Origin of the sequence: Sinimarinibacterium flocculans (assembly GCF_003201205.1) — a bacterium.
GTDB classification, from domain to species: Bacteria; Pseudomonadota; Gammaproteobacteria; order Nevskiales; family Nevskiaceae; genus Solimonas; species Solimonas flocculans.
On the sequence record NZ_QICN01000001.1, the window covers coordinates 400,262 to 457,120 of the forward strand.

General features: G+C 67.2%; 48 protein-coding genes, 1 tRNA gene and 1 pseudogene (2 of these 50 only partly in view). 28 read left to right on the forward strand and 22 right to left on the reverse strand.

Features of this window, described 5'->3' with window-relative positions:
* The 4 genes from C8D93_RS01765 to C8D93_RS01780 form a co-directional block, all read left to right on the forward strand.
* Window positions 1–496, forward strand: partial view of an aldo/keto reductase gene (locus tag C8D93_RS01765; RefSeq protein WP_110263434.1) — the 3' portion only. Its footprint begins 533 nt before the window's first position; 496 of the gene's 1,029 nt are visible here — the last part of the coding sequence; its start codon lies off the left edge, out of view; it ends in the stop codon at window positions 494–496.
* Window positions 497–602: 106 nt separating this feature from the next.
* A complete protein-coding gene (locus C8D93_RS01770; protein ID WP_170123852.1) occupies window positions 603–1,439 on the forward strand; it encodes an SDR family NAD(P)-dependent oxidoreductase in 837 nt (278 codons plus the stop codon).
* Window positions 1,436–1,894 (forward strand): nuclear transport factor 2 family protein, encoded by a 459-nt coding sequence (locus C8D93_RS01775; protein ID WP_110263436.1) that lies wholly within the window; start codon window positions 1,436–1,438, stop codon window positions 1,892–1,894. The genes C8D93_RS01770 and C8D93_RS01775 overlap by 4 nt, the downstream gene beginning before the upstream one ends.
* The gene (locus C8D93_RS01780) at window positions 1,894–3,171 is read left to right on the forward strand and encodes a hypothetical protein (RefSeq protein ID WP_110263437.1); all 1,278 of its coding nucleotides are present in this window, start codon (window positions 1,894–1,896) and stop codon (window positions 3,169–3,171) included. Before C8D93_RS01775 ends, C8D93_RS01780 begins: the two co-directional genes overlap by 1 nt.
* Before the next feature lie 34 nt (window positions 3,172–3,205).
* On the opposite strand, the gene C8D93_RS01785 is transcribed toward C8D93_RS01780, so the two are convergent.
* The 5 genes from C8D93_RS01785 to C8D93_RS01805 are packed head-to-tail and all read right to left on the reverse strand — an operon-like array spanning window position 3,206 to window position 7,987.
* The gene (locus C8D93_RS01785; RefSeq protein WP_110263438.1) at window positions 3,206–3,916 is read right to left on the reverse strand and encodes a TetR/AcrR family transcriptional regulator; all 711 of its coding nucleotides are present in this window, start codon (window positions 3,914–3,916) and stop codon (window positions 3,206–3,208) included.
* Between the two features lie 52 nt (window positions 3,917–3,968).
* The gene (locus tag C8D93_RS01790; protein WP_110263439.1) at window positions 3,969–5,555 is read right to left on the reverse strand and encodes an AMP-binding protein; all 1,587 of its coding nucleotides are present in this window, start codon (window positions 5,553–5,555) and stop codon (window positions 3,969–3,971) included.
* Between the two features lie 36 nt (window positions 5,556–5,591).
* Complete coding sequence (locus tag C8D93_RS01795) at window positions 5,592–6,503, reverse strand: alpha/beta hydrolase (protein ID WP_110263440.1); 912 nt, start codon at window positions 6,501–6,503, stop codon at window positions 5,592–5,594.
* 3 nt (window positions 6,504–6,506) lie between these two features.
* Entirely contained in the window at window positions 6,507–6,899 is a 393-nt protein-coding gene (locus C8D93_RS01800; RefSeq protein WP_110263441.1) for a metal-sulfur cluster assembly factor, read from the reverse strand.
* Complete coding sequence (locus tag C8D93_RS01805; RefSeq protein ID WP_110263442.1) at window positions 6,896–7,987, reverse strand: amidohydrolase family protein; 1,092 nt, start codon at window positions 7,985–7,987, stop codon at window positions 6,896–6,898. Before C8D93_RS01805 ends, C8D93_RS01800 begins: the two co-directional genes overlap by 4 nt.
* 274 nt (window positions 7,988–8,261) lie before the next feature.
* Between C8D93_RS01805 and C8D93_RS01810 the strand changes: the two genes are divergently transcribed.
* Together C8D93_RS01810 and C8D93_RS01815 are read left to right on the forward strand one after the other, a co-directional pair.
* The gene (locus C8D93_RS01810; RefSeq protein WP_110263443.1) at window positions 8,262–8,873 is read left to right on the forward strand and encodes a YciI family protein; all 612 of its coding nucleotides are present in this window, start codon (window positions 8,262–8,264) and stop codon (window positions 8,871–8,873) included.
* Window positions 8,874–9,077: 204 nt separating this feature from the next.
* Entirely contained in the window at window positions 9,078–11,522 is a 2,445-nt protein-coding gene (locus C8D93_RS01815) for a TonB-dependent receptor (RefSeq protein WP_110263444.1), read from the forward strand.
* A 45-nt stretch (window positions 11,523–11,567) separates the two neighbouring features.
* Here C8D93_RS01815 and C8D93_RS01820 read toward each other — a convergent pair whose 3' ends face one another.
* From C8D93_RS01820 to C8D93_RS01830, 3 genes and pseudogenes are all read right to left on the reverse strand, one after another.
* Entirely contained in the window at window positions 11,568–12,173 is a 606-nt protein-coding gene (locus tag C8D93_RS01820) for a TetR/AcrR family transcriptional regulator (protein ID WP_146216480.1), read from the reverse strand.
* Window positions 12,174–12,270: 97 nt separating this feature from the next.
* A complete protein-coding gene (locus C8D93_RS01825; RefSeq protein ID WP_110263446.1) occupies window positions 12,271–12,591 on the reverse strand; it encodes a 2Fe-2S iron-sulfur cluster-binding protein in 321 nt (106 codons plus the stop codon).
* Between the two features lie 398 nt (window positions 12,592–12,989).
* A pseudogene (locus tag C8D93_RS01830) lies at window positions 12,990–14,174 on the reverse strand (cytochrome P450); the annotation flags it as partial.
* 240 nt (window positions 14,175–14,414) lie between these two features.
* Between C8D93_RS01830 and vapB the strand changes: the two are divergent.
* The 4 genes from vapB to C8D93_RS01850 all read left to right on the forward strand — a co-directional run bounded on the left by vapB (window position 14,415) and on the right by C8D93_RS01850 (window position 18,922).
* Window positions 14,415–14,645: a type II toxin-antitoxin system VapB family antitoxin gene (gene vapB, locus C8D93_RS01835; protein ID WP_110263448.1), complete on the forward strand. Its 231-nt coding sequence runs from the start codon at window positions 14,415–14,417 to the stop codon at window positions 14,643–14,645.
* Window positions 14,645–15,046, forward strand: coding sequence for a type II toxin-antitoxin system tRNA(fMet)-specific endonuclease VapC (gene vapC / locus C8D93_RS01840; RefSeq protein ID WP_110263449.1), 402 nt, complete (start codon window positions 14,645–14,647; stop codon window positions 15,044–15,046). The genes vapB and vapC overlap by 1 nt, the downstream gene beginning before the upstream one ends.
* Window positions 15,047–15,095: 49 nt before the next feature.
* A complete protein-coding gene (locus tag C8D93_RS01845) occupies window positions 15,096–16,703 on the forward strand; it encodes a GMC family oxidoreductase (protein WP_110263450.1) in 1,608 nt (535 codons plus the stop codon).
* A 179-nt stretch (window positions 16,704–16,882) separates the two neighbouring features.
* On the forward strand, window positions 16,883–18,922 hold the full coding sequence (locus C8D93_RS01850) for an ATP-binding protein (protein WP_110263451.1): 2,040 nt from the start codon (window positions 16,883–16,885) through the stop codon (window positions 18,920–18,922).
* A gap of 185 nt (window positions 18,923–19,107) precedes the next feature.
* Here the strand turns inward: C8D93_RS01850 and C8D93_RS01855 are convergent, their stop codons facing one another.
* The 4 genes from C8D93_RS01855 to C8D93_RS01870 all read right to left on the reverse strand — a co-directional run bounded on the left by C8D93_RS01855 (window position 19,108) and on the right by C8D93_RS01870 (window position 24,240).
* Window positions 19,108–19,851 carry a sulfotransferase family protein gene (locus C8D93_RS01855; protein WP_110263452.1) on the reverse strand — a complete coding sequence of 248 codons (744 nt, stop codon included), beginning with the start codon at window positions 19,849–19,851 and terminating at the stop codon, window positions 19,108–19,110.
* Between the two features lie 207 nt (window positions 19,852–20,058).
* The gene (locus C8D93_RS01860; RefSeq protein WP_110263453.1) at window positions 20,059–20,841 is read right to left on the reverse strand and encodes a tyrosine-protein phosphatase; all 783 of its coding nucleotides are present in this window, start codon (window positions 20,839–20,841) and stop codon (window positions 20,059–20,061) included.
* A gap of 120 nt (window positions 20,842–20,961) precedes the next feature.
* Complete coding sequence (locus C8D93_RS01865; protein WP_110263454.1) at window positions 20,962–23,169, reverse strand: molybdopterin-containing oxidoreductase family protein; 2,208 nt, start codon at window positions 23,167–23,169, stop codon at window positions 20,962–20,964.
* A 12-nt stretch (window positions 23,170–23,181) separates the two neighbouring features.
* The gene (locus C8D93_RS01870; protein WP_110263455.1) at window positions 23,182–24,240 is read right to left on the reverse strand and encodes an aldo/keto reductase; all 1,059 of its coding nucleotides are present in this window, start codon (window positions 24,238–24,240) and stop codon (window positions 23,182–23,184) included.
* Window positions 24,241–24,535: 295 nt separating this feature from the next.
* Here C8D93_RS01870 and C8D93_RS01875 point away from each other — a divergent pair, with 295 nt between their 5' ends.
* Window positions 24,536–24,826: a DUF1330 domain-containing protein gene (locus tag C8D93_RS01875; protein ID WP_110263456.1), complete on the forward strand. Its 291-nt coding sequence runs from the start codon at window positions 24,536–24,538 to the stop codon at window positions 24,824–24,826.
* Between the two features lie 93 nt (window positions 24,827–24,919).
* Here the strand turns inward: C8D93_RS01875 and C8D93_RS01880 are convergent, their stop codons facing one another.
* The 3 genes from C8D93_RS01880 to C8D93_RS01890 form a co-directional block, all read right to left on the reverse strand.
* The gene (locus C8D93_RS01880; protein WP_110263457.1) at window positions 24,920–25,996 is read right to left on the reverse strand and encodes a phosphotransferase; all 1,077 of its coding nucleotides are present in this window, start codon (window positions 25,994–25,996) and stop codon (window positions 24,920–24,922) included.
* 70 nt (window positions 25,997–26,066) lie between these two features.
* Window positions 26,067–29,546: an indolepyruvate ferredoxin oxidoreductase family protein gene (locus C8D93_RS01885; RefSeq protein ID WP_110263458.1), complete on the reverse strand. Its 3,480-nt coding sequence runs from the start codon at window positions 29,544–29,546 to the stop codon at window positions 26,067–26,069.
* Window positions 29,547–29,669: 123 nt separating this feature from the next.
* Entirely contained in the window at window positions 29,670–30,155 is a 486-nt protein-coding gene (locus tag C8D93_RS01890; protein ID WP_110263459.1) for a VOC family protein, read from the reverse strand.
* A gap of 191 nt (window positions 30,156–30,346) precedes the next feature.
* On the opposite strand from C8D93_RS01890, the gene C8D93_RS01895 reads away from it, so the two are divergent.
* The 5 genes from C8D93_RS01895 to C8D93_RS01915 all read left to right on the forward strand — a co-directional run bounded on the left by C8D93_RS01895 (window position 30,347) and on the right by C8D93_RS01915 (window position 36,660).
* Window positions 30,347–31,624 (forward strand): metal-dependent hydrolase family protein, encoded by a 1,278-nt coding sequence (locus tag C8D93_RS01895; RefSeq protein WP_110263460.1) that lies wholly within the window; start codon window positions 30,347–30,349, stop codon window positions 31,622–31,624.
* A 26-nt stretch (window positions 31,625–31,650) separates the two neighbouring features.
* Window positions 31,651–33,072 (forward strand): aromatic ring-hydroxylating oxygenase subunit alpha, encoded by a 1,422-nt coding sequence (locus C8D93_RS01900; RefSeq protein WP_110263461.1) that lies wholly within the window; start codon window positions 31,651–31,653, stop codon window positions 33,070–33,072.
* Window positions 33,073–33,079: 7 nt separating this feature from the next.
* The gene (locus C8D93_RS01905; RefSeq protein WP_110263462.1) at window positions 33,080–33,421 is read left to right on the forward strand and encodes a non-heme iron oxygenase ferredoxin subunit; all 342 of its coding nucleotides are present in this window, start codon (window positions 33,080–33,082) and stop codon (window positions 33,419–33,421) included.
* A gap of 209 nt (window positions 33,422–33,630) precedes the next feature.
* Window positions 33,631–34,821, forward strand: a complete 1,191-nt coding sequence (locus C8D93_RS01910; protein WP_110263825.1) for an FAS1-like dehydratase domain-containing protein — start codon at window positions 33,631–33,633, stop codon at window positions 34,819–34,821.
* Window positions 34,822–34,941: 120 nt separating this feature from the next.
* Window positions 34,942–36,660, forward strand: a complete 1,719-nt coding sequence (locus tag C8D93_RS01915) for a class I adenylate-forming enzyme family protein (RefSeq protein ID WP_110263463.1) — start codon at window positions 34,942–34,944, stop codon at window positions 36,658–36,660.
* Here the strand turns inward: C8D93_RS01915 and C8D93_RS01920 are convergent.
* From C8D93_RS01920 to C8D93_RS01935, 4 genes are all read right to left on the reverse strand, one after another.
* The gene (locus tag C8D93_RS01920; RefSeq protein ID WP_170123853.1) at window positions 36,657–37,292 is read right to left on the reverse strand and encodes a TetR family transcriptional regulator; all 636 of its coding nucleotides are present in this window, start codon (window positions 37,290–37,292) and stop codon (window positions 36,657–36,659) included. The two genes, C8D93_RS01915 and C8D93_RS01920, sit on opposite strands and share 4 nt — an antisense overlap.
* Before the next feature lie 82 nt (window positions 37,293–37,374).
* Entirely contained in the window at window positions 37,375–37,800 is a 426-nt protein-coding gene (locus C8D93_RS01925) for a PaaI family thioesterase (protein WP_110263465.1), read from the reverse strand.
* Between the two features lie 49 nt (window positions 37,801–37,849).
* Window positions 37,850–38,644 (reverse strand): SDR family NAD(P)-dependent oxidoreductase, encoded by a 795-nt coding sequence (locus C8D93_RS01930; RefSeq protein WP_110263466.1) that lies wholly within the window; start codon window positions 38,642–38,644, stop codon window positions 37,850–37,852.
* A 185-nt stretch (window positions 38,645–38,829) separates the two neighbouring features.
* A complete protein-coding gene (locus tag C8D93_RS01935) occupies window positions 38,830–39,966 on the reverse strand; it encodes an AraC family transcriptional regulator (protein WP_110263467.1) in 1,137 nt (378 codons plus the stop codon).
* A 332-nt stretch (window positions 39,967–40,298) separates the two neighbouring features.
* Here C8D93_RS01935 and C8D93_RS01940 point away from each other — a divergent pair.
* From C8D93_RS01940 to pnp, 8 genes are all read left to right on the forward strand, one after another.
* Window positions 40,299–40,375, forward strand: a tRNA-Met gene (locus C8D93_RS01940).
* Window positions 40,376–40,452: 77 nt separating this feature from the next.
* On the forward strand, window positions 40,453–40,917 hold the full coding sequence (gene rimP, locus C8D93_RS01945) for a ribosome maturation factor RimP (RefSeq protein ID WP_110263468.1): 465 nt from the start codon (window positions 40,453–40,455) through the stop codon (window positions 40,915–40,917).
* 6 nt (window positions 40,918–40,923) lie between these two features.
* Window positions 40,924–42,414 carry a transcription termination factor NusA gene (gene nusA / locus C8D93_RS01950; protein ID WP_110263826.1) on the forward strand — a complete coding sequence of 497 codons (1,491 nt, stop codon included), beginning with the start codon at window positions 40,924–40,926 and terminating at the stop codon, window positions 42,412–42,414.
* Window positions 42,415–42,452: 38 nt separating this feature from the next.
* Complete coding sequence (gene infB / locus C8D93_RS01955) at window positions 42,453–45,068, forward strand: translation initiation factor IF-2 (RefSeq protein ID WP_110263469.1); 2,616 nt, start codon at window positions 42,453–42,455, stop codon at window positions 45,066–45,068.
* 23 nt (window positions 45,069–45,091) lie between these two features.
* Entirely contained in the window at window positions 45,092–45,466 is a 375-nt protein-coding gene (rbfA, locus tag C8D93_RS01960; protein WP_110263470.1) for a 30S ribosome-binding factor RbfA, read from the forward strand.
* A 13-nt stretch (window positions 45,467–45,479) separates the two neighbouring features.
* Window positions 45,480–46,412, forward strand: a complete 933-nt coding sequence (gene truB / locus C8D93_RS01965; protein WP_110263471.1) for a tRNA pseudouridine(55) synthase TruB — start codon at window positions 45,480–45,482, stop codon at window positions 46,410–46,412.
* Between the two features lie 74 nt (window positions 46,413–46,486).
* Entirely contained in the window at window positions 46,487–46,756 is a 270-nt protein-coding gene (rpsO, locus tag C8D93_RS01970) for a 30S ribosomal protein S15 (RefSeq protein WP_110263472.1), read from the forward strand.
* Between the two features lie 255 nt (window positions 46,757–47,011).
* The gene (gene pnp, locus C8D93_RS01975; protein WP_110263473.1) at window positions 47,012–49,117 is read left to right on the forward strand and encodes a polyribonucleotide nucleotidyltransferase; all 2,106 of its coding nucleotides are present in this window, start codon (window positions 47,012–47,014) and stop codon (window positions 49,115–49,117) included.
* Window positions 49,118–49,506: 389 nt separating this feature from the next.
* Here pnp and phaR read toward each other — a convergent pair whose 3' ends face one another.
* Window positions 49,507–50,025, reverse strand: coding sequence for a polyhydroxyalkanoate synthesis repressor PhaR (gene phaR / locus C8D93_RS01980; RefSeq protein ID WP_110263474.1), 519 nt, complete (start codon window positions 50,023–50,025; stop codon window positions 49,507–49,509).
* 59 nt (window positions 50,026–50,084) lie between these two features.
* A complete protein-coding gene (gluQRS, locus tag C8D93_RS01985; RefSeq protein WP_110263475.1) occupies window positions 50,085–51,023 on the reverse strand; it encodes a tRNA glutamyl-Q(34) synthetase GluQRS in 939 nt (312 codons plus the stop codon).
* Window positions 51,024–51,156: 133 nt separating this feature from the next.
* Between gluQRS and C8D93_RS01990 the strand changes: the two genes are divergently transcribed.
* The 4 genes from C8D93_RS01990 to C8D93_RS02005 all read left to right on the forward strand — a co-directional run bounded on the left by C8D93_RS01990 (window position 51,157) and on the right by C8D93_RS02005 (window position 56,798).
* On the forward strand, window positions 51,157–51,957 hold the full coding sequence (locus C8D93_RS01990) for an HAD-IA family hydrolase (protein ID WP_110263476.1): 801 nt from the start codon (window positions 51,157–51,159) through the stop codon (window positions 51,955–51,957).
* A gap of 75 nt (window positions 51,958–52,032) precedes the next feature.
* Window positions 52,033–53,625 (forward strand): FAD-binding oxidoreductase, encoded by a 1,593-nt coding sequence (locus C8D93_RS01995; protein WP_110263477.1) that lies wholly within the window; start codon window positions 52,033–52,035, stop codon window positions 53,623–53,625.
* A gap of 81 nt (window positions 53,626–53,706) precedes the next feature.
* Window positions 53,707–55,245, forward strand: a complete 1,539-nt coding sequence (locus tag C8D93_RS02000) for a glycerol-3-phosphate dehydrogenase/oxidase (RefSeq protein ID WP_110263478.1) — start codon at window positions 53,707–53,709, stop codon at window positions 55,243–55,245.
* The gene (locus C8D93_RS02005; protein WP_211307154.1) at window positions 55,242–56,798 is read left to right on the forward strand and encodes an FGGY-family carbohydrate kinase; all 1,557 of its coding nucleotides are present in this window, start codon (window positions 55,242–55,244) and stop codon (window positions 56,796–56,798) included. Before C8D93_RS02000 ends, C8D93_RS02005 begins: the two co-directional genes overlap by 4 nt.
* Here C8D93_RS02005 and C8D93_RS02010 read toward each other — a convergent pair.
* Window positions 56,786–56,859, reverse strand: the final stretch of a protein-coding gene (locus C8D93_RS02010; protein ID WP_110263479.1) for a DUF962 domain-containing protein. 298 nt of this gene lie beyond the right edge of the window; 74 of the gene's 372 nt are visible here — the last part of the coding sequence; the start codon falls outside the window, past its right edge; the stop codon is at window positions 56,786–56,788. The genes C8D93_RS02005 and C8D93_RS02010 overlap by 13 nt on opposite strands.

Sequence of the window (56,859 nt, forward strand, 5' to 3'; positions counted from 1 at the left end):
GCGCTTCACCCATGGGCAGATGTACTACTCCCTGCTCGGGCGCGACGTCGAGCGCGACGTGCTGCCGATGATGCGCCGCTACGGCCTGGGCCTGACCGTCTGGAGCCCGCTGGCCTACGGCTTTCTGTCGGGCGCATACACGCGTGCGGACCTGGCGAAGCCGGACAATCGCTTCTCGAACTTCGACATGTTGCGCTTCGACCGCGACAAGGGTTTCGCACTGCTCGAATTGATGCGCGGCATTGCGCAGCGGCACGGCAGCAGTGTGGCCCGCGTCGCCATTGCCTGGGTGCTGGCGCGACCGAGCGTCGACAGCGTGCTGATCGGTGCGACCAAGCTCGACCAGCTCGACGACAACCTCGGCGCCGTCGATCTGCGCTTGAGCGTGGAAGATCTGGCCGCACTCGATGCGGCGAGCGCGATCACGCCGATCTACCCGAGCTCGGACTGGACCGTCCCGGACGCGCGCACCGCGCGCAGTCTCGCCCGGCCGTGATCGGCAATCGCTGTTGACTGCGCGGGCACGACCCGGCCAGGCATCGACGCAGGTGCAGGCGGCGTCGATAGAGTCGAACACCGGCCTTCGAGCGAGGGGAGTGCGCATGGAGTATCAGGACAAGACGGTCGTCGTCACCGGCGCGGGTTCCGGCCTTGGCGCGGCGATCGCCGATGCGTTCGCAGCCGCAGGCGCGAGGCTGGCGCTTCTCGACATCGACGCCGAACGGGCTCACGCGAAGGCGGCCGATCTGGCTGAACGGGGCACCGAGGCGATCGCGATCGGCGTCGATGTTGCCGACAAGGCGTCGGTTGCGGCGGCGGCACAGGCCGTGGCATCGCGTTTCGGCGGTTGCGACGTGCTCTGCGCCAATGTCGGCGTGCAGCAGTTCGGCGCCGTCGACAAGCTCAGCGACGAGGACTGGACCTGGGTGCTGTCGGTGAACGTGCGCGGCGTCATCGACACGGTCTCGGCCTTTCTGCCACTGCTGCGGCATCGTGAGGGCCTGCGCCACATCGTCCTGACCGCCTCGTCGAGCTATTTCACGCCGGGTGTGCGCATGGCCGCCTATGTCACCAGCAAGTACGCCGTCGTCGGCTACGGCGAAGTCCTGCGGATGGAGCTGGCCGAAGAGGACATCAACGTCGCGCTGCTGTTCCCGGCCGGCATGGCGACGCGTCACCTGGAAAGCAGCGTCAGGGCCCGGCCAGCGGCGCTCGGGCCGTCGCGGCTCGACCGCGACGACATCCGCGCGATGATGGCCAGCGCGAAGATGTCGCCCGAGAAGGACGTCGCGACGCCCGAACATGCCGTGCGCAACCTGCTCGCCGATCTGCGCGCGCGCCAGCCCTACATCATCACGCACGGCGGCTATCGCGATCAGATCGAGGCGCGCAATGCGCGCATGCTCGAAGCCTTCGCGCACATGGAGGCGCGGCCATGAACGACGTCACCGCCCTGCGCGAGATCGAGGCACTCAAGCAACTGAAGGCGCGCTACTGCCGCCTGCTCGACGCCAAGGACTGGAGCGCGTGGCGCGAACTGTTCTCCGACGATTTCGTCAGCGACACGACGCCCTCCGGCGGCAAGTACATCGAGGGTGCGGACGACTTCGTTGCCTTCGTTCGCCGTATGCTCGGGTCGACGCGCCGCGTCACCGTGCATCAGGTCCATGCGCCGGAACTGGAACTGATTTCGGAATCGGCCGCGCGAGGCATCTGGGCGCTGCACGATATCGTCCGTCTGCTTCCGGGGCTGACCATGGACGGCTACGGTCACTATCACGAGACCTACGAGAAGCACGACGGGCAGTGGCGTTTCAAGTCGTCGACGCTGACGCGCCTGCGCGCGGACCTGAAGACGCCGATCCTGAGTATCCGCCTGCCGATGCGGCGATGATGGCGGCGGTCTGGGCCTGCGGCGACACCTTCGGCATCCCGATTCCCGCCGATCCGGCTGCGCTGCGTGAAGGCGGAACGGACTTTCTGACCCGCGTGATGCACGCCGCCGGTACGCTGGCGGCGGACAATCGCGTCACCGCGATCACGCGCTGCGACGACGTGCGCGGCGGCAGTACCGGGCGCAAGCTGCTGCTGTCGGTCGACTATGCGCGTGCCGAGGCCCGCTCGCCACGCGAACTGTTCGTGAAGTTCTCTCGCGACCTCGACGATCCCATCCGCGATCTTGGGCGCACGCAGATGCAGGGCGAGGTGCGCTTTGCGCTGCTGTCGCGGGCGCCGGACTTCCCGATCGCCGTGCCGGCCTGTGCGTTCGCCGACTACGCGTCCGTGAGCGGCACCGGCATCCTGATCACCGAGCGCATCGGCTTCGGCCGGGGCGGTGTCGAGCCGCAGTACGAGAAATGCCGTGACGAGGAACTGCCCGAGCCGATCGAACACTACCGCGCCATTCTCACGGCTATGGCGCGGCTGGCCGCCGCCGACCGGACAGGACGGCTGCCGGGCGACATCGGCATGCAGTTTCCATTCGAGTTCGATCGCCTGAGCGTCGGCGAGCGGGCGCCACGCACGTCTCAGCAGTTGCGCAACCGCGTCGCCCGCTATGGGACATTCGCTGCGAAACATCCGTGGCTGCTGCCGGACAACCTCCGCACAGCGGACTTCATCGCGCGCCTTGGCGACGAAGTGGCGCGCGTGGCCGAGCGCAGGGATGCGATCCGTCACGAGCTGATGTCCACGCCGGAGCACGTCGCGCTCTGTCATTGGAACGCCAATGTCGACAACGCCTGGTTCTGGCGCGAGTCCGGTGCCTTGCGCTGCGGCCTGATGGACTGGGGCTGCGTTGCCCGGATGAACGTGGCGATGGCCCTGTGGGGCGCGCTCAGTGCGGCATCGACCGATCTGTGGAACCACCACGCCGATGCGCTGCTCGCGCACTTCACGGACGAGTTCTCTGCGGCCGGAGCGGCAGCGCCCGATCCGCGCAGGCTCGAGCGCCAGCTCGTGCTCTATGCCTGCCTGATGGGCATCACCTGGCTGCTCGACGCGCCGGCCTACATCGAACGCGAGGTGCCACAGCTCGCATCGGTGGAGAGCCGCCTCGACCCACGGTTGCGCGACAGCGAGACGGCGCGCGTGCAACTGCAGATGCTGACCAACGTGCTCGGCCTGTTTGCACGGCATGACATCACGCGTCTGCTCGGCGAGACGTGCTGAAGCGCCGGCATCGCCGGCATCGCCGGCGGCGCCGTCAGGCGGGGGCCGCGGTGCGTCGTTTGCGCGACGCTGGCGAATCGCGTTCGCGGCGCCGATGCGCACCCGGGAGCTTGTCGTACTGCGACAGGTGGTGGTCCCACGCAGCCTTGATCTCCTGGACGTCGCCGGTGGTCAGCAGGTCGAGCATGACGCCGCGCATCATGGCGACGAACAGGCGCGCGTGGATGCGGGCCTCCGCAGGGCGCAGTCCCATCCGCCGGAAGATGTCACCGATCGGCTCCAGCCAGGCGACGACGAGCGTGTCCAGCAGGCCGGTGGCATGCGCGCGGCCTTGCAGGGCGTGCCCGTAGATCTCGACGAACAGACGGAACGCGCTTTCCTGCTGCGGGTCGCGGAGCCGCTCCCAGCCGAGGTCCAGCAACTCCAGCGGCGACCTGTCCTGCTCCTCGCGGAGCGACAGCAGCCAGTCCTGCTGCTCGCGCTCGATCTCGGCCACGACGGCCATCAGGAGATCTTCCTTGGTGCCGAAGTGATAGATCAGCAGGCGGTGGCTGGTGCCGAGCTGCTCGGCGAGCTGGCGCAGCGTCACATCGCCCACGCCGTGCTCGCGCAGATAGTGCATGGTGCCGGCGAGCAGTCGCTGCTTGGTCTCCGCGCGCGGGCCGGGCATGAAGCCGGCGCCCTGGGCCTGTGCACGCCGCGGCCGGCGCTGTGCCGAGGTGCTCCGCTTGTCCCCGCCCTTCATTGACGACCCTGCCGGAATCCAGGCGGCACTCTAGCAGGCACGACACGGGCGATCACGCCTGCGGATCGGTCAGCATCGCGCGCAGATCCTTCTTCAGTATCTTGCCGAGCAGGCCGGTGGGCAGCCGCTCGATGAAGCGGATCTCGTGCGGACGCTTGAAGGCCGACAGCTTGTCCTCGCAGCAGGCCCGGATGGCCGCTTCCAGCTCCGCGCCCGGCCGATCCGCGACGACGAAGGCCACCGGCAGCTCGTCGCGCATGTCGTCCGGCTTGCCGACCACGGCACATTCGACGACGCCGGGGACGGTCGCGATCACCGTTTCGATCTCGATGGCCGCGACGTTCTCGCCGCCGACCTTGAGCATGTCCTTGGTGCGGCCGACGAAGAACAGCTCGCCCTGCGGCCGTGCCACCACTTCGTCGCCGGTCTCGAACCAGCCGTCGTCGTCGAAGGCCGCGGCCGTGGCCTCGGGGTCGTGCAGGTATTCGTGGAACAGCGAGAGTCCCGGCACGCCGCGGACGTAGAGCCGGCCAGGCTCGTCCGGGCCGGCCTCGCTGCCGTCGTCGCGCCGCACCGAGATCTCGTATTCCGGCCGCGGCCGTCCCATGGCGCCTTCGGGGCCGGCGAAGCCCTGCTCGGTGCTGATGCAGGCGGAAACGGTCTCGGTCATGCCGTACCACCCCGTGGTCCGTATGCCCCAGCGCTCGCGCACCATGGCCAGATCGCCGGCGAAGGTCCAGACACGATAGTCGTGGGCCGGGGGATCGGGCTGGGTGAGCAGGGCGCGGATCGGAAACGGCGACATGCTTGCCCAGGTGCAGCGCTGGCGGACCGAGATCTCCCAGAACCGCGATGCCGAGAAGCGGGGCGTGAGCACCGCGGACGCCCCGGCCCACAGCGTGGACAGCATCGAGTAGGCGAGCGCATTGGTGTGGAACAGCGGAAAGTGGACGATGCCGCGATCCTCCGCGGTCAGCTCGAGGATCGACGCCAGCGTGCGTGCGGCCCACAAGGCATTGCCCTGCGTCCACACGACGCCCTTGGGACGCGACGTGGTGCCGGACGTGAACTGCACGCTGTTGGGTGCCAGCGGGTCGGGCGGCCGTGCCGGTGCGTCCTGCGGGTTGCCGCGCAGGCGGGCCAGCGGAACCAGGTCTGCGGCCGGCGGTGAGTCGGGCGCCTGACCGCTGTCGGTCGCGCCAACGGCGATCCAGCGGAAGGCGTGGGGCAGACCCGTCAGCAGGCTCGCGAACTTCGGTTGCGTGACCGCCACCGTGGCGCCGCTGTGTCGGGCGAAGTAGGCCAGCTCGTCCGCGGTCGAGTGCGTGTTGGTGGTGACGGCGATGGCGCCCAGACGCGCACAGGCATGCCAGAGGAACAGGAACTCCGGGCAGTTGTCCATGTGCACGAGCACGAAGGTCCCGGGTGCCACGCCCATTGCCGCCAGCCCGGCAGCGTAGGCGCGTGTCTCTTCGGCGAACTGCGCGTAGGTCCAGGTCCGGCCCGTTGCGTCGAAGGGTTCCCAGATCAGGTACGGACGCTCGCCGCGGGATGCGGCCTGGGCGTCGACCAGCCAGGGCAGGTTGCGGCCCGTGAACGCGTGGACGGCCGGTGCGCGCAGCGCGGTGGGGGCGGGCATGTCAGCAACCCCCACCGGCGATCGAGGGTTCGCGGCTCATTTCGCCCGGACCTCGGCCAGCAGGTCCTTGAGCAGGCCGAAGAACGTCATCAATGCCTGCTGTCCGGGAAAGTGGTGGACCATGCCGTCGATGCGCGCGTGCCGGACCGCGACCCCGGCCTCGCGCAGCCGCTCCGCATAGCGCTCGCCTTCGTCCCGCACCGGATCGTTCTCGATGGTCACGACGACCGCCGGCGGCATGCCGCCGAGATCGGGGGCAAGCAGCGGCGAGATGCCGGGATCGGTCCTCGGGACGCCGGGGGCGTATTGCTCGTAGGCCCAGACCAGTTGGCGCCGGGTCAGCACGTAGCCCTCTTCGAACGTCTTGACCGACGGACACGACAGGCTGGCATCGGTCAGCGGTGCGAACAGCAGCTGGAACGCGAACGTCGGCGTACCGCGGTCGCGTGCGCGCAGGGCCAGCGCGGCAGCGATGTTGCCGCCGCTGCTCTCCCCGGCAACGCCGATGCAGTCGGGCAGGGCGCCGATCTCCCTGGCATGCGCGAAGGTCCACTGCGCCGCGGCGTCGGCGTCGTCGAGGGGCGCCGGGTACTGCGCCTCCGGCGACAGGCGCTGGTCCACCGAGACGACGATGCATCCGGTCATCTTCGCGGCGATCCGGCGCAGGGGGTCCATCTGTTCGAGTGTCGTGCGTGTGAAGGACCCGCCGCGAATCCAGACGATCGCCGGGAACGGTCCCGGGCCTTCGGGCGTGTAGATGCGCAGCGTCAGCGGCTGTCCGCTGCCGCCCTTGATGAGCGTGTCCTCGACCTTGCCGATCGGCAGCGGGTCGGCGGGCTTCATCAGACGGGCGGCAGCGTCACGGAATTCCTGGACCGTGGCATCGGGCGGCTGGGGAATGCTTTCCATGGCCTTGAGGAAAGCGGCGGCATCGGGATGAAGGGGCATGGCTCAGTCCTCGCTCAGGATGGCGATGCGCTCCTGCCACTGGCGTCGGCGCACCGGGAAGGCGGCGCGCGAACGTTCGCGCGCGCCGGAAAGAACGCGCCGGCCCTCGTCGGTGAGGTCGGCTTCGCTCCAGGTGGATTCGCGGTCGATCTCGACCGTCACCGCCGTCACGCCGTCGACCCGGCGCACCCGCTCCTCGATGCCCTGCATGAGGCTGCCGATCATCGTGCACCACGGTGAGGTCGCACGCAGGCGCACGCGCACCGAGCCCGGCGGCTCGATCCGGATGCCGGTGATCAGGCCCATGTCGACGACGCTCATCGCCGCGTTGGCCTGCACGCTGCAGGGGTCGTAGACATCGGCGAGCGCCGCCTCGATCTGTGCGTGCCCGATCATGCCGCCGCTCCGAGTCGGTTCTCGCGCAGATAGCGGCGCCAGTTGGAGTAGGGTTCCTGCAGGCCGGTGCGACGCCGCTCCTCGGCGAACTCGTCGTCGGCGATCGCGTGTTTGGCCTTGGCGACGTCCAGTCCGATCAGGCGAGCGAAGTTGCCGCCGAGAATCAGCGCCTTGTCCTCGTCGGTGATCTGCCCGATGCCGAACGACTCCAGCGTCGACGGCTTGAACTGGAAGCTGCGGATCTTCTCGACGATGGGGTGCGAGTGCAGCACCATGTTCCCGGACGAGAAGATGACCTTCTGCGGACCCGCCCAGGCCAGGAAGTTGGCCATCATCTCCTCGAACTGTCCGGGTGCCTTGGTGCAGAACGCCGAGGTGCACTCGAGGTTGGCGTAGATGTTGGGCATGGACGCCATCTGCGCCAGCGTCTCGTCCATGAACGACCAGCCGGCGTGGACGATCTCGAACGAGAGGTCCGGGAAGGCGTCGGCCGCACCGCCGACGTCGTCGACGCGAAACGGGTTCAGGGGCACCGGGCCGAGCGGCGCGGCCTTGTGGATCGCCACGACCTTGATGCCGCGGTCCCGTGCGGCACGGAACAGCGGGAAGGCGAGCTTGTTGTCGTCCATCCGCCAGGACCGCAGCGGATCGACCTGTGCGGGGTAGAGCTTCAGGCCGACGGCCTGCGGCAGTTCGTCAAGCTGCTCGTGGAGTTCGCGCAGGCAGGTCTTGAGTCCCAGGGTCGGGTCCACGCCGACATAGGCGAAGAAGCGCTGCGGCCAGCGGCGCAGGGCCTCGACCGTCTTGTAACGCGCACACAGGCCGTCCTTGAAGTAGGAGTCGAGGCGCAGCGTATGCGTGACCGCGAGGTCGACGTTGCTCTCGAGAAACAGCGTGCGGGCAAGAATCTCCACCGGCCAGTCGGTGCACTGGTCGGCCGCGCTCAGGCCCAGCCCGGGCTGCCACGTCTCGTGCAGCCCGCAGAGCTGCGCCCGCAGCAGTTGTGCGTAGCGATGGTCGTGGGTATTGGCGTCGCTCAGGTCGTACGCATGCGCAACGGCGTCGATGATGAGTTGATCGCTGGTCATGACGGCGGCTTCTCCTCCAGCCTGGTTCGGTGTTGTGGCGCGATGCAGCGGACCGCTCGCCGGAGACGGCAGATCCGTCCGCCGGCGTCCCTCGATCCGCGCACCGCTCCGCGATGACGACGGGGTTCACATCTCACGCGGTTCATCGGTCCGTGAAGCTTCGACTCTGGACTTTTGTTCCAAGTGGTGAAAATAATGTACCAAGTGGTGAAGTCGTAATGCAAGACGGACCTCGCCGCTCGGGAACCCGGCAACGAACAAAGGAGGAGAGCCCATGTGGTGTATTGCGATCTGCGACGATGCTCCGGGCGCGGCAGCCGAACGCGCGCGCCTGTTCGAGGCACACGTCACCCACAACGTCGCGCACATCGCGGCGACGCTGTTCGCGGCGCCGCTGGCGAACGCGGACGGCGCGACGGGAATCGGCGACGACCCGAACCTGCGCGGTTCGGTCTACTGCCTCGACGTGGCCGACCTTGCGGCCGCGCGCCGGATCATGGAATCCGACCCCTTCGCCGCCGGCGTGTGGGGCGCCATCGCGTACTACGAGTGGCAGGCGCCGACCGGTGCCTGGCTCGATCCGCAGCAGCGTCCGGAGGGCCTGAGCGCCGACTACCGCTGCTATCTCGCGGTGGCCCGATCGCCGCTCGAGGTGCGCGACGCGCTGGTGCTCGGCGCAGTCCGACCCGTGGAGGCGGCAACCGCATCGGGCGATCCGCTGGCGTGTGCGGCCCTGCTGCGCGCCGACAGCCTCGATCAGGCGCGACGGCAGGCTGCCGGCGCTGAGTGGGTGGCGGCGGCCCCGGTGGCGATCGGTCGCTGGGTGCGTATCGCCTCGGTGGCCGACGTCGTGCGCACGCGGCAGAAGGCGCAGGCAAGACCGTAACGGACGACGGTGGAGAGAGGCGAGAGGGCGGGAGCACGCGGAGGCCGCATGGCGCGGTTCACCGGTACCCGGCATGGGACCGGGTCGCGCATCGCGAGGTCCGCGCTAGTCCGGCAATCTCGACGCTTCTGCCACCGTCTCGGACGCGATGTGAGCCCCTGAGCCGTCGCGAAAATACTGATTCGGCGCAGAAGGAGGAGACCGATGCGCTGGCCGACCAGCAAAGAAGCGCTGTACATCACTCTGGTGATCGCCTGCCTGCATCCCGCAGCGCGGGCCCAGGACGACCTCGACGCCCTGCTCGGCGGCGACACCGCGGCTGCACGGCCGGCCGAGGTACGTAACGATGCCGAGCCGTCGGCGGCGGAGGAACCGCAGGCACTCGACACCATCGCGGTCGGAAGCGGGCAGGAGATGCCGGCCGAAGCGGTGGCCGCGGGCCGTCGTCCGTCGAGCCGCCTGGTGGAGGAGATCGTCGTGACCGCGCAGAAGCGCGAGGAGAACCTGCAGGACGTTCCGGTCAGCGTCGCGGCGTTTTCCGGCGACCAGCTCCAGGCACTGGGCGTCGACAATCCCAAGGATCTCGGCAACGTCACGCCGGGCTTCGTGACCAACGACAGCCTCGGCTTCGCCGCGTACAGCATCCGCGGGGTCGGCAGCGACATCTTCGTGCCGTCGGCAGACACCGGCGTCGCCACCTACGTCGACGGCATCTATCAGCCGCTGCCCATCGGCCTGGCAACGGACTTCGGCAGGCTCGAACGCATCGAGGTGCTGAAGGGGCCGCAGGGCACGCTATACGGCCGCAATACCGTGGGCGGCGCGGTGAACATCATCACCCGCAAGCCCGCGGAGCAACTGGAGGTCTACGTCCGCGGCGAGCGCGCGAGCTTCGACACGACCAGGCTCAAGGTCTACGTCAGCGGACCGCTGTATTCCGACGTGGTGTCGGCGGGCATCTCGGCGATCCGCAACCGCTCGCAGACCTATTATCGGCCGACTCCCGAATCGGTGATCCAGGGCTTTGCCGACGACGTCACCGAGGGCGTCAACCCGCGCGTGATGCTGCGGCTGGGCGACGATCTGGACCTGACGCTCAGCGCCATGTACGTGAAGCTGACCGGGCCGAGCGTGATGCTCGGGACGCTCGATCCGTGGCCGGCCTACGATCTGCTGATGGCCGACCAGGGCGACTACGAGGTCAGCCGCGATTCGGTGGAGGATCACTGGCAGAACGAGAACCTGCTCGGCTATCTCGAACTGAACTGGCGACTGCCGATGTTCGGCGTCAAGCTGCTCGCCAGCCACCAGGATCAGGAGCAGCGCCAGCCGATCGGTGCGCTGGACTACGACCAGTCCGAGCTGCCGCTGGCGACGGCGCGTCAGGACCCGGCGTTCGGCAAGGTCGATACGGTGGAGTTGCAGTTGTCGTCGACACCGGGAGGCTGGCTCGCGGAGGACTTCGTCTGGACCGCCGGCCTGTACTACTACCACGCGGTCACCGGCATCGACCCGATGTATCTGGCCGCTGCTCCGTTGCAGACCGACCGCCTGCCCCTGATCGGTGCACTGCCGCTGCCGCCGATCGGCGTCACCCTGGCCAGCCACGGCATTCTGGCGACGGATGCACTGGCGGGCTTCGGCCAGATGACCTGGCATGCGCTGGACTGGTTGAGCCTGACGCTGGGTGCCCGGTATCAGGTCGAGGATCGCGGCTTGACGCGCGCCGACTCCAATCTCGTCAATCCCGATGGCTCGGAGGCGCGGATCGACAACTATCCGCTGGACAGCGTCACCACGCGTCGCTTCTCGCCGAAGGTTTCCCTGGAGTTCCGCCCGTTCGGCGGCGACACGCTGCTTTATGCCTCCTTTCAGCAGGCGACGAAGAGCGGAACGTTCAATGTCGTGAACTTCAGTGCGCCGCCGAGCGCGGTCCGGCCGCAGGATGTGACGGCCTACGAGGCCGGCCTCAAGGGCACGCTCCTCGATGGCGGCCTGCGTTACGACCTCGCGGTCTACCACTACGAGATCGACGACTTCCAGGCGCAGTACGTGTCCGTGAGCAGCGGCGGCGCCCTGAACCTCTACAACGCACTGTCTGCCTACTCGCGAGGGGCGGAGGGCAATCTCGTCTGGCAGGTGTTTCCCGAGTGGAATCCGGGTTTCGCCCTGAGCGGCGGCGTCGCGTTCATGGACGCGCACTTCGACGAGTTTCCCAACGGCTCCGGCTACGACGAGCAGACCGGCCTGTTCTTCGGCGAGCGTGCCCTGGCCGGGCCGCTCGCCCCGCCGCAGGACTTCACCGGCAACGAGATGACCGCGTCGCCGGAGCTGACCGCGACGCTCGGCGTCAACCAGCTGCTTCAGGCGCCGGGCGGCGAGATCGAAATCGGCGTGCAGGCCTCGTACAACTCGGGCTTCTTCTTCGACGTGCAGAACATGCAGCGTGCCTCGCAGCCGGAGTATTGCCTGATCGGCGCGCGTCTGAGCTACCTGTTCGAACGATGGCAGCTGCGCGCCACGCTGTCGGGTCAGAACCTGACGGACGAGCTGTACTACCGCTCGCGCTTCACCTTCGACTTCGGGACCGCAAGCCAGGTCGCGCCACCGCGTTCGCTGGCGTTCAGTCTGGAGTGGGATTTCCAGTGACCGGCATCGGCCGCCGTCACGGCCCGTCTGCGCAGGCTACGCAGCCTAGCGGCGGCGCTTCCTGGTCAGCACGCCCTTTTCCAAGAACGCCGCGAACTCGCGCGCGAAGCGCCGTGCGAGGTCTTCCGGATCGCTGTCCGGCAGGCGGCTGAGCATGACCAGCGTCGAGGTCATGCCGAGGAAGATGTAGCTGATGACGTCGATGTCGAGATCGGCCCGCGCTTCGCCGGCGGCCTGCATGCGCTCCAGCGACTGCCGGATCAGGCGGTTGATCGGGTGTTGGGGCGACAGGTCGCGGCCGGCCATCGCGTCGCTGATCAGCAGGCTGGCGGCGTCGCGGTTCTGCAGGATCAGGCGCGTGGCGTTGAGCAGCACTTCGTCGGGATCGGCCACCGCTTCCTTCTGGATCGACTCCAGCAGGCGCACGGTGATCCAGTCCTTGGCCTCGCGCAGCAGGTGGTCGCGATGCTCGAAGTGCTGGTAGGCGACGCCGCGGCTGACGTTCGCCAGCTCCGCGGCGTCCTTCAGCGAGACGCCGTCCGGACCCTTCTGCGCGAGGATTTCGACGGTCGCCTGCAGCAGCCGCTCGCGCGTCAGCGCGGGGTTGCGGATGCGGGGTTTGCGCGCGATCGCTGCTTTTGTTTCGGTCATTGCGACCACTTTATTCGAGTCGTCGCGCCCAGGTGCGCTCCTGCAAACCAGAACCTGTAGGAGCGCACCCGGGCGCGACGAAGCCGGCAACCAACCCTCAGAACTGCGACGCCGGCATTCGTACGACCAGACCGTCCAGCTCCGCCTTGACGGTGATCTGGCAGGAGAGGCGGCTGTTGCTCTCGGTGTTCATCACGCCATCGAGCATGATTTCTTCCGTCTCGTTGCGCGCATCGACCTTGTCGGCCCACGCCGGGTCGACGTAGCAGTGACAGGTTGCGCAGGAGCAGGCGCCGCCGCAGTCGCCGATGATGCCGGGCACCAGGTTCTCCGTGGCGGCCTGCATGACGGTCTTGCCGGCCTCGGCATCGATGACGTGCTCTTTGCCGTTGTGTTCGATGAAGTGGATCTTCGGCATGGTGATTACGCCTTGGTCGCAGTGAAAGGATAGGAACCCATGAAGCCGGCCTTGGCCTTGCCGGTGATCGTGTTGCCGCTCAGTTCGCCCTTGAACTCGACCTTCATCTTCATCGGCTTGGTGATGTGGTTGCACCAGTAGATCGCGTTGCCGTCCTTCTTGAAATCGGCGATCGGCGAGGTCGAACCCTGTCCGGTCTGCGCACCGGTGATCTTGTCGCCGCTGCGTTCGAGCACCAGCGTCGCCGGCTGTGGGCCGGTCGGCCCCTTCACGACGACGTTCCAGGTGCCTTCCAACGTCACTTCCGCCGATGCCGCTGCGGCAGGTGCCGGCGCCGGCGCCGGTTCGGCGGCCTTGGGCACGCTGTAGGTTGCGTTCTTCGGCTTGGAGCCGATCCACGCCGGCAGGCTGTCCCAGCCGCGTACCGACGACGTCGACGACAGCACCGCGTGATCGAGGTCCACCTCCCAGTCCGGGAAGCGCTTGAGAATCTCCTCCAGCGCGACACGGCCTTCGAGGCGCGCCAGCGGCGCACCGATGCAGACGTGGATGCCCTGACCGAAGGTCATGTGGGGGCGCGCCTCGCGATGGATGTTGAAGGTGTCGCCGTTGACGAAGCGGCGCTCGTCGCGATTGCCGGCGGCGACGAGCAGCATCATCACCGCGCCCTTGGGCACTTTCTTGCCGTGCAGCTCGATGTCGCGCATCACCTCACGGGCGAGGAACGGCCCGGGCGGTTCGAAGCGCAGCACTTCCTCGACCGTCTGCGGCACGAGGGCGAGGTTTTTCGCGACGTCGCGGCGCTGGTCGGGGTGCTCGGACAACGTCTTGCCCATCCAGCCGATCAGGCGGTTGGTGGTCTCGTTGCCGGCACCGGCGATGACGTTGACGATGTTGGTGATCTCGTCGCGCGTGAGCCTGCGGGTTTCGCCGGTCGGGTCCTTGAACTCGGCCTGCAGCAGCTCCGTCATCATGTCGTCCGACGGGTTCTTCTCGCGCCAGGCGATGTACTCGTCGAAGCCCGACAGCGCCTCATCCTGCAGCTTCTTGTTGTGCTCGATATCGAGCGGCTTGCCGGCCTCGGTGCGGATGCGGTCGTCCACCGACTGGCGGATCGCCTCCTGATCCTTCTCGGGAATGCCGAGCAGCATGCTGACGGCGCGCATCGGCATTTCTGCGCCGAGGTTGGTGATGAAGTCGAAGCGGTCGCCGCCGACCAGCGGATCGAGGCTGCGCGCACACAGCTTGCGGATGTCCGCCTCGACGGCGGCCATGCGCTTGGGCGTGATGATGCGCTGCATCAGCGCGCGATAGGCGGTGTGCTTGGGCGGGTCCTGGTGGATGAACACCGAGTCCGGCATCACCGACTTGGCCTTGATGAACTCGAGGATGTCGCCGTGGCGCGAGCTGAACAGTTCCTTGTCGCGCAGCGTGGATTCGATGTCGGCGAAGTGGCTCACCGCGTAGAAGTCGTGCTCTTCGTTGTAGTACAGCGGCGCTTCTTCGCGGAGCCGCTTGTACGTCGGATAGGGATTCTTGGTGAGCTCGGTGTTGTACGGATCCCAGGAAAGCTCTGTGCTCATGTCTCCACCTTCGGCGTGTCGTTTGGATGTGCGCTGGATCGGATCGCAGCGGTACCGGCATCCGGCATCGCGGCGGCGTGCATGTCGGGCGCTAATGTACACGCATGTGCATTAAGCTGCAAAGACCTCATCGCGCCGAAATCAGTCGGGCACTCAGAGGCACCCGATTCACGTATATGTCATTGACATATCCATCGGCCTCTCTATCATCGAAGCGTATATCCCATGTGGACATGTCAGATGGAGCAGGGCGCAGTTTTCAAGAGCAATCGCAGTCAGGCCATCCGGTTGCCGAAAGCGGCGGCGCTGCCCGAGGACGTGAAGCGCGTGGATGTCGTGTCCATCGGGCGCACGCGCGTCATCGCCCCGGCCGGAGAGGCATGGGACAGCTGGTTTGATGGTGCCGGCGTCAGCGCCGATTTCATGGCAGAGCGAGAGCAAGCGGCGGAGCAGGAGCGCGAGACGCTTTGATGCTGCGCTACATGCTCGATACGAACCTGTGCATTGGCGTCGTCCGGGACAAGCCGACGGCAGCGCGTGCCGCGTTCAAGCGTCACCACGCGCAGATGTGCATCAGCTCGATCACCGTGATGGAGCTGTTGTACGGGGTGGAGCGGTCCGCGCAGCCGGAACGAAATCTGGAGGAAGTGGAGGGCTTCATCGCGCGGCTGGAGGTCTTGGACTACGACACACCGGCGGCAGCCCATACGGCCCAGATTCGGGCAGAACTCAGAAAGGCGGGCATGCAGATCGGCCCCTACGACCAGATGATCGCTGGCCATGCACGGTCGCGCGGACTGGTGGTGGTCACCAACAACATGCGCGAGTTTCAGCGCGTTGCCGGCCTTCGCTGCGAAGACTGGCTTGCATGATCGGTATGCACGTTTTCACGGCTCCCACCCGGCTGCCGTTGAGTTCCACATGAAAGACCTCGGCAGCTACGACTACGTCATCCTCGGCGCCGGCACTGCCGGCTGCGTGCTCGCCAACCGGCTGTCGCAGGACCCGAGCAAGTCCGTGCTGCTGCTCGAAGCCGGCGGCAAGGACGACTGGATCTGGATACACATCCCGGTCGGCTATCTCTACTGCATCGGCAATCCGCGCACCGACTGGTGCTACCGCACGCAGGACGAACCGGGCCTGGGTGGACGCAACATCCTCTATGCGCGAGGGCGCGTGCTTGGCGGCAGCTCGTCGATCAACGCGATGATCTACATGCGCGGCCAGCAGCGCGACTACGACGAATGGGCGCGCTTAAGCGGCGACGACTCGTGGCGCTGGGAGCAGGTGCTGCCGGTCTTCAAGCGCAGCGAGGACCACTGGCGCGGCGGCGACGACTACCACGGCAGCGGCGGCGAACTGCGGGTCGAGCAGCAGCGCCTGCGCTGGGACGTCCTCGACCGCTTTGCCGAAGCCGCCGAGCAGGCCGGCATCCCGCGCACCGACGATTTCAACACCGGCAACAACGAAGGATCGGGCAAGTTCGAGGTCACGCAGCGTCGCGGCTGGCGCTGGAGCGCATCGCGCGCCTTCCTGCAGCCCGCGCGCAAGCGTCCGAACCTGCGCGTCGTCACCGGTGCGCTCATCGATAAGCTGCGCTTCGACGGCACGGGCGTCAGCGGCGTCGAGTTCACGCTGAACGGCGAGCCGCATCGTGCCGGTGCGCGTCTCGAAACCGTGATGGCGGCCGGTGCCATCGGCACGCCGGCGATCCTGCAACGCTCCGGCATCGGCGATGCGCGCAAGCTCGCCGATCTAGGCATCACGCCGGTGCTCGACCTTCCCGGCGTGGGTGCCAACCTGCAGGACCATCTGCAACTGCGCTCGATCTACAAGGTGAGCGGCATCCGCACGCTCAACCAGGTTGCTAATCACTGGTTCGGCAAGACGATGATGGGACTCGAGTACGCTTGGCGCCGGGGCGGCCCGCTGAGCATGGCGCCGAGTCAGCTCGGTGTGTTCACGAAGTCGGACGCTTCACGGCAAACGCCGAATCTCGAATACCACGTGCAGCCGCTGTCGCTCGACAAGTTCGGCGACCCGCTGCATCGATTTCCCGCCTTCACCGCCAGCGTCTGTAACCTGCGCCCGACCTCGCGCGGCAGCGTCGACATCGTCTCGCGCGATCCCGCCGATGCGCCGCGCATCTGCCCGCGCTACCTGTCCACCGACGAAGACCGCAGGATCGCCGCCGACGCCCTCAAGCTGACCCGCCGCATCGCCGCGATGCCCGCGCTCGCCCCCTACCAGCCGGACGAATATCTGCCCGGACCGGACTACCAGACCGACGAAGCACTCGCGACTGCCGCGGGTCTCATCGGCACGACCATCTTTCACCCCGTGGGCACCTGCAAGATGGGCAAGACCGATGACGCCAGCGCCGTCGTCGACACGCACCTGCGCGTCCGCGGCATTGACGGCCTGCGCATCGTCGACGCCTCGATCATGCCCACCATCACCTCGGGCAACACCAACGCGCCGGTGGTGATGATTGCGGAGAAGGCGGCGGAGATGATTCGATCCGGCTGACTTCCGGAGGAGTTGACCGGGGTCGCCGATCAGCCCGATGCAGTCCTTCGATGGCTTCGAGTCAATGGCTCAGACCGGCCAGGAGCGGACATAATTCTCTCTGTTTGGCATATGGCTCATGCTTTGAGCCACCCTCCGCACCAAGATGATCAGCCCTTTACTGATTGAGAGGACCGCCCATGACAATGAATACCAATCTACGGGGCCGGCTCCGCAACACCTCACTTCCGGCAAACCAAGGCCTCCTTCCAGTCTTCGAGGCAGTGGTCAATTCGATCCAGGCAATAGAAGCTGCCGACGGCTTGGGCGATCCCACGATCACTGTCGAAGTTCATCGCTCTCCGCAGACGGAGATCGTGTTGGGCGACGGTCGTGGAAAAAGGGGGGCTCCACCCAGTGAGCCTATCGTGGGTTTCACGGTCATCGACGAAGGCATAGGATTTGATGACGAGAATTTTCGGTCGTTCGAGACCCTGGACACCGATTTCAAAGCGTCAAAAGGATGTCGCGGCGTCGGCCGTCTGCTCTGGCTCAAGGCATTTGCATCCGTCGCGGTTACAAGCACGTATGTTGACTCACCGGGAGTCCTTCTCACGCGCACCTTGACGTTCGATATACAGAGGGGCGTGGTAGCTCAGCCGCCCACCAAGGCTGGTCTAGGGGCGACACGAAAGACCAAAGTGATGCTCCAGTCGTTTAAGGAGGAGTTCCGAGACCGAGCAGCGAAGACCGGTCATCGAATCGCCGCGGAGCTGTTTGAGCACTGCATCTGGTACTTTGTGCGCGCGGGCGGAGCCCCTCGCATCTTGGTGCGAGATGGAGAGGAGATCATTGCGCTCGAAGAGATCTACAACGAATACATGGTCTCGTCGGCGTCGATGGAGAAGCTAACCCTTAAGGATCAGAACTTTGAGATAACCCATCTGCGCCTTAAAGCTAGTTTGGCCAAAGAAGCTTTCATTGCTTGGGGGGCTGCGGGCCGGGTTGTTCAAACAGAAGGGATTGCAGCAAAGATTCCCGGCCTTCATGGGCGCCTCCGGGATGGTGACACTGAATTCTTGTACGCCGCCTATGTAACGTCCGACTACCTTGATCAGGCTGTGCGGGCAGAACGAACAGCATTCGATGTCAGGAATGATTTATTTCACGACCAGAAGATCAGCATGACTGAGCTTCGGGATGCAGTCCTGGCTGCCTCCCGAAAGCAGCTAAAGCATTTTCTAGAGGCTAGTCAGAGAGCCAGTCGCGAACGCGTTACGACATTTGTTGACACGAGGGCGCCCCGATATCGCCCCGTGCTCGACCGGATGGATCCCGACAAACTCAGCATCAATCCTGACATCTCGGACCGCGACCTCGATCTACTTCTGCACAAAGAACTTGCGGTCATCGAAGGGGAGGTTCTATCAGAAGGCCACTCCATCATGGAAGTTGGAGATAACGAGACGGTCGCTAAATATCGAGAGCGCCTCGCTAACTATTTGAAGCGAGTAGACGACATAAAGAAGTCTGACCTTGCGAACTACGTCTTTCATCGCAAAGTCGTGCTGGACCTGCTCGATAAGGCCATCCAGAAGGGTCCCGACGGCAAGTACGCACGTGAAGAGGTAATACACGAACTCATCATCCCTCTCAGGAGGACATCCAATGAGGTTCATCCTGACGGAGCCAATCTCTGGCTTATCGACGAGCGCTTGGCATTTCACAATTTTCTAGCATCCGACAGAACGCTCGACTCGATGCCCATTACTGGAGCCACAGACCGCTCCGAGCCGGATATTTGCGCACTTAATGTTTACGATGAACCCCTGCTCATCGCTGAAGGCGCAAAGCTCCCTCTGGCGTCTCTAGTCATCATCGAGATCAAGCGTCCCATGAGGAATGACGCCGGCAGCGGAGAGAACAAAGATCCTATTGAGCAAGCCCTCGGCTATCTTGAGCGGATCAGGGCTGGCGGAGCGCAGACCTCCACTGGCCGCCTTATTCCGCAATCAAGAGACATCCCCGGCTTTTGCTACATCATCTGCGATCTAACCCCGTCCGTAGAGAAGCGATGCAAGCAGGCCTCGCTCAGGGTTACCAGCGATAAGCAGGGCTACTTTGGATACAACGAAAATTACAAGGCCTATATCGAAGTGCTTTCATTCGACAAGCTTGTGAACGCGGCTCGCGAGCGTAATCGGGCCTTTTTCGACAAGTTGGGGCTCCCAAACAACTAGGCAGCCAATCCCAACCCCCAGATCGATCAATGCTTAACCCTCGGCATGAGCGCGGGCACCCCCTCAGGGAGAAGCGAGTCTCTAAGCGTCAGAACTCGCTGATCTAACAAACATTCGGCTAGCTGTCCGCTCGGGGTCGGTCTGAGTCGATGGACCTCGCGCCTGAGAAGGACCGCTACTGGCACCTAGCTCCCCATCATTCGGCTAACACCGTAGATGAAGCCAGCCGCGGCTGCGGCACCGATCGCGAGAATCGCGTACGCACCTCCGACCAATTCCCGCTTGATCTTCTGAAACTCCGCACGGCTGTTGACGTTAGGGAACGGCGTTTCGGGGACCGGCAGGCCGAGAAACGCACATAGTGGTCCCCAGCCCTGATCGACCGTGAACACGAGCAGTCGATCCGGCGGGACCTCCGCCTTGATCGTTTCGATGTGTCGCTCGTAGTAGGCAATCGCGCGTTCGCGGTTTTCCATCGTGTTCTGGTGGCCGCGCTGCCAGATGAGTTTCTCGGCCATGGTGCCGAACTTGCGGCCGAAAGGCGTCAGTGCCTTGAGCACCTTGAACTGCCAGGCGCTCTGCGTGAAGTAGATCGTATCCATCGTGCTGTCGTACCAGGCGTCTGCGCCCTCGGGGTGCAGGGTGAGGATGATCTTGGCGTCGGGATAGGTCGCCAGCAGCTCGCGCCAGACGACGCACGCGGGGTTGTCGACCGCGGCGGTGTAGCGCGAGAAGACCTGTTCCCAGTCGTGCTGCTTGCCGGCCCCGGCCTTGGCGACCCTGAGCCAGAAATCGAGATGGGTCTTGTTGGCCTTGTTCCGCAGGACCTCGAACATGTGGTAGCACGGATAGCCCAGTTGATTGAGCGCCGTGTACAGGGATTCGGTGCCGGTGCGGCCGAAGCCGACACCGATGATCTTGAGTGGCATGTGTCCCCCGCTGGCGATGTGCGCATGAGCCGGATGCGCGAATGGAGCGTAGCAGGGCGGTGGCGCAGGCGGCGATTCGATTGCGACGCTGGCCAACCCGCTTCGCGGGCCCTCTCCCTGGCCCTCTCCCGCTTGCGGGAGAGGGAACATACGTTGCGAGTGCCTGGCGGACGGCGGGGGGCTGAGCGTTCGTGCGCGGCGGGCGTATCAAACGTCTTCGAGCAACTGCGCGCGCATTTGCTGTTCGAGCGGCGGCGTGAGGCCGCAGGTACGCAGGTATCCGGTGATGGAGCCGTGATCCTGGTCGATCCGGTCGAAGGCGGCGTCCAGATACTCCGCTTCGACATCGGCCAGCACGCGCACCATCTGCCGGGCGGCGGCGTCACCAACGACTTCGCGCAGACGCTCGGCGATGCGTGAGGCCATCGCGTCGATCGCGAGGTGCTCGCGGGTGGCGAGGTAATGGGCGTGAATCTGTTCGCGGTCGACGCCGAGCGCGTGCTGGATGCAGGCGCAGATGAAGCCGGTGCGGTCCTTGCCGGCGGAGCAGTGGATCAGTGCAGGCAGCTCGTCGTTGGCCAGTCGCTCGAACAATTGCGGGAGCAGCGGCGCGGCGGCGGCGGGCAGCGCCTCGTAGGTCGCGATCAGCATGCGGCGCACGCCGGCGGGCGTCGGATCTTCGATCAGCATGCGACGCAGGTCGACGTGGCCGGAGCGCACGTCGAGCAGGCCGGCGACGAGCCATTCGGTCTGCAGGTCTTCGGGCCACTGGCTCGGGCGCGCTGTGCGTTCGAATTCGCTGCGCAGGTCGCAGACCAAGCGGATGCCGAGGGCACGGAGCCTGTCGTGGTCGGCGGCGTTCAGTGCCGAGAGATCGCCGGAGCGGAAGATGCGGCCGCTGCGGATGCGGCGGCCGTCGGCGGTTGGCGTGCCGCCGAGGTCGCGGAAGACCTTGAGGCCGGAGGGTGGGGTGGTGGCGCTGGCGGTCATCAATGGCGCTGAAGTGTCATCCCGAGCGTGGCGAGGGATCTGATTTTGCGGCGTGCGCGTGGCCCGGGTGCGAGATTCTTCGCTGCGCTCAGAATGACAGTGGATTGGCGGACGCGAGTTCTATGATGGAGAAGTTCTTCGCTGTACCCAAAATGACAGGGGCGGAGATCCGGCGAGCTTGTGCAGGCGCAGGTTGACCGGCACACCCGAGAAGCGCGGCATGAAATTGATCGGTTCCAGGTCGCGCTGTAACGAGGTGAGCTGGCCGGTGTGGCTGCCGCGCTGGGCATGCGGGTCGGTCGCCGGTGCGAGCGAGCCGTACAGGTGCGTCATCGAGACGACACCGCGACGCAGGCCGGGATCGGCGCGCGCGATGCCGAGGATGCGGCCGTGCTCGGATGCGATCTCGATCGTGGCGCCGTCGGCGATGCCTTCGTCGGCCATGTTGTCCGCGTTCATCCACGCCCAGTTGACCGGATGGCGCCTGAGCGTTCGCGGCGCGTCCCGGTAGGCGCTGTTCATGGCTTCGAGGATACGGCGGCAGCTCAATTGGTATTGGTAGCGCGTGTCCGGCGTCTCCCGCAGCAAGGCTTGCAGCTCCGCAGCGATGTCCGGCGGGCAGAGCTGCAGGCGTGCGCCGTTGTCGGCGGCGGGCTGGACGAACTCCGCCTCGAACTGAGGACGCACGCCCTCGGGGTGATTGCGCAGCGTCTCGAAGGGCGCGCGGCTGTTCTCGCACAGATGACGGATCATCGTCTCCGCATCGGGTGGCTGGTCCGTGCCGAGGTCGAGCCCCCCGGGCAGCGCGGCGTAGTCGCTGCCGTAGCTCCAGTACTTGAGCGTGAGTCCGATGCCCATGCGTGCGGCCACGCCCCAGAAGAAGAACCAGTCGTCGATCGTGTCACCCGGCCGGGGCAGCGCCGGCCGCGCGTACTGCGCGAAGGCCTCGGGGTAGAGCCCGTCGCCGGCGATGCTGAGGTCGTGGCGCTCGAAGGGCTGCGTGGTCGCGATCACGTAATGCGCATGCTGCGCGGTCTCGTTCATGCGCGCGTCCAGGCAGACCAGCAGCTCCAGGTCCTCGAAGGCGGGCACGGCCTGCGCCGGGTCGCCGAGCGCCGGCAGCGGATTGCCGCCGAAGACGATCAGCGCGCGGATGCGATCCGGGCCCGGCGTCAGGATCTCGCGCGGCAGCAGTGCGGTCGGCAACTCGCCGAACAGCGGACCGATGTCGGCGCTGCGGCATTTGGGGCCGCGCTCCCAGCTGCGCGTCGGCGGCACGACGGTCTCATGGAACTTACGTGGCCTGAGCGTGCCCGGATTGCGTACGCGATCGCCCGCGCGCCGGTAACCGCCGACCAGCGCGTTGACGGCCTCGATCATGTGGTCGTTGAGGTTCGAGTGCGCGGACATCGACGGGCCCGTGCCGCTGCCGACGAAGGGCCGTTGCGCCTCGCCGAGCCAGCGGGCGAGGGTCTCGATCTGCTCGACCGGAATGCCGGCGCGTTCGGCCGCGAACGCCGGTGTGAATGGCGCGACGGCCGCACGCAGCTCGTCGAGCTGTGCGACGAAGCGAGCGCAGAACGCCCGGTTGTACGTGGCGTCGCGCAGCAGGATATGCGCGACCGCGGCAAACAGCGCCGCGTCGTGGCCGGGCAGCGGCTGGATGAGCAGGTCGGCATGGCGCGCCGTCTCGGTACGGCGCGGATCGACGACGACGATGCGTGCGCCGCGCGCCTTTGCCGCGGCGAGTGACTTCCCCGGTGCGCCGCTGTCGCCGGCGGCGAACGGATAGGTCTGGTGGCTGACCAGCGGGTTGTTGCCGACGATGACGGCGAGATCGATGTCGCGCGTGCTCGGCTTGCCGCTGGCCATCACGCCCATGCGGCCCATCGTCACCCATTTGGCCGACTGGTCGATGGTCATCGTCGAAAAGAAGTTCGGCGTGCCGATCCGCGCCGCCAGTGCGCGCTCCAGCAGGCCGCCGAGCGTGCTGCGATAGGCGCCGGTGCCGTGGTAGAACGCGACCGCCCGCGGTCCGTGCGTCGCGATCAGGTCCGCGAGCCTTGCGGCGATTTCGTCGAGCGCGCGTGCCGCAGCGATCGGAACATGGCCGCCGTCATCCGCGCGCTTCAGGCTCTGAAGCAGGCGCGGCTCATCGCCGTTGTGGAAGTCGGCGGCCGCGCGACCTTTCGCGCACATGTAACCGCCGTAGGGCGAGACGCTGCCGTCGCCGCTGACGGCAACGATGCGGCCGTCTTCCACGGTCAGGTCCATCGCGCACAGCGCGCTGCAGTTGCGGCAGAAGGACTTGTGCTGCTGCTGCGCCATGCGCTGAATCGCTCAGTGCCGGTCGAGGCGGATGTTGCCGAACATCGGTCCCATCGCCGGCGAGTTCAGCAGGCTGTGCGGAAAGCCGGGGTCGATGCGGCTGACGGCATCGAGGGTCTGCCGCTGCGCATCGGTGAAGTCCAGTTCGAGCGCGCCGAGGTTGTCTTCGAGCTGTTCGAGCGTGCGTACACCGAGGATCGGGGAGGTCACCGCCGGGTGCAGCAGCGTCCAGGCGAGCGCGACCTGGGAGGCGCTGCGGTCCATCTGCTTGGCCACGTCGATCACCGCTTCAGCCATCGCCAGAGTGCGCTCGGACAGCCGTCCGGTGGCGAGGTTGATGTCCTTGCGCGAGTCGAGCTTGCTGCGGTCCACGGCGGTGCCGAGGTCTTGCGCGCGATACTTGCCGCTGAGCACGCCGCCGGCCAGCGGCGACCACGGCAGCACCCCCATGCCCATCTCGCGCGCCATCGGCAGCAGCTCGCGCTCGACGGTGCGTTCGGTGAGGTTGTAGGGCAGCTGCAGCGCGGCAAACGGTGTCCAGCCGCGCAGCGCCGCGACCGCCTGCATGCGTGACGCCTGCCAGGCCGGCGTGTCGGACAGGCCGGTGTAGAGAATCTTGCCGGCGCGCACCAGATCGTCGAAGGCGCGCAGGATTTCCTCCACCGGCGTGACGCCGTCCCACATGTGCAGATACAGCAGGTCGATGTAGTCGGTGCGCAGCCGTCGCAGGCTGTCCTCGACGGCCTGCACCATGCTCTTGCGGTGGTTGCCGGTGGCATTCGGGTCGCCCGGCGAGGTTGTCAGGCTGTACTTGGTCGCGATGACGAAGCGATCGCGGCGGCCCTGCACGAGACGTCCGACCGCGCGTTCCGATTCGCCGCCCGCGTAGAAATTGGCGGTGTCCAGATGATTGCCGCCGTGTTCGGCATAGGCGTCGACGATGTTCCGCGCCTCGGCCTCGGCGGTGCCCCAGGCCTGCGCGACGCCGAAGCTCATCGTGCCGAGCGCGAGGGGTGACACGCGCAGGCCGGAGCGGCCGAGCAGGCGGTAGCGGTCGAGGGCGAGGGTCATCTGGTGGTGCTCCGGGGTTCGGTCAGAGATGCCCCTCTCCCGTATGCGGGAGAGGGTGCCCGAAGGGCGGGAGAGGGCGGCGCGCAGCGCCGTGGGGAAGCGGGCAAGAATCCGCTTCGCGGCCCTCTCCCCCGCCCCTCTCCCGCAAGCGGGCGAGGGGAAGAGAAGAGGGTAAGCCGATGAAGAATGAAGGCGCAGGCGTCTGCCTATCGGTGCGTGGATCCTCCAGCCGACCACTTGAGCCACACGATCGGGTGCCGCGAGAATTCGGCGATCTCCGAGGACAACGACTGACATGCCCGCCTACATCATCTTCCTGCGCGAAGGCGCCGTTCGCGACGCCGAGGCGCTGGCGACGTATCGCAACTCGAACCGCGATGCGCCGCGCGATCCGAAACTGCAGCCGCTCGTGGTCTACGGCGCGCTCGAGGCGCTGGAGGGCAAGGCGCCGGATGGCGTCGTCGTGTTGCAGTTTCCGAGCGTCGCCGATGCGAAGGCCTGGTACGACAGTCCGGGCTACCAGGCGGCGATTCCGCATCGGCAGCGTGCGGCGGACTATCGGGCGTTCATCGTCGAAGGCTTGTAGCGATCGTACGACCCTTGTGGGAGCGCCTTCAGGCGCGACGCTGTTGCGCCACGTACAGATCGCGCCTGAAGGCGCTCCTACGATTGGCATGACTCAGGGCCTCGTGAGGTCATCAAGCGCGTCCGCCGTATCGAGCTCAACGAAGGCGCTCGCGTAACGCTGCACCAGCGCACGCGAGATGGCCGGTGGCTGCCAGCCGTCGGTGCCGAGCGTCGACAGCCAGATCGCCAGGCCATAGGCCGGCGACGCGCGGTAGTGCAGCCACGCAGCCTCCGACGACGGGCGCTGCTCCGGGTGGATGTCGAGTGCGGTGCGCCAGGCCTCGATGAGGTCGCGTTCGCTGCGGCGGCGGTCGACCTGCGTCAGCGCACCGACGAGAAAGTAGCCGACGTCCTGCGACCAGCCGCCGCGCCGCACGACCTGCCAGTCGAGGAAACCAACGCGGTCGTCGGGCAGCACATAGGTGTTGCCGATGTGCGCGTCGCCGTGCAGCAGCGTGACTGGCTCGTGCGCCAGCGTGCCGACGTAGCGTGCCCACAGGTCGACGATCGTGTCGCCATCGACCGCGCGCAGCGTTTCCGGCAGCAGCCCGGCCGCGCGCTCCAGGCCGACAGGCACACGCTTGCGCAAGCCCACCTGCCAGCCCTCGGTCGGCGCCCAGGTCTGCACCCAGGCGAGCGACGGCTGCGATTCGGCTGAGAAGTTCCAGTAGCGGCTGTGAAGCCGTGCGAGACCGCTCACGCCGTTGGCGACCTGCTCGACGGACAGCGGTCGCGTCGCGTCGCGCGGATCGGCGTCGCGCGCCGCGAGGTCTTCCATCACCAGCAGGAAGTTGCCGCCCTCGCGATCCACGACCGCCTCGTATACGAGCGGATGATCGACAGGTAGCGTGATGTTGTCGGCGAACAGCTGCGCCTCGTTGAACAGATTGCCGTTGCGTAGATGCACTGCGCGGTGCGCCGGGTCGTTGGACTTGATGAACAGCGTTGCCGGCCCGGTGCCACGCTCGTAGCTCAGACCGATGCGCGCACGACGATTGGTGCCGTCGTCGCACCAGAGCACATCGGCCTTCGCGACGCGCGACTGCGGATGCCAGCGGGCGATGGCCGCCGTCGCCCACTCCGGCGTGAGCGTGTCCCAGGACTGCGGAATACGGGGATGCACGCTCATGCCGCACACCTGCGTGCAGCACGCTGACGAGCGGCCTGCAGCCGTGCACTTAGGCTGTCCTGCCGAAGGCTCACGCCGCACGCCACTGCGGCGGCGCGACCGGATTCTCGAACGCGGCGAGCAGTTGCGGCAGACGTTCCACGTAGGCCTTGGCGTTGGCGTCCTTGACCGGGCCGTAGCCGGCAATGTCCTGCGCGGCGCCGGCCAGCTCGATCGCAGCGGAAAGGTTCCGCTCGTCGACGCGATCGACGATGTCGAGGATCAGCGCGCGATAGTCGGCGATCAGCCGGCGTTCGAGGCGCCGTTCGTGCGTGTATCCGAGGGGATCGAAGGCGGTGCCGCGCAGGACTTTCAACGGTGCGAGCAGGCGGAAGGCGTGCAGCATCCACGCGCCGAAGCGACGCTTCTTCGGGCGACCGGCGCCGTCCTGGCCCGGCAGCATCGGCGGGGCAAGGTGGAACTGCAGCTTGAAGTCCCCTGAGAACTGTTCACGCAGGCGCTGGGTGAACGCGGGGTCGGTGTACAGCCGCGCGACCTCGTACTCGTCCTTGTAGGCCATCAGGCGTGCGAGTGTCAGCGCGACTTCACGCACGAGGCGCTCGCCATCCTGCGGCACGCGCGCCATGACCCGCGCGCGGATGTCGGCAACGAAGTCGGCGTACTGCTTCGCGTAGTCCGCGCTCTGGTAGGCGGTGAGCAGGCGCGTGCGACTCGCGAGCACGTCGTCCACCGTGGCCAGCGGCACCAGTTCCCGTGGGGCACCGAGTTCGCGCAGCAGCGCATCCGGGTCGTGTGCCGCGAGGCGGCCCAGCGCAAAGGTGCGCAGGTTGCCGTCGACGAAGCTGCCGTTGAGGCGGATGGCCTGTTCGAGGGCGGCGGCGCTGACGGGCAGCAGCCCCTTCTGCGCGGCGTAGCCGAGCATGAGGATGTTGGTGGCGATGCTGTCGCCGGTCAGCTCCGTGGCGAGGCGGCTCGCGGCCAGCTCGAACAGCGTGCCGCCGTCCAGTGCGGCGACGATGGCCTTGCGCAGGCGTTGCTCGTTCAGGTCCAGCTTCTTGTTGGTCTGGAACTCGCCGGTGGGCGCGACATCGGTGTTGAGCACGGCGCGGGTGTGTCCCGGCCGCACGGTCCTGAGCACCGTGGCGCCGGCGCCGACGATCGCATCGCAGGCGATCAGCACATCGGTCATGCCTTCGGACAGCCGCGCGCTGTAGATGCCGGCCGGGTCGGGGCCGATGCGGATATGGCTGGTCACGGCACCGCCTTTCTGCGCCATGCCGGTCAGGTCGAGGATCGTGCAGCCCTTGCGGTCGAGATGCGCGGCCATGCCGAGCAGCGCGCCGATGGTCAGCACGCCGGTGCCGCCGATGCCGGCGACCAGGATGTTGCAGCCGCGCGCGTCCATCGCTGCGACCGGCGCCGGCGGCAGTGCGGCGATGAGCTGCTGCAGGCGCGCCGCGTCGCCGCCCGCGCGCACGGCAATCTTCGCGCCGGTGACCGTGACAAAGGACGGGCAGAAGCCCTTGAGGCAGCTGTAGTCCTTGTTGCAGTTGGACTGGTCGATGCGCCGCTTGCGGCCGAACTCGGTTTCCAGCGGCTGCACCGACAGGCAGTTGGACTGCACCGAGCAGTCGCCGCAGCCTTCGCAGACATCGGGGTTGATGAAGACGCGCTGGTCGGGATCGACCATCTGCTTGCGCTTGCGCCGGCGGCGCTTCTCCGCGGCGCAGGTCTGCTCGTAGACAATTGCGGACACGCCCGGGCTGTCGCGCAGTTCGCGCTGCAGCGCGTCCATCTCGTCGCGGTGATGCAGGCTGGCGTTGGCCGGCAGCGCGAGATGGCGGAACTTCCCGGGATCGTCGGACACCAGCTTCACCGGGCGCACGCCCTCGGAGAGCAGCTGGTTGACCATGTCGATCGGCGTGATGCCCTGCTCGACCGGCTGGCCGCCGGTCATCGCGACGGCATCGTTGTACAGCAGCTTGTAGGTGATGTTGGCTTTGGCCGCGACCGAGGCACGGATCGACAGGATGCCCGAGTGCGAGTAGGTGCCGTCGCCCATGTTCGCGAATACGTGCGGCGTGTCGACGAAGGCGCTGACCGAGGCCCAGTTGGAGCCTTCGTGCCCCATGGGCATGAACTGCATCGTGTTGCGATCCATGACCACGGCGACCAGGCCGTGGCAGCCGATGCCGCCCAGGGCCTTGGAGCCGTCAGGAATCCTGGTGCTGGTGTTGTGCGGGCAGCCGGAGCAGAAGTACGCCGGACGCATCGTGCTGCTGCCCACGGTGGCGGCGTGCGCCTCGATTGCGCCGTATGCGCGCTGCCGCGTATCGAGGACGTCGTCCGACAGGCCCAGCTGGTCGAGCAGCATGCGCAGCGCGCGCCGCACCTGCGGGACGCTGAGTTCGCCGGCGGCCGGCAGCAGCGTTGCCCCATGCAGGTCGTGCTTGCCGGCGATGCGCGGACGCCGCGCGTCCGGCAGATCGTAGAGATGGCGCGCGATCTGTTCTTCCATCAGCGCGCGCTTTTCCTCGACGACGAGCACCGCGCGGCTGTCCTGCGCGAAGTCGAGCAGGCGCTGCGGGTCCATCGGCCAGATCAGGCCCGGCTTGTAGACGCGGATGCCGAGCTGGCGGCAGCGCGCCTCGTCGAGGCCCAGGTCGTCGAGGGCCTGGCGCACGTCGAGGTAGGCCTTGCCCGCGGTGACGATCGACAGCGTGCGACGTTCGCCGTCGATGACCACGCGGTCGATGCCGTTGGCGCGCGCGAAGGCCTGCGCCGCCGGCAGCCGTTTGTTGACCAGCCAGTCCTCCTCGACCAGCGGCGGCAGGTTGGGGCGCAGGTTCAGGCCTTCGGGCGGCAACGCCACGTCGCCTGGCGTCACGTAGGTGACGCGCGGATCGGGCAGCTCGACCTCGCCGGACAGGTCCAGCGTATCGGTGATGCACTTCAGGCCCACATAGCAGCCGCTGTAGCGCGACATTGCCCAGCCGAACAGGCCGAACTCGATGATCTCGCCGATCGTCGCCGGGTACAGCACCGGCACCATCGCGGCGATCAGCGTGTGCTCGGACTGGTGCGCGCTGTCGGAGGATTTGCCGCCATGATCGTCGCCGGCGACGACGAGCACGCCGCCGCGCGCCGACGTGCCCTCGAAGTTCGCGAGCTTGAGCGATTCGCAGGCACGGTCGACGCCGATGCCCTTGCCGTACCACAGGCCGAACACGCCTTCGAACTGCGAGGCGCCGAACCAGTTCAGCTCCTGTGTGCCGCGAATGCCGCTGACCGCCAGTTCCTCGTTGAGGCCGGGCACGAAGCGGATGTGGTGTGCATCGAGCAGCTTCTGCGCGCCCCACAGCGCGACGTCGTAGACGCCCAGTGGCGAGCCGCGGTAACCGGAGATGTAGCCCGCCGTCTTCAGTCCCGCCGCGGCGTCACGCCGCGCCTGGTCCAGCGGCAGACGCACCAGCGCCTGGTTGGACGAGATGAAGACGCGGCCGCCGTCCTGCAGGTACTTGTCGTCGAGGGTGGTGGCGGACTTGGTCATGGGGAAAGGAGGTTGCCTGTCTCCCTCTCCCCGCGAGCGGGGAGAGGGCCGGGGTGAGGGGCGATCGGTGCGCGGCCCCTCACCCCAACCCTCTCCCCATTGCATGGGGAGAGGGGGACTGGTTCACGGCCGCGTCGGCTTGCCCGTGAGCGCACTCAGTGGAAAGTCGCACTTGCCCTCGATCGTCTGCTGGATCTCGATCAGGTTGCCTTCCGGGTCGCGGCCGTAGATGGTCTTCACGTGGCCGACGTCGATCGGGCCGGGCTGGCCGAAGGTCATGCCCAAGCCCTTGAGGCGCTCGAACTCCTGCTCGATGTCGGTCACGTCCACGCAGAAGTGCGTGTAGCCCTTGTCGTAGGCGTTCTTCGGCTCCGTGGAGGTCGGCTGGGGCTGCTGGTACTCGAACAGCTCCATGTAGCAGGTGCCGCAGCGCAGCATCGCGCCCTTGGCGGCCGAGTCCGGCACATCGACGATGCGGTCGATGAACTCGCTCTTCTCCCAGGCGAAGGGCTCGCCGACGACCTCGAAGCCGAAGGCGTCGCGGTAGAACGCGATCATGCGGTCCAGGTCGCGGACGTGGACGGCGACGTGGTGAATGCCTCGGATCATGCCGGGTTCCTCCGTTTCGCAGCGGCTTTTCGGTGGCGATCCGGTCGTAATTTAGCGACCGGGGACAGGTCTGAATCGTCCGTGGCGGAGTCAGACAAGATGCCCTGCGCAGCCGGGCATTCGGGGCCTGTGGGTCGGGGTCGATAATCAGTGATGACATCGGCGGACCCCGTGGAGGAGGCGCTCGACAGATGAACAGAACGATCTTTACAGGCGCGACCGTCTGGGACGCCAGTGGCGCCAAGCCCTTCGTCGGCGATGTTCTGGTTGACGGCAACCGCATCGCGGCAGTCGGCCACGGTGCCGGCAAGCTCAAGGCCGGCGATGCCCACGTCGTCGATGCCAAGGGCCTGTTCCTGATGCCCGGCATGACCGAGGGGCATGCGCACCTGTCGTTCGAGTCCGTCGCCGCCACCGAGGACCTGATCACGCCGTCGCCCGAGGCGCACACGCTGCTGACCGCGCGCGTCGCCAAGGTGCTGCTCGACGCCGGTTTCACCAGCGCCTGGGGCGCGTCCGAGGCCAAGCTTCGTCTCGGCGTTGCGGTGCGCGATGCGGTCAACGCCGGCCTGCTGCCGGGGCCGCGCATCCGCGCCGGCTCGCTGGAGATCTCCGTCACCGGCGCGATGGGCGACGAGAGCCGCGAGCACAATCCGCGCAAGGGTCCGTCGATCATCGTCGACGGCCCGGAAGAGATGCGCAAGGCGGTGCGCCTGAGCTGCCGCGAGGGCTGCGACAACATCAAGCTCGACGTTTCCGGCGATCCGTTCTATCCGGGCACGCCGGCGCACACCACGCCGATGAGCTTCGACGAGATCCGCATGGCGGTCGAGACCGCGCATGCCTATGGCCGCAAGGTCAACGCGCACACGCGCTCGATCGAGGGCAGCAAGGCCTGCCTGCGCGCCGGCGTGGACATGCTCTACCACTGCGAATTCTCGGACGAGGAACTGCTCGACCTGTTCGAGGAGCACAAGGATCACGTCTTCGTCGCGCCGACGGTCAGCCTGTTCCACACGATCAACAACAACGAGGCGGCCGGCGTCGGCCTCACCGCTGAGATCGGCGGCTACATGGGCATTCCGGGTCTGGTCGAGGCGTCGGTGCAGACGCACACCGCGCTGCGCAAGCGCGGTATCCGCCATCTGATCGGCGGCGATTACGGGTTCAAGTGGAGCCCGAACGGCACCAACGCGCGCGACCTGCAGTTCTTCGTCGACTACTACGGCTACACGCCGGCCGAGGCGCTGCGCTGCGCGACTTGGAACGGCGGTCTGGCTATGGGCATGGGCGTCGAGAAGCTCGGCGCGGTGCAGGAGGGCTATCTGGCCGACCTGCTGCTCGTCGACGGCGATCCGTTGGCCGACCTGTCGGTGCTGCTCGATACGAATCGGCTCGTCGCGATCATGAAGGACGGGCAGTTCCACAAGAATGCGATGCATGTCGCCGAACGGCGCGCGGCGGCCTAGCCTCAGCGAAGCACGCGGAGAAAACGATGTCAGTCAAGACCGAAGAAGTGATCAAGCTCAAGGATCTGCCGAAGGGCGACGCCCGTTGTCCCGGGGCACCCAGCACGCAGGACATCATCGCCGCTGACACGGTGAAGGCGCCGGGCTGGGTCTGCTCGGAGTCCTACCAGTTCCTCGGCGACGAGGACATCCCGACCGATCGCTACACCGATCCGGCCTACGCAAAGCGCGAGCTGGACACGCTGTGGAAGAAGACCTGGCAGTTCGCCTGCCGCGAGGAGCACATCGCGGAAGTCGGCGATTACTACGTCTACGACCTCGGCCACTACTCGTTCATCATCACCCGCGTCGCCGAGAACGAGATCCGCGCGTACTACAACGCCTGCCTGCATCGCGGCACCAAGCTGCGCGCCTCGGGCACCGACGGCAACGCCGAGGAGTTCAAGTGCAGCTTCCACGGCTGGAGCTGGAATCTCGACGGCACGCACAAGTCGACGACCTGCGACTGGGACTTCCCGCATGTCGATTCGAAGAAGTTCTCGCTGCCGCAGGCGCGCGTCGCCCGGCTCGGCGGCTTCGTGTTCATCAACATGGACCCGGTCGCGCCCTCGCTGGAGGACTACCTCGGCCCCGAGGCGCTGTCGCACATCAAGGCCTGGAAGCTGGAAGACCGCTACGTCTACCTGCATGTGTCAAAGCGCATCCCGGCGAACTGGAAGCTGACGATCGAGGCCTTCATGGAGGCCTATCACGTCATCGAGACGCACCCGCAGGTGGCGCCGAGTAACGGCGACGCCAACTCGCAATACGACATCTACGGCGAGCACGTCGACCGCTTCATCTCGACGCTGGGCGTCGTCAGCCCGCACCTCTACGGCCAGGTCAGCGAACAGGACATCCTCAACCAGTTCACGCTGGGCGACAGCAGCGCACTGGGCGATACCAAGTTCACGCTCAAGGACGGCGGCACCGCGCGCAGCGTCATGGCCGAGATGTTCCGCAGCATGTTCGAGAAGGCGACCAACACCGACCTGTCGAAGGTCTCGGATTCCGAGCTGCTCGACTGCTTCTCGTACACCGTTTTCCCGAACACCTTCCTGTTCCCGGGCATCTCGCTGCCGATGGTCTACCGCTTCCGCCCAGACCGTCACGACCACCGCAAGTGCCTCTACGAGGTGCTGTTCCTGCGTCCGGTGCCGGTCGACGGCAAGCGTCCGGTGCCGGCGATGCCGATCCACCTCGAGGATCACCAGTCGTTCACCGAGGCGGCCGGCATGGACCCGGGCTTCGGCGCGATTCTCGACCAGGACACCGAGAACCTGATCCTGCAGCAGGAAGGTGTCGAGGCCAGCGCCAAAAAGGGGCTGACGCTGGGCAACTACCAGGAGATCCGCGTGCGCCACTTCAACCGGGCGCTCGACAAGTACGTCGGCAAGTCCTCGGGCTAACGGTCGCGTGACGGATCAAACCGAACCGGCGCCCTCGGCCGAGGGCGCATACACGCGTTTCTGCGCGGTGACCGAACTCCCGCCGGAGTCGAAGAAGGCGGTGCGGATCGGTAGCCACTGGATCCTGGTCTGCCACACCGAGGGCAGGTACTACGCGGTGTCCAACATCTGCTCGCACGCGACCCGCCCGCTGATGATGGGGCGCGTGCGCCACTGCACGATCACCTGCCCGGTACACGGCGCGCGCTTCAACCTCGAAAGCGGTGCGGCACTGAACCTGCCGGCGACCAAGCCGATCGCGACCTATCCGGTGCGCATCGTCGACGACTGGATCGAGGTGATGTTGTAAACGGCCGTAACGGGCCGCCCCACCAGCTTCTGTAGGAGCGCACCTGGGCGCGACGGCTTGGCCGGTGTGGCGTGGGTCGCGCCTAGGAGCGCTCCTACGAGCGCTCATGTTTAGCGCTGCGCCAGATGTATAGCGCTCGGCGGTCTTGGTCGGGATCGTTGCTGACGGCGGCGATATATTGCGTTCAATCCGAAATGGAAAGCCCGTACATGTCTGCAAAACCGGAACAAGCAGCTGCTCAACTCGATCTCAGCGATCTCGACCGCTGGGTCGGAAAGCCGGTGGTCTTCGCCGAGCTGTGGGATCCGTGCAACGCGACCGACATCCGCCGCTGGGTCATGGCGATGGACTATCCGAACCCGATCCACTGGGACCAGGAGTTCGCGCTGGCGTCGAAGTTCGGCGGCATCGTTGCGCCGCAGTCCTTCGCGGTGGCGATGGACTACGGACACGGCTGCCATCCGGCCGGGGTCGGCAAGATTCCGGGCTCGCATCTGATCTTCGGCGGCGAGGAGTGGTGGTTCTTCGGCGCACCGGTGCGTCCGGGCGACAAGCTGTTCCAGAAGCGCCGCTTCGACGGCTACGACGTCAAGGACACGAGCTTCGCCGGTCCCACCGTATTCCAGCGTGGCGACACCGAACACCGTAACCAGGACGGCGTGCTCGTCGCACGCGAGCGCGCGACCTCGATCCGCTACCTGATCGAGGAGGCGAACAAGCGCGGCGTGTTCGGCAAGGAGAAGGCCTCGCCCAAGCGCTGGGACAAGCAGGAGCTGGCCGAGATCCACAAGCTGCGCTACGACTGGATCCTGTCCAATCGTGAAGGCCGCTCGCCGTTGTGGGCTGACGTGAAGGTCGGCGACAAGCTGCCGCGCCGCGTGATCGGCCCGCATTCGATCGCGACCTTCGTCACCGAGTACCGGGCCTTCCGCCAGAACATCTGGGGCACCTGGCGCTGGAACGTGCCCGAAGGCATGGTCGATCCGGCGACCGCGGACGCCGGCTTCGCCAAGGACATGAGCTACGACTACAGTGCGCGCAAGATCGACCCGCGCCAGGGCGACGGCCTGTACCACGGGCCGTCGAGCGGTCACGTGAACCTGGAGAAGGCGAGCAACATCGGCATGGGCGGCATGTACGGTTATGGCGCATCGATGAACGCCTGGCACCTGGATTACGTGTCCTACTGGGCCGGCCACGACGGCTTCGTCTGGCACTCGAAGACGCAGTTCCGCAGCCCGGCGTTCGAGGGCGATGTGACCTTCATCGACGGCGAAGTCGTCGACAAGCAGCCGAACTCGGCCTACGGCTGTCCGGTCGCGGTCGTCGAAGTGAAGATGACGACGCAGAAGGGCGAGCAGATCCTCAAGGGCACGGCCGACGTGCAGCTGCCGTACTGATTCCGTTGCCATGATTCCACGTCGCAGGCTGCCCCCTGTATCCCCCTGTAGGAGCGGCTTCACCCGCGACACGGCGGGCACGCCGCACGAAACAGGGTCGCGGCTGAAGCCGCTCCCACAATGACGTCTCCTGTCGCCGAACAGATGTCGATCGTCCGCGGCATTCCGCTGCAGGAGGAGCCGGGGCAGGGCGCGCACACGATTCCCGGCTACCTGCGCGAGGTCACGCAGCGTTACGCCGGTGCCGAGGCGCTGGTGATGCACACCGCTGCCGGGGTTGAGCGCTGGTCCTACGAGATGCTGTGGGAGCGCTCCGTCGAAGTGGCCAGGGCCCTGATCGCCAGCGGTGTCGGCAAGGACAGCCGCGTCGGCATCCTGATGGTCAACCGGCCGGAGTACCTGTCGTCGGTGTTCGGCATCGGCCTGGCCGGTGGTGTCGCGGTGGCGCTGAGCACCTTCTCGACGCCGGCGGAGCTGGAGCACCTGATTGCCGTCTCCGGCATCTCGGTGCTGTTGTTCGACGGACGCGTGCTCAAGCGTGATTTCGGCGCCGTACTGGCCGAGCTGGAGCCGGCGCTGCTGGACGCGGCGCCGGGCGCGCTCCAGTCGACGAAGTTTCCGTTCCTGCGCCATCTAGTGCGCCTCGATTCGGTCACCGCGGACGATGCCGGAGACCTGAAGGCGCGCAGCTTCGAGTCGTGGACGGATTTCCTCGGCCGCGGCCGCACGGTGACGGATGCCATCGTAGACGCGCGTGCGGCGGCGGTTGCGCCGTCGGATGCCGGCGGACTGTTCTTCTCGTCCGGGACCACCAGCCTGCCCAAAGGCATCCTGCACGCGCAGCGGGCGTTCGCGATCCAGTGGTGGCGATGGCCGCGCGTGATGTGCGTGAAGGGGCCCGCGCGTGCCTGGACCGGCAACGGCTTCTTCTGGTCCGGCAACATCACGATGATCGTCGGCGTGGCGCTGTCGACCGGCGGCTGCATCGTGCTGCAGCCGTACTTCGAGCCGGAACAGGCGCTCAGGCTCTGGGAAGCCGAGCGCGTGAATTACCTGTCGGGCCGGCCGCACCAGTGGGCGCGGCTGCAGGAGGCGCCGAACTGGGCGAGCGCCGATCTGTCGAGCCTGCACTACATCACCAATGCCGATCTGCTCAAGCAGCACCCGAGCGTGAAGACCGGCTGGCGCCTGCCGATGACCTTCGGCACCACCGAGACCAACACCGCGGCGACGACCTACACGGCGGACACGTCGCCCGAGCAGTACGCCGGCAGTGCCGGCGAGCCGCTACCGGGCAACCTGCTGAAGGTCGTCGATCCGCTGACCGGTGCGGTCGTCCCGCGCGGCCAGCGTGGCGAGATCTGCCTGAAGGGGCCGACGCTGATGCTCGGCTACATCGGCAAGGCGGTCGAAGACGTCCTCGACGACGAGGGCTATTACCGCACCGGTGACGGCGGCTACGTCGACGAGGTCGGGCGGCTGTACTGGGAAGGCCGGCTCACCGAGATCATCAAGACCGGCGGCGCCAACATCTCGCCGCCGGAGATCGACGCGGTGATCGCGTTGTATCCCGGCGTGCGCCGCACGCAGACCGTCGGTGTGCCGCACGACACGCTCGGCGAGATGGCGGTGGCCTGCATCGTGCCGCACGAAGGCGTGGACATCGACGAGGATGCACTGCGCGTGTTCCTGAAGGAGCGCCTGGCCAGCTTCAAGGTTCCGCGCCGCTTCCTGTTCCTGCAGGAAGAGGAGATGGCGGTGACCGCCAACGGCAAGGTGAAGTCGGGCGAACTCCGCCAGCTCGCCGAAAAGCGGCTGCAGCCGGGCGTGGTGGCCTAGGCAGTCGGGCGACGGTTCGTGCGGATGGCGTCCTCGATCAGCCCGGCGATCCAGGCGAGAGCGGCGCTCGTTTCGGCGGTGTCCAGACGCCAGGCCGTGCCGAGCCGCTCGTAGAGCGGTGGCGTCCACAGCATGTCGAGCATGGCGGCAGCGATGACGCAGTCGCGCGATGGCCAGTCCGGCGCGGCACGCTCGACGGCGCTGGTCAGGGCCGCGCGCCGACGATGGTCGAGTGCGGCGAGGGCGGGCTCCTCGGCTGCAGGTGCAGGCGTCGCGAACGAGGACAGGTATCGGTGGACGTCGGTCGCGATGGATGCGAAGTCGCGCAGTTCGATGTGATCGAGCCGGACCCCGGACTCCTCGACGAGTCGCTGCAGGATGGCGCCGCGCAGCGTGCGCTCGTCGGAGAAATGACGATGCACCGTGCGCACGCTGATGCCCGCCTGTTCGGCGACTGCCTTGAACGTGAGCGCACGCCAGTCCCAGCTGGCCAGGCGGTGTGCGATCCGGGCGCCGGCCGCGACGATGTCCTCGCGGGTCCGCGCCGCCTGCTGGCGACGCAAGGGGCTGTGGTAGGGACGTCGCCGGGTATCGGCGGAATCGGCTGCGGCGCGGGCTTTGCGTGGAGGCATCGACTCGATCATAGCGAAGCCTGCAGAGCTGTCTGTCGGGCTGTGGAATGCTCGCGGCGCTGCGCGTGGCCGTCCCGCTCCGTCAGTCGGCCTCGGGAAGATCGAGCACCTTCCAGATACCGTCGGCGCTGGCCAGTGTGCGCTCACCCGCGCACAGCAGGCCGCGCATGAAGATCAGCTGCCGGCTGCGGCGGACGAGCTCGGGGGTGCAGGTGATGAACTCTCCGGTGCGGCCGCCGGCCACGAAGTGCAGCTGAAGCTGGGCAGTGACCAGATGCTTGCCGCCGAGCGCGTCGGCGGCGCCGAAGCCGAGGGCGATGTCGGCGAAGGTCATCAGTGCACCGCCGTGGATTGCGCCGGGCCGGTTGTTGCCCTGCTGCGAGCCGCCGAGAAACCCGATCGTGCGGGCGTTCGCGGCGCCGCGGAGCCAGATCGGCCCCAGGTGTCCGGTGAAGCCTTCGCCGGTCAGCGAGGTCCAGCCGGCGGCGACAAGCGATTGGGCATCCATGACTGCGGCAGTTCGATTCGGGCGTTCGGCGTGTTTCCGGTATCGGGGCTCAGGCGGCCGGCCGGCGTTCGGCCAGCAAGGCCTCGGCGCTCAGGTACTTGGTCGTCGTCCAGCCGCCGTCGAGGGCGATGCTCTGGCCGTTGATGTAGCTGCCCTCCGCCGAGGCGAGGAAGTGGATGAGGTTGGCGACATCCTCGACGGTGCCTTCCCGGTCGAAAGGTGTCATCTCGTGATTGATGCGCCGGAACGGCGCAGCGTCCCAGTAGGCATCGGTCATGTCGGTGCGGATGACGCCGGGCGCGACCAGATTGCTGCGGATGCCCTGTGCGCCGTACTGCGCCGCGAGCGTCTGCGTGAGGCCGATCAGTCCGGCCTTCACCGCACAGTAGGCACCGCCATCGAGCCCGCCGACCAGGCCGAAGGTCGAACCGACGTTGACGATGGCCGATCCGGGTTTCATCACGCCGAGTGCTGCCCGACAGAAGCGGAACGGCGCCTTGAGGCTCGTTTCGACGACCTCATCGAGCGTGTCGTCGTCGGTCTGATGCACCGGGGCCCACTTGCCGGCACCGGCGTTGTTGACCAGGCAGTCGAGCCGGCCGAAGGCCTGCATCGCGATATCGACGGCCCGCTGCGCGGCACTCCTGTCGGTGACGTCCACGGCAAGCGTCCGGACCTCCGTCAGCGACGACAGTTCCGCAACCAGCTCCGCCAGCTTCTCGGGGCGGCGCGCCACCGCGACGATGCGATAGCCGCCGGCGGCGAAGCGGCGCGACGTGGCGGCGCCGATGCCGGCACTTGCACCGGTGATCAGCACGACGGGTTTGCCGGATTCCTGAGCCATGGGCTGCCACTCCTCTTTGCGTGATGTGCGAGCGGCATGCGCTGCGACGCCGCGTCGCGGCATCTTATCGGCGGTGCAGGGCGCAGGAACGTCGTTGCCGTGAAGCCGCGGGGTGGACTGCGTCGCGAGGCACTAGCGTGCGCGCTGACAGACCAGTGGCCGCGGCGTCGGCGTGGCGCGCAGGCTCACGCGCCGAGCCGGGCGGCGGCTGGCGGCGGGGTGTGGCGGCCGGTCTGCGGAATCTTCGCCTGTCCCCGCGCTGCCCCGGAGGCGAGTTCGCGCCGGAAGCGCTGGGGGGGCACGCCGGTCCAGCGCTTGAAGGCGCGACCGAAGCTCGACTGGTCGGAGTAGCCGAGCAGATCGGCGAGCGCGTCCAGCGACATCTGTCCGTGTTCGAGATGGTCCTTGGCCAGATCGATCCGCATCTTCTCGAGGATGTCGGAGAAGCGCAGGCCGTGTTCGCTCAGGCTGGCCTGCAGCGTCCGTACCGAAGTGCCGAGCTTTCTTGCGCACTGCTCGACCGAGCAGCTTCCGCGCGGCAATGCGCCCCGCAGATAGTCCTCGACCCGCTCGACGATCGTCCTTCGCGATGTGGCCCTGACACGATCGAGATAGCCGCCCAGCAACCGGAACAGCAGGCGGTTGGCGCTGCTCACCGGCTGATTCAGGAACGCGGCGGGGAAGCTCACCGCGTTGACGCTTGCGCCCGCGCGAAACGGGCAGCCCAGCCTGCTCTCGATCTCCGGCACGACGTCGGCGGGCACGTCCACGGTGAGTTGCACCCGGCTCGGCTGGAATCCGGGACCGCCGACCAGGCGCAGCAGCTTCAGGTTCAGCATGGCCGCCTGCAGGCTAGCCTGCGTGTTGTGGCCGAGGTCGGCCTGCACGCGCCAGCGGATCTCGGCCGCTTCGCGTCCTTCGACGAGTTCGAGCACCGGCACCGGCGAATGGACTACCGGGATGTAGTCGATGAAGCAGGTGACCGCCTCGCGCATCGTCGATGCGGCCTTGCACAACGCGGCGACCGAGCCGTAGACGCCGATCGGATCCTGGAGCTGCGCCAGGCGCAGACCGAACAAGGGCTCGCGCAGGCTGCGGCTGCAGAACTCCAGCATGTCCACCAGCGCCTTGCTGTCGATGAAGGCATCCGGGTCGTGGATCAGGCGGGCGTCGATGCCGTGCCGCTCGAGGATCTCGCGCGGATCGCCGCCCAGGGTTCTGACCAGTCCGGAGAAGCCGTTGAGGTTCGCGGTCCGCATCTGCCGCTCGACGGGCGTCGAATCCAGCGGCCCTTCGAGACGAAAGAAATAGTCGTCGCTCATCGCATGCTCCTCGCTGGCCGCACGACGGCGCCGGAAAAAGCATACCGTCGGGCGTCGGCGATAATCAACACTGATGTCTGTCGACGACGGAATCGCGAGGCGCAGATATAAGGACCGGGCGCGCCGCGTGTGCTCAGCGCCCGGCACGCGTCGGCCTGCGCTCATTCAGGACAAAAAACTGCGTGCATCGCGAGCCGGACCTATCTATAATGCCGGCCCGGTCGAGAGGTAGCGGAAACGAGGCCTCGGAGAAATTGGTTTTTGGCTCAAGGATTTGGCATATGTCCGTTGCGCCGCGCCACTCCGAAATCCTATACTTCTCGTCTGTCTGGTGCGGGGTGGAGCAGTCTGGCAGCTCGTCGGGCTCATAACCCGAAGGTCGCAGGTTCAAATCCTGCCCCCGCTACCACATTAGGCTTGAGAAAGGCCCCTTCGAGGGCCTTTTTTGTTGGCGAAACATCGGCTTGGAGGCGCGCGACAGCTGGGATGGCGGTGCTCAGAGAGCGGCTGCAACAACTACTCGAACCGGTCGTCGAGGCGCTCGGTTACGAGCTCGTGCTGCTCGAGTTCAGCCCTAGTACCAAGAGTGGGCTGCTGCGACTGTATATCGACAGTCCCGGCGGCATCACGATCGAGGACTGCGAGCGTGTCAGCCGCGAGGTGGCCGGCCAGCTCGACGTCGAGGACCCGATCAGCAGCGGCTATCGCCTCGAAGTCTCGTCGCCCGGGCTCGACCGTCCGCTGGTCAAGCCGTCTCACTATGAACGCTTCGTCGGAGAGCAGGCGCGGGTGCAGCTGCTGGCGCCGCGCGACGGGCGGCGCCGGTTCGTCGGCTGGATCCGCGTTGCGGGTACCGACGCGGTGCAGCTGGAAACGCAGGATGGCCTCGTCGAGCTTCCGTACGCGGAGATCGATCGGGCGCGACTGGTGCCGGAATACGATCGAGAGTAGGTGATCATGAACAAGAACATCCTGTTGATGGTGGACGTGGTCTCCAACGAGAAGGGCGTCGAGAAAGACCTGATCTTCGAGGCGCTGGAAGCTGCGCTCGCGTCCGCCGGCAAGGAGCAGTACGGCGACGAGTCCGACCTGCGCGTCGCGATCGATCGCGAGACCGGCGACTACGAGACGTTCCAGCGCTGGACGGTGCTCGAGGACGACAGCGAGGAATTCGAGTACCCGGAACGGCAGATCAAGCTGTCGTATGCGGTCAAGCAGAAGGAAGATGCCCAGCCTGGCGACGTGCTCGAGCACAAGGTCGATTCCGTCGACTTCGGCCGCATCGGAGCCCAGAAGGCCAAGCAGGTCATCGTGCAGAAGGTGCGCGAGGCCGAGCGTGCGCAGGTGGTCGAGGCCTATCAGGATCGGGTCGGCGAGCTGATCACCGGGCAGGTCAAGCGTCTGGAGCGCGGCAGCGTCATCGTCGACCTGGGCGGCAACGCCGAGGCGATCATCCTGCGCGACCAGCTGATCCCGCGCGAGCCGGTCCGGCCGGGCGATCGCATTCGCGGCTACCTGTACGAGGTGAGCCCGCAGGCGCGCGGGCCGCAGCTGTTCCTGTCGCGCACGTCGCCCCAGTTCCTGATGGAACTGTTCAAGCTCGAGGTGCCCGAGATCGCCCAGGGCCTGATCGAGCTCAAGGGCGCGGCCCGTGACCCCGGGTTGCGCGCGAAGATCGCGGTGCAGGCCAAGGACAAGCGCATCGATCCGGTCGGCGCCTGCGTCGGCATGCGCGGTTCGCGTGTGCAAAGCGTCTCCAACGAGCTCGCCGGCGAGCGCGTCGACATCGTGCCGTGGGACGAGAACATCGCGCAGTTCGTCATCAACGCGATGGCGCCCGCCGAGGTCGAGACCATCATCGTCGACGAGGAATCGCACTCGATGACGATCGGTGTCTCCGAGGAGAAGCTGGCGCAGGCCATCGGCCGCGGCGGCCAGAACGTTCGCCTGGCTTCGGAGCTGACCGGCTGGATCCTCAACGTCATGACCTCGGCCGATGCCGAGGCGAAGAAGGAAGAGGAGAACCAGTCGGTCCTGCAGGGCTTCATGGAGGCGCTGGACGTCGACGAGGAGGTCGCGACCGTACTCGTGCAGGAAGGCTTCACGACGCTCGAGGAAGTGGCCTACGTGCCGACGCAGGAACTGCTCAAGATCGAGGAGTTCGACGAGGCCATCGTCGAGGAACTGCGCAACCGCGCCCGCGACGTGCTCCTGACCAAGGCGATCGCCAAGGCGGAGCAGCGCGCGCACGCGCAGCCGGCCGACGACCTGCTGGCGGTCGAGGGTGTCGACGAGGACACGGCCTACCAGCTGGCGGAAGTCGGCATCGGCGATTGCACGGCGCTTGCCGATCTGGCGACCGACGAGCTGATCGAGCTGCTTCCGGATTTCGGTGAGGAGCGCGCATCGGCGCTGATCATGGCGGCGCGTGCCAAGGCCTACGCCTGAACCGTGGACTGAAGAGCGTCTGCTCGGGAAGGAACTGAATGTCAACGGTAACCGTACAAGACTTCGCTAAGGAACTCGGCCGGCCGGTCGACGAGCTGCTGTCCCAGTTCAAGGAGGCCGGCGTCGCCGTCACCAAGGCCGATGCTTCGGTCACGGCCGAGGACAAGGTGGCACTGCTGAGCTATCTGCAGCAGAAGACCCGCAGCACTTCCGGCGCCGAACCGCGCCGCATCACGCTGAAGCGCCGCGAGACGACGGAACTGAAGCTTGGCGGCAGCCGCGGCGCGCCGGCCAAGACCGTCAGCATCGAGGTGCGCAAGAAGCGGACGTACGTCAAGCGCGAGGAGCCCGAGGCCCAGGACCCCGAGGCACTGCGCGAGGCCGAGGAAGCGGCCGCACGCGTCGAGGCCGAGCGCGAGCTTGCCGCACGTGCGGCAGCCGAGGCCGAGGCACGCCGGCATCAGGAAGAGGCGGAGCGCAAGCTCAAGGAAGAGGAAGCCGAGCGTCAGCGCACCGAGGCCGAGGCTGCGGCCAAGCACGCCGAGCAGGAGCACACGCGCCTGCTGCAGGAGGACCCGCTGTATCGTGCGAAGTGGGAGGCCGAGCAGGCCCGCGTGCGGGCATCGGAGAATGTCCGGCGTGCCGCCGAAGCCGCGCGCACGATGGCCGCGGCTCCGACTCCGCCGCCGGGTGTTGCGCCCGGTGCCGCGCCTGCGGCGGCCAAGCGCGCCGGCGGGCGTGACCGCGGTGCCGCCAAGGGGCGCTCCGAGCTGCATCTGGCCGAGGGCAAGAGCGGCCGCCGCGAACGCAAGACCAAGAAGCCGTCGGGGCGGGTGCGCGTGGAGAACGTGCACGTGTTCGAGAAGCCGGTGGCGCCGATCGTTCGCGAGGTCGAGGTGCCGGAGGCGATCACCGTCGGCGAGCTGGCCAATCGCATGGCGGTCAAGGCCACGGAACTCATCAAGGTCATGATGCGCAACGGCGTCATGGCCACCATCAACCAGACGCTCGATCAGGACACGGCGGCCCTGATGGTCGAGGAGCTGGGGCACAAGGCGCGCATGGTCAAGGCCAGCGATGCCGAGGACAAGCTCGAGCAGGCGGTGTCGGGCGAGCAGGCCGACGTCGAGACCGAGCCGCGTCCGCCGGTCGTGACCATCATGGGCCACGTCGACCACGGCAAGACCTCGCTGCTCGACTACATCCGCAAGACCAAGGTCGCCGCCGGCGAAGCCGGTGGCATCACGCAGCACATCGGCGCCTATCACGTCGAGACCGACAAGGGCATCGTGACGTTTCTCGATACGCCGGGTCACGCGGCGTTCACGAGAATGCGTGCGCGCGGTGCGCAGATCACCGACATCGTCGTACTGGTCGTGGCGGCCGACGACGGTGTCATGCCGCAGACGCGCGAAGCGATTCAGCATGCCAAGGCGGCCGGTGCGCCGATCGTCGTGGCGATCACCAAGGTCGACAAGCCCGAGGCCGACATCGACCGCGTCAAGACCGAGCTGACCAAGGAAGAGATCGTGCCCGAGGACTGGGGTGGCGACATCCAGGTCGTCGGCGTGTCGGCGTTCTCCGGCGAGGGCGTGGACGCCCTGCTCGACGCGATTCTCGTCCAGGCGGAGATCCTCGAGCTCAAGGCGCCGATCGAGGCACTGGCGCGTGGCAACATTCTCGAATCGTCGATCGAGAAGGGCCGCGGCCCGGTGGCGACCGTGCTGGTTCGCGCCGGCACGCTCAAGCAGGGCGACGTCGTGCTGTCCGGCCCGCACTTCGGCCGCGTCCGTGCGATGTTCGACGAGGCCGGCAAGCCTGTGAAGCAGGCCGGTCCGTCGATTCCGGTGCAGATCCTCGGTCTGTCCGGTGCGCCGGATGCCGGTGACGACGTGGTCGTCGTGGCCGACGAGCGCAGCGCGCGCGAGCTGGCACAGCTGCGCGAACAGAAGCTGCGCGAGCAGAAGCTGGCGCAGTCGCAGGCGCTGCGCATGGACCAGGTCTTCGCGAAGATGGGCGAGGGCGAGGTCAAGCAGCTCAACCTGATGATCAAGGCCGACGTGCAGGGTTCTGCCGAGGCAATCGCCGACGCGCTGCGCAAGATCCCGAGCGAAGAGGTCAAGGTCAACGTGCTGTCGTCGGGCATCGGCGGCATCAGCGAGTCCGACGTCGATCTGGCGCTCGCCTCCAAGGCCACGATCATCGGCTTCTCCGTCCGTGCCGATGCCGGCGCGCGCAAGCGCATCCAGGACACCGGCGTCGACGTCCGTTACTACTCGATCATCTACGACATCCTCGACGATGTTCGCGATGCGGTCGCCGGCTTGCTCGGTACCGAGACGCGCGAGCAGATCGTGGGTATCGCCCAGGTGCGCGACGTGTTCCGCAGCTCGAAGCTCGGCGCGATCGCCGGCTGCCTGGTGATCGAAGGCTCGGTGCAGAAGAGTCTGCCGATCCGCGTGCTGCGCAACCAGACGGTGATCTACGAGGGCGTGCTCGAGTCCCTGCGCCGCTTCAAGGACGACGTGGCGAAGGTCGAGGCCGGCACCGAATGCGGCATCGGCGTCAAGGACTACAACGACGTCAAGGTCGGCGACCAGATCGAGTGCTTCCAGCGTGTGGAGGTGCGGCGCACGGTATCGGCAGCCGCCTGATGCCGTCGTCCGCCTGACGCGTCGTGCGAGACTTTCCGCGCCGGCTGCGCCTGAACACCCAGCTTCAGGCCGAGCTGGCGATGCTGATCCGCGAGTCCCTGTCCGACCCACGCGTGGCGGGGGCGACGATCACCTCGGTCGACGTGTCGCCGGATCTTCGCAACGCCCGCATCCGCGTCAGCCTGCTCGCGGACGATGCGCGCCTGTCCGTCGCCGTCGCCGGTCTCAATCATGCGGCCGGCAAGCTGCGCAGCGCGCTGGCCCAGCGCCTCAAACTGCGGCGCGTCCCGGAGCTGCGCTTCGTCGCCGACGTGGAATTGCGGCAGGCCGAGCGGGTCAGCGCGCTGATCCACGACGCCGTCCGTCGCGACGCCGACAAGGCCGGGCGCGACAGCTGATCCCCATGCGGTCATGAGCAAGCCACGGCGCCCGCGTCGACGCGTCGACGGCATCCTGTTGCTGGACAAACCGGTCGGCCTGAGTTCGAACGCGGCCTTGCAGGATGTCCGCCGGCTGTTCGGAGCCGACAAGGCCGGGCATACCGGCAGCCTCGACCCGCTGGCCAGCGGCGTGCTGCCGATCTGCCTCGGCGAGGCGACGAAACTCTCGGGCGTTCTGCTCGATGCCGACAAGTGCTACGTCGCCGAGGCACGCCTGGGATTGCGCACGGCGACCGGCGACGTCGAGGGCGAGGTGATCGAGACCGGGCCGGTACCGGGGATCGATGCGCTGCGGCAGGCCGCGACGCGGATGACCGGACGCATCACCCAGGTGCCGCCGATGTATTCCGCGCTCAAGCACGAAGGGCAGCGGCTGTATGCGCTCGCGCGCCAGGGGATCGAGGTCGAGCGGGCGCCGCGCGAGGTACGGATTCACGCCCTTGAGGTCACGCCGCTCCCCGAGTCCGATCGCGTGCTGGTGCGGGCGCAATGCTCCAAGGGGACTTACATCCGCACTCTGGTGGAGGATCTGGCCCGCGCTGCCGGCGGTTGTGCGCATCTGGCCGCACTGAGGCGCACGGCGGTGGCCCCGTTCGAGGGGCTGCCGATGCACACCCTCGACGAGCTGCAGGAGCGGGCGGCGCAGGGCGGAACCGCGGCGCTCGATGCGCTGCTGCTCGCACCGGCGGCGGGTCTGTCGAACTGGCCGCGGGTGCAGGTGGCTGAGGAAACTGCGGCGCGCCTGGCGCGCGGGCAGGCTGTCGGCCTCGGTGACACTGCGGCGCCGGGGCGCTGCGCGGTCACCGACGACGCAGGCCGCCTGCTGGGCCTGGGCGAGGTTGACGAGCGTGGCAGCCTGAGGCCGCGCCGTTGGCTGCTGCCGAATGCCGCTGACGGCTTGTGATTGCCCTGTGGAAAAAGCTAATATATTGGGCTTTGTAAAGACCAAATACATTCGAGTTTTCGGAGTTTGCAGCAATGACCGTGACCGCTGAACGCAAGTCGGACGTCGTCAAGAAGTTCGCCCGCAGCAACCAGGACACCGGCTCGCCGGAAGTGCAGGTGGCCCTGCTGACCGAGCGCATCAAGGCGCTGGGCCCGCACTTCGACCAGCACAAGAAGGACAACCACTCCCGTCGCGGCCTGCTGAAGATGGTCAACCAGCGTCGTCAGATGCTCGACTATCTCAAGCGCAAGGACGAAACGCGCTACACCAAGCTGATTGCGGAACTGGGTCTGCGTCGCTGATCCCTCCCAGACGTTGTCGGCCGCCATTGCATTCAAGCCCCCGGTCGTGAAACCACAGGTTTCACCGGGGGTTTTTGCTTTGCCGGCAGCGACGGCAGCACCGCAGGACCCGCGTCGTCAACGACAGCGGGCCAGCGGCATCGCAACAGGGCCCGGGGCATCTCGTCCTCGCCGCGGGCCACGCCAATATCCGACGGATGTCCGCGAGCGCGCGATGCGTGCACCGATCCGCCGCCAACCGTGAGAACAATACCCATGGCCGTTCCCGCCACACCCGCCACACCGATCCGCAAGACCTTCCGCTACGGCAGCCGCGACGTCACCATCGAAACCGGCGCCATCGCGCGCCAGGCCAGCGGTGCGGTCACCGTCACGGTCGACGAGACCGTGGTGCTGGTTACCGTCGTTGCCCGCAAGGATGCCAAGCCGGACCAGGACTTCTTTCCGCTGACGGTCGACTACCTCGAGAAGTTCTACGCCGGCGGCCGCATCCCCGGCGGCTTCTTCAAGCGCGAGGGACGCCCGACGGAGAAGGAGACCCTCACCAGCCGCCTGATCGACCGGCCGATCCGCCCGCTGTTCCCGGACGGCTTCTACAACGAGATCCAGATCATCGCGCAGGTGATGTCGCTGAACCCGGAGGTCGACGGCGAGATCCCGGCGATGATCGGTGCCTCGGCGGCGCTGGCGCTGTCCGGCGTTCCGTTCGCGGGGCCCATCGGTGCCGCCAAGGTCGGTTACAAGAACGGCAACTACATCCTCAATCCTTCCAAGAGCGAGCTGGCCGACTCCGAGCTCGAGCTCGTGGTTGCCGGGACCAAGGATGCGGTGCTGATGGTCGAGTCCGAGGCCAAGATGCTGCCGGAGCCGGTCATGCTTGGCGCCGTGCTGTTCGGCCACGAGCAGATGCAGGCCGCCATCCAGGCGATCAACGAGCTGGCCGCCGAGGCCGGCAAGCCGAAGTGGGAGTGGACGGCGCCGGATCGCAGCGCGGTCAAGGCCTTCGTCGCCCAGTTCGAGGGCGCGATCACCGAGGCCTACGGGCACACCGACAAGCAGACGCGCTACGGCAAGCTGGACGAGGTCGCCAAGCAGGCCAAGGCTGCCCGTCCGGCCGACGCGCCGTTCACCGACAACCATATCAAGGCGGAACTCGACGAGCTCAAGGCCAAGATCGTGCGCAACCGCATCCTCGACGGTGCGCCGCGCATCGACGGTCGCGACCGCGAGACGGTGCGTCCGCTGGCCATCAGCACCGGTGTGATGCCGCGTGCCCACGGTTCGGCGCTGTTCACGCGCGGCGAGACGCAGGCCATCGCGATCACGACGCTGGGCACCGGCAAGGACTACCAGATCATCGACGCGATCGACGGCGAGACCCACGATCACTTCCTGTTCCACTACAACTTCCCGCCGTACTGCGTGGGCGAGACCGGGCGTGTGAACATGCCCAAGCGCCGCGAAGTCGGCCACGGCCGCCTCGCCAAGCGCGGTGTCGCGGCGGTGATGCCGGACCTCGACAAGGAATTCCCGTACGTCGTGCGCGTGGTTTCGGAGATCACCGAGTCCAACGGCTCGTCGTCGATGGCTTCGGTCTGCGGCGCCTGCCTGTCGCTGATGGACGCCGGTGTGCCGATCAAGGCGCCGGTGGCCGGTGTCGCGATGGGCCTGATTCTCGAGGGTTCGCGCTGGGCCGTGCTGACGGACATCCTCGGTGACGAGGACCACCTCGGCGACATGGACTTCAAGGTCGCCGGCACCGAAGGCGGCGTCACGGCGCTGCAGATGGACATCAAGGTGGCCGGCATCAGCGGCGAGATCATGGCGCAGGCGCTCACGCAGGCGAAGGCCGCGCGTCTGCACATCCTCAAGCAGATGAACGAGGTGCTGGCGACGCCGCGCAGCAACCTGTCGCCGTATGCGCCGCAGATCACGACGATCAAGATCCACCCGGACAAGATCCGCGAAGTGATCGGCAAGGGCGGCTCGACCATCCAGGCGATCACGCGCGAGACCGGCACGTCGATCGACATCAGCGACGACGGCACGATCAAGATCGCCGCGGTCGACGGCAAGGCGGCGGAGGCGGCGATCAACCGCATCCAGACGCTGACCCGCGACGTCGAGGTCGGCGCGATCTACGAGGGCAAGGTCGCCAAGATCATGGACTTCGGCGCCTTCGTCACGATTGCCCCGGGCAAGGACGGCCTCGTGCACATCTCGCAGCTCGCCGACAAGCGCGTCGAGAAGGTCGAGGACGTGGTCAAGGAAGGGCAGGAAGTCCGCGTCAAGGTGCTCGAAGTCAGCCGCGACGGCAAGATCCGCCTGTCGATGAAGGCGGTCGACGTCGAAGCTGCATGAACTTTGGTTGAACGGAGCCGGATTCTGCGTCAGAATCCGGCCCCACCAACATAGCGCCTCCGGTGTCAGCACCGAGCACCGGGGTGGTCTTTCTGGGGAGATCGGAGCAGCCCGCACGTACGGGCGAAAAAAGAAGCCCCCTGGGATACAGGGGGCAAGGTGCGAGAAAGGCGCGAGGCCTTTCTGGAGGAGACCTTCCTGACCCGGCACGCCACCCGGCCTGCCGGGTTTTTCGTTGCCGCGTCATGTTGCAGTGCAGTATAGGGATGGCTGACTGTGAAGTCAACAAACCGGCCTCATTTATAAAATATTATAAAACAGGCACTTATCTGTGACTTCGGGCCGATTTGTGACGCGAACGTCACTTCGCCGTTGCAACGCTCGCGCGATCAGCGCGCTTGATCCGCGTCCTCGGCTCCCGCGTCGATACCCGCGCGGCGCTTGATCGACTTGGCGCGCGACGACAGGTTGCGCAGGAACTCGGCGCGGACGGAACGCCAGATCGGTACCTGCCGTTCGGCGATGTCGACGAGGCTCTGGATCGGTTGCGGTGCCTGACCGAGCAGGCCCCGCAACTGCTCGGTGAACTGGTGTTGCTGCTGCTGGAACAGCTGGGCCGACAATTCCAGATAGCGGCCGATGCTGTTCTGCATCGGGTCACCGTAGTAGCGGATGATGAATTCGAGCAGGTCGGTCGTGAAGATCGGATCGCCGCCTTCTTCCTGCTCCGCGATCACCTGCAGCAGGATGCTGCGGGTGATGTCGTCGCCGGTGCGCTTGTCCTCGACCCGGAACGGGATGTGTTCGAGGACCAGCTTGCGAATCTCTTCGAGCGTGATGTACCGGCTGATGTGGGTGTCGTACAGACGCCGGTTCGGATACTTCTTGATGACGCGTGATTCGCTCATGTCGACAGGGTCTTGGGGCTGATGTTGCACTGCGTTTGCTGCATAGCATCATGCCAGACTCAGGGGGCTTGCTCCACATTGATGCAGGCGCCTTGGGGCAGGGCACCGGGCCGCCAGTGCTGGACCGCCCAGCTCAGCACCTCTTCGACGGACGCCGTGGCGAGCGCATCGGGCGGTCTCTGGCCAAGCCACTGCAGACATTGGTGCAGGCGCGTACCGGCGGCGCTTTCGTCAATGGCACGCGCGTGGTTCTGCTTGGAAAGCTTGCGTCCGTCGCTGCCGACGAGCACGGGCAGGTGACGGTACCGTGGCGAGACGTACCCCAGTGCCGCGCCGATCTGCCGCTGCATGAACGTCGAGCCAAGCAGGTCTGCGCCGCGGACGACCTCGGTGATGCCCTGGGCCTGCTCATCGACGGCGCAGGCCAGCTGGTAGCCGACGATGCCGTCGCGCCGGCGCACGATGAAGTCGCCGATGTGCTCGGCCGGGTCGCAGCGCTGCAGGGCCTGCCAGCCGTCGTCGAATGCCTGCGTACCGGCATCGGCGCGCAGGCGCAGTGCATGCCCCGTGGGCGGCAGGCGTCGATCGCGGCAATGCCCGTCATACACCGGACCTTCCATGCCCTTGCGCAAGGCCGAGGCGCGCAGGCGCGCGCGGCTGCAGTCGCAGGCATACAGGCGATGCGAGTCCTCCAGCCGCGCGAGCGCAGCGGCGTAGTCATCGGTGTGCTGCGACTGGTAGCGCGGCGCCTCGTCCCAGTGCAGTCCATGCGCCTCGAGCTGGCGCAGGATCCGCGCGGTCCACGCGGGATCGCAGCGTGCGGTGTCGAGATCGTCGATGCGCAGCAGCCAGTCGCCGCCGGCGACGCGGGCGCACAGCCAGCTGGCCAGCGCCGTCAGCAGCGAACCCAGGTGCAGGGGGCCGCTGGGCGTGGGCGCGAAGCGGCCACGATAGCGATGGACGGGATCGCTCCCGGCTGGGGTCCTGGGATCGGTCATCGGTTCGGCCGCGTGCCCTGAGTCACAAGGCGCGGGGACGCCGGCATGCTACATTAACTTCACCGTTCAACCCGCTGAACCTTCATCGGATGGACCCCGAAGAACCCGAGCCCGCAGAGAGCGGCCCCGATTCATGAGCCTGCGCGCCGTCCTGTTCGACGTCGACGGTACCCTAGCCGACACCGAGTCTCTCGGTCACCGGCCGGCCTATAACCGGGCGTTCCGCAAGCTCGGTCTGCAGATGCGCTGGGGGCCCAAGCTGTATCGCCGCCTGTTGAAGCTTCCGGGCGGACGCGAACGGCTCAAATACTACGTGCAGCACTACCGCCCCGATCTGGGCGCGCAACAGGCCGAGGTCGATGCCGACATCGATGCCTGGGTCGCGAAGGTGCACGAACTCAAGTCCAAGTATTTCCGGCGGCGCATGCGTCACGGCAAGGTGCCGCTGCGCCCCGGTGTTGCGCGCGTCATGCGCGAAGCGCGGCGCGAGGGCCTGAAGCTGGCGATCGTGACCAATGCGAGCCTGAAGACGCTGCGTCCGGTGCTCCGGTACTGCATGGGGCCGGAACTCGCTGCCGAGGTCGACGTCATCGCCAGCGGTGAGGAAGTGGCGCACAAGAAGCCCGCGCCGGATCTCTATCGGCTGGCGATGCGTCGGCTGGACGTCAAGGCCTGCGACTGCGTGGCCCTCGAGGATTCGGAGATGGGCATGAAGGCGGCGGTCGCCGCCGGCGTCGCCGCGGTCGTCACGGTCAACAGCGATACCGTCGAACAGGATTTCGAACGTGCGTCACTGGTGATGTCCAGCCTCGGCGAGCCCGGAGCGCCGGCCCGCGTCTTGCGCGGCCAGTTGCCGGGCCCCCAATGGGTCACGATCGGTGCGCTGCGGGGCGTTCTGGAGCAGTCGAAACCCCGTCCGGCGCGCGCGGCCTGAGTTTGCGGCGGTTATCGGGGCCGTCCTCGCCGGACCAGCCGATATACTGCGCCCGGTTCGATGGCCGGAGCACGCATGCGACGCTGGAACGGTTGGGGGGAAGACAGCGACGACTATGCACTGGGCGACGACGCCCGTGCCTTCCTGAAGGATCGCGTCGGTGCCGGCACCGCCCCGCGCGACGCGGTGCTGCAGCAGGTACTCGAGGCCTTGCCGGCCAGCCGTCTGCCGTCCGGTGCGCCATTCGAGACGGAAGCACGGCTGCGCGTGCTGCACGCCCGCGGACAGAGCTTTCCCGACTGGGTTGCGCTGCGTTCGGGGCGCGTCGGCCCCTGCGCCGACGGTGTCGCCCTGCCGTCGAGTCACGACGAGGCCGCACAGGCGCTGGCGTCCGCCCGCAGGCTCGGCGCGCTCGTGGTGCCCTATGGCGGCGGCACCAGCGTCGTCGGCCACCTGGCGGTGCCGCCCGTCGACCGCCCGGTGGTCAACATCTCGCTGGAGCGGATGAACCGGCTGCTGAGCGTCGACGACAAGGCCTGGCTCGCCAGTTTCGGCGCCGGCACGCCGGGGCCGCAGGTCGAGGCGCAATTGCGCTCCCATGGATTCATGCTCGGCCACTTTCCGCAGTCGTACCCGTACTCGACGGTCGGGGGCTGGGTGGTCACGCGGTCGTCCGGACAGCAGTCGCTGCGCTATGGACGCATCGAGCAAATGTTCGCATCCGGTCGCCTGGCGACGCCGCGCGGCCAATGGAGTGTCGGCGGCGTGCCGGCGTCGTCGGCCGGGCCCGACCTGCGCGAGATCGTGCTCGGCTCGGAAGGCCGGGTGGGCCTGCTGACCGAGGTCAGCATGCGCCTGCGGCGGCTGCCGGAGGAGGAGAGTTTCCACGGCGTGTTCTTCCCGGACTGGGCGTCGGCGGTCGACGCCGTGCGCGCCATGGTGCAGGCGGACCTGCCGCTGTCGATGCTGCGGTTGTCCAACGAGATCGAGACCGAGACCCAGCTGCGACTCGCCGGCCACCCGCAGATGATCCGCTGGCTGCAGCGTTATCTGGGCATGCGCGGGATTGACCGCGGGCAGTGCATGCTGATGCTGGCGGTCACCGGCACGCTGGCGGAATGCCGGCGCACGCGGCGCGACGCGCTGGCCATTGCCAAGCGCCACCGTGGCGTCCATGTCGGCAAGGGCATGGGCAAGACCTGGGCGCGCAACCGCTTTCGCGGCCCCTTGCTGCGCAACGCGCTGTGGGAGCTCGGCTATGCGGCGGACACCGTGGAGACCTGCGTCAACTGGCCCGCCGCGACCGGACTGATGCGCGCGATCGAGCAGGCCGCGCACGACGCGATGGCCGCCGAGAACGAACGCATCCATGCGTTCACGCACCTGTCGCATGTCTATCGCCAGGGGTGCAGCATCTATTCGACCTTCGTGTTCCGTTCGGCGGGTGATCCGGACGCGAACCTGGAACGCTGGCGCAAGCTCAAGAGCCGGGTGTCGGAAGCGATCGTCGCGCACGGCGGCACCATCAGCCATCAGCACGGCGTGGGCGTCGACCATGCGCCCTACCTGCCTGCCGAGAAGGGCGCGCTGGGCATGGATCTGCTGCGCGCAGTCGCGCGCGAGCTGGATCCTGACGGCATCATGAATCCGGGCAAGCTGTTCTCATGATCCTCGCGCAGACCTCGCCGATGGTTCCGGCGACGGTCTCTTTCGGCCAGGCATCGGCGACGCAGCGTCGGGAGCGGCGGCATGGTCGCGCGCACTGAGCTGTCGGCGCTGCGCGATCGCTACGATCTGGTGATCGTCGGCGGCGGCATCACCGGCGCGGGCATCTTCCGCGAGGCGGTGCGTACGCAGGCGAGTGCGCTGCTGGTCGAAGCGCGCGACTACGCATCGGGGACCTCGTCGTGGTCGTCGAAGCTCGTGCACGGCGGCCTGCGCTACCTGAAGAACGGCCAATGGCGCCTGACGCTCGAGTCGGTGCGCGAGCGCCAGCGACTGCTCGGCGAGGCGCCGGGCCTGGTCGAGCCGCAGACTTTCCTCATGCCGATCTACGCCGGGCGCAAGCCGGGCCGCTGGCTGATGCAGTTCGGTCTGCGCATCTACGACTGGATGGCCGGCGCGCGGCGTTCGCGCTGGCTCGATGCGCAGACGACACTTGAAGCCGAGGCCGACTTGGCGCGCCGCGATCTGCTGGGCGCCATGGCCTACGAGGATGCGCGCACCGACGATGCGCGGCTGGTGCTGCGCCTGATTCTCGACGGCTGCGCCGACGGCGGCGTCGCGCTGAACTATGTCAAGGCCAGTGTGCGCAGCGACGGCCAGCGCGTCTGTGGCGTTCGTCTGAGCGATGCCGTCAGCGGCAGTGAACGCGAGATCGACGCCGGCGTCGTGATCAACGCGACCGGTGCCTGGGCCGGCGCGCTGCCCGGCGCCCCGGCCGGCGCGCCGTCATTGCGTCCGCTGCGCGGCAGCCACCTGCTGTTCTCGCCACGGCGCTTCGGCCTGCGCCATGCGGTGTCCTGGCTGCATCCGCAGGACGGCCGTCCAGTGTTCGCCTACCCCTGGGAAGGGGCCGTGCTCTACGGTACGACCGACCTGGATCACGGCGAGACACCGGACGAGCCGCGGATCACGAGCCAGGAGGTCGACTATCTGCTGGCGGGTCTTGCTGCGCAGTTCCCGCGGCTGTGCCTCAACGCCGGGGACGTGATCAGCACGTATGCCGGCGTGCGGCCGGTGGTGGGCGGCGGCAAAGCCGATCCTTCGGCCGAGTCGCGCGAGTCGGCCCTGTGGCAGACGCCGGGCCTGGTGGGCATCACCGGGGGTAAGCTGACGACGTTCCGCGTCACCGCGCGCGAGGTCCTGCGTGCCGCCGCACGCGAGTTGCCGCGGCTGCTGCCGCAGGACGAGCAGCCGCTGTTCGCCTCGGCGACGCCGGTCGACAGTCAACGCCGGCTGTACGGGCGTCTCGGCATCGCCGCCGCCGGCACGCTGATGCAGGAAGTGCCGGGCGAGGAGCTGTCCCGTATCGGTGACACGCCGTGGACCTGGGCCGAGCTGCGCTGGGCCGCGCGTCACGAGCAGGTCGTGCATCTGGACGACCTGCTGCTGCGGCGCAGCCGTCTGGGGCTGGTCGTCGAGAACGGTGCCCGGGCGCTGCTGCCCCGGGTGCTGGCGATCTGCCGCGAAGAGCTTGGCTGGGATGCGGCGCGCTGCGACGCCGAACAGGCGCGCTGGCTCGGCCGCTGGCAGTCTCAGCACGCACCTCCGGGCTGGACCGCGTGAAACCGCGGCATCTGCTCGCGCTCGATGTGGGGACGCAGAGTGCGCGGGCCCTGCTGTTCGATGCCCGTGGGGAGTTGCTCGGCAAGGCGCAGCGCGCCTTCGATCCGGTCTACGTCTCGCCGCAGCCGGGATGGGCCGAGCAGGATCCGGAACGCTACTGGGAGGCGATGTGCGAATGCAGCCGGCAGCTCTGGCGCGACGGTTTGCGCCCGGACGATGTCGCCGCGGTGACCCTGACCACGCAGCGGGCGACGATGATCTGCGTCGATGCCGCCGGGCAGTCCCTGCGCCCGGCCACCGTCTGGCTGGATCAGCGGCGTTGCACCGAGCCGCCGCGACTGTCGCCGCTGTGGCGAAGCCTCTTCCGTCTGGCCGGCGCCGCGCCGTTGGTGGCGCACCTGCAGCGCGAGGCCGATGCCAACTGGCTGGCACAGCACGAACCGGCGATCTGGCGCGAGACCGACAAGTTCCTGTTCCTGTCCGGCTGGCTGACCCGGCGTCTGGTCGGTGCGTACGTGGATTCCGCCGGCTGCCAGGTGGGCTTCGTGCCCTTCGACTATGCCCGTCTCGACTGGGCCGGGCCGCGCGACTTCAAGTGGCAGGCGATCGCGGTCCGGCGTGAACAGCTCCCCGACCTGGTGCCCCCGGGGGCCACGCTCGGCGCGCTGACGACGGCTGCCGGCGAGGCGCTCGGCGTGCCTGCCGGCGTGCCGCTGATCGCCGCGGCCGCGGACAAGGCCTGCGAGGTTCTCGGCAGCGGCGCGACGACGCCGGACGCGGCGCAGCTGAGCTTCGGGACGACGGCGACGATCAACACCACCCAGTCGCGCTACATCGAAGTCCAGCGGATGCTGCCCGCCTATCCGGCGGCGATGCCGGGGGCCTGGAACACCGAGATCCAGATCTACCGCGGCTTCTGGATGGTGTCCTGGTTCAAGCGCGAGTTCGCGCATCGCGAGCAGGCGCTGGCGGCGGCGCGCGGCGTGCCGGTGGAGGCCCTGTTCGACGAACTGGTGGCCGGCGTGCCGCCCGGTTCGATGGGGCTGATGCTGCAACCCTACTGGTCGCCCGGCGTGCGCGATCCCGGGCCCGAGGCCAAGGGCGGCATCATCGGCTTCGGCGACGTGCATACGCGGGCGCACTTCTACCGGGCGATCCTCGAAGGGCTCGTCTACGGGCTGCGTGCCGGGCGCGAACAGATCGAGCGCCGCACCGGCGTGGCGATCCGGCGGTTGCTGGTCTCGGGCGGCGGCTCGCAGTCCGACCAGGCGATGCAGATCACCGCCGACGTCTTCGGCCTCGCGGCCGAACGTCCGCCGATCTACGAGACCTCGGCGCTCGGCGCCGCTATCAACGCGGCGGTCGGCATCGGCCTGTACCGCGACCATGCGCAGGCAGTCGCGGCGATGACCCGCAAGGGCACCGTCTTCGTGCCGGAGCCGTCGGCCGTTGCGACCTACGATGCGCTGTACCGCGAGGTCTATCGGCGGATGTATCCGCGCCTCAAGCCCCTGTACGAGCGTATCCGCGCGATTACCGGCTACCCGCCGTAGGGGCCGTAGGCGCGTTCGCCGCCGACGATGCGCCACCACGTGCCGGCAATGACGTAGCGGG

Coding starts and splice junctions, on each gene's coding strand:
- C8D93_RS01770 (WP_170123852.1), top strand. CDS start 603: ATGGAGTATCAGGACAAGACGGTCGTCGTCACCGGCGCGGGTTCCGGC.
- C8D93_RS01775 (WP_110263436.1), top strand. CDS start 1,436: ATGAACGACGTCACCGCCCTGCGCGAGATCGAGGCACTCAAGCAACTG.
- C8D93_RS01780 (WP_110263437.1), top strand. CDS start 1,894: ATGGCGGCGGTCTGGGCCTGCGGCGACACCTTCGGCATCCCGATTCCC.
- C8D93_RS01785 (WP_110263438.1), bottom strand. CDS start 3,916: ATGAAGGGCGGGGACAAGCGGAGCACCTCGGCACAGCGCCGGCCGCGG.
- C8D93_RS01790 (WP_110263439.1), bottom strand. CDS start 5,555: ATGCCCGCCCCCACCGCGCTGCGCGCACCGGCCGTCCACGCGTTCACG.
- C8D93_RS01795 (WP_110263440.1), bottom strand. CDS start 6,503: ATGCCCCTTCATCCCGATGCCGCCGCTTTCCTCAAGGCCATGGAAAGC.
- C8D93_RS01800 (WP_110263441.1), bottom strand. CDS start 6,899: ATGATCGGGCACGCACAGATCGAGGCGGCGCTCGCCGATGTCTACGAC.
- C8D93_RS01805 (WP_110263442.1), bottom strand. CDS start 7,987: ATGACCAGCGATCAACTCATCATCGACGCCGTTGCGCATGCGTACGAC.
- C8D93_RS01810 (WP_110263443.1), top strand. CDS start 8,262: ATGTGGTGTATTGCGATCTGCGACGATGCTCCGGGCGCGGCAGCCGAA.
- C8D93_RS01815 (WP_110263444.1), top strand. CDS start 9,078: ATGCGCTGGCCGACCAGCAAAGAAGCGCTGTACATCACTCTGGTGATC.
- C8D93_RS01820 (WP_146216480.1), bottom strand. CDS start 12,173: ATGACCGAAACAAAAGCAGCGATCGCGCGCAAACCCCGCATCCGCAAC.
- C8D93_RS01825 (WP_110263446.1), bottom strand. CDS start 12,591: ATGCCGAAGATCCACTTCATCGAACACAACGGCAAAGAGCACGTCATC.
- vapB (WP_110263448.1), top strand. CDS start 14,415: ATGGAGCAGGGCGCAGTTTTCAAGAGCAATCGCAGTCAGGCCATCCGG.
- vapC (WP_110263449.1), top strand. CDS start 14,645: ATGCTGCGCTACATGCTCGATACGAACCTGTGCATTGGCGTCGTCCGG.
- C8D93_RS01845 (WP_110263450.1), top strand. CDS start 15,096: ATGAAAGACCTCGGCAGCTACGACTACGTCATCCTCGGCGCCGGCACT.
- C8D93_RS01850 (WP_110263451.1), top strand. CDS start 16,883: ATGACAATGAATACCAATCTACGGGGCCGGCTCCGCAACACCTCACTT.
- C8D93_RS01855 (WP_110263452.1), bottom strand. CDS start 19,851: ATGCCACTCAAGATCATCGGTGTCGGCTTCGGCCGCACCGGCACCGAA.
- C8D93_RS01860 (WP_110263453.1), bottom strand. CDS start 20,841: ATGACCGCCAGCGCCACCACCCCACCCTCCGGCCTCAAGGTCTTCCGC.
- C8D93_RS01865 (WP_110263454.1), bottom strand. CDS start 23,169: ATGGCGCAGCAGCAGCACAAGTCCTTCTGCCGCAACTGCAGCGCGCTG.
- C8D93_RS01870 (WP_110263455.1), bottom strand. CDS start 24,240: ATGACCCTCGCCCTCGACCGCTACCGCCTGCTCGGCCGCTCCGGCCTG.
- C8D93_RS01875 (WP_110263456.1), top strand. CDS start 24,536: ATGCCCGCCTACATCATCTTCCTGCGCGAAGGCGCCGTTCGCGACGCC.
- C8D93_RS01880 (WP_110263457.1), bottom strand. CDS start 25,996: ATGAGCGTGCATCCCCGTATTCCGCAGTCCTGGGACACGCTCACGCCG.
- C8D93_RS01885 (WP_110263458.1), bottom strand. CDS start 29,546: ATGACCAAGTCCGCCACCACCCTCGACGACAAGTACCTGCAGGACGGC.
- C8D93_RS01890 (WP_110263459.1), bottom strand. CDS start 30,155: ATGATCCGAGGCATTCACCACGTCGCCGTCCACGTCCGCGACCTGGAC.
- C8D93_RS01895 (WP_110263460.1), top strand. CDS start 30,347: ATGAACAGAACGATCTTTACAGGCGCGACCGTCTGGGACGCCAGTGGC.
- C8D93_RS01900 (WP_110263461.1), top strand. CDS start 31,651: ATGTCAGTCAAGACCGAAGAAGTGATCAAGCTCAAGGATCTGCCGAAG.
- C8D93_RS01910 (WP_110263825.1), top strand. CDS start 33,631: ATGTCTGCAAAACCGGAACAAGCAGCTGCTCAACTCGATCTCAGCGAT.
- C8D93_RS01915 (WP_110263463.1), top strand. CDS start 34,942: ATGACGTCTCCTGTCGCCGAACAGATGTCGATCGTCCGCGGCATTCCG.
- C8D93_RS01920 (WP_170123853.1), bottom strand. CDS start 37,292: ATGCCTCCACGCAAAGCCCGCGCCGCAGCCGATTCCGCCGATACCCGG.
- C8D93_RS01925 (WP_110263465.1), bottom strand. CDS start 37,800: ATGGATGCCCAATCGCTTGTCGCCGCCGGCTGGACCTCGCTGACCGGC.
- C8D93_RS01930 (WP_110263466.1), bottom strand. CDS start 38,644: ATGGCTCAGGAATCCGGCAAACCCGTCGTGCTGATCACCGGTGCAAGT.
- C8D93_RS01935 (WP_110263467.1), bottom strand. CDS start 39,966: ATGAGCGACGACTATTTCTTTCGTCTCGAAGGGCCGCTGGATTCGACG.
- rimP (WP_110263468.1), top strand. CDS start 40,453: ATGGCGGTGCTCAGAGAGCGGCTGCAACAACTACTCGAACCGGTCGTC.
- nusA (WP_110263826.1), top strand. CDS start 40,924: ATGAACAAGAACATCCTGTTGATGGTGGACGTGGTCTCCAACGAGAAG.
- infB (WP_110263469.1), top strand. CDS start 42,453: ATGTCAACGGTAACCGTACAAGACTTCGCTAAGGAACTCGGCCGGCCG.
- truB (WP_110263471.1), top strand. CDS start 45,480: ATGAGCAAGCCACGGCGCCCGCGTCGACGCGTCGACGGCATCCTGTTG.
- rpsO (WP_110263472.1), top strand. CDS start 46,487: ATGACCGTGACCGCTGAACGCAAGTCGGACGTCGTCAAGAAGTTCGCC.
- pnp (WP_110263473.1), top strand. CDS start 47,012: ATGGCCGTTCCCGCCACACCCGCCACACCGATCCGCAAGACCTTCCGC.
- phaR (WP_110263474.1), bottom strand. CDS start 50,025: ATGAGCGAATCACGCGTCATCAAGAAGTATCCGAACCGGCGTCTGTAC.
- gluQRS (WP_110263475.1), bottom strand. CDS start 51,023: ATGACCGATCCCAGGACCCCAGCCGGGAGCGATCCCGTCCATCGCTAT.
- C8D93_RS01990 (WP_110263476.1), top strand. CDS start 51,157: ATGAGCCTGCGCGCCGTCCTGTTCGACGTCGACGGTACCCTAGCCGAC.
- C8D93_RS01995 (WP_110263477.1), top strand. CDS start 52,033: ATGCGACGCTGGAACGGTTGGGGGGAAGACAGCGACGACTATGCACTG.
- C8D93_RS02000 (WP_110263478.1), top strand. CDS start 53,707: ATGGTCGCGCGCACTGAGCTGTCGGCGCTGCGCGATCGCTACGATCTG.